This window comes from Collimonas sp. GW821-FHT07E08 (assembly GCF_059418905.1).
Genome location: NZ_JBWKQR010000007.1, coordinates 112,146 through 168,630 on the forward strand (window position 1 = coordinate 112,146; position 56,485 = coordinate 168,630).

Genomic DNA, 56,485 nt, shown 5'->3' on the forward strand with positions numbered 1-56,485 from the left:
TCGGCCTGTCGCTGCCGGTGGTGAAAGTCGCCGGCGGCCTGCTGGTGGTGGCCACTGCCTGGAAAATGCTGAACTCCGATGAAACGCCGATGGCGGAAGCGGTGCCTGCATCGCTCTGGACCGAACAGCTGGCCTCGAAGAAGGCTTTTTATCCGCTGGCGTTTCCGCTCACGGTCGGCCCCGGTTCGATCTCGGTCGCCATCACCCTGGGCGCCGGCGTGCGCGTGCCGAACGTGCCGCTGCCGCTGTCCATGGTCGCCGCCGTCGCCGGCCTTGCACTGGCGGCATTGGCGGTCTATCTCAGCAATCGTTTTGCCGGCGTGCTGATACGCATGCTGGGCGAGACCGGCACCACCGTCATGCAGCGCATGACTTCATTCATCTTGCTGTGCATCGGCGTGCAAATCCTGTGGGACGGAGTGAGCGGCTTATTATTGTTGTGGCAAGCGCACTAAATCACTTTTTCTGATTTTGCGGAATTCTAGTGATAAGATTACTGCCTCACCAACTCATTAGGAGCACACTATGCTGAAGAAGATGATGGTAGTTGCAGCGATGTTTGGCATGCTGGGCGCGCTGTCAGCGTGCAACACGATGGCCGGTGTCGGCAAGGACGTGCAAACCGGTGGTGAAAAGGTACAAGACGCGGCTCAGGACGTGCAAAAGAAAATGTAGTTTCCTGCGATGCTTTGCAGATAAAAAAAACCCGGCCTGGCGTCGGGTTTTTTATTCACGTCATGCAAGCATCGCGGTGCATCAGGCAAACTTGCTGAAATCAGGCTTGCGTTTTTCGAAGAAAGCCATGAACGCCTCGGCCGCCTCTGGCGCAGCCAGCATCGCACCGAAGTGCTCGACCTCCTGCTTCATCTGCGCTTCCACTGCCGCGGTCTGGCCGCCTTTCATGAGGCGCTTGGTGACGCGGATCGAAGCCGCCGGCAAAGCAACCAGCTTGGCCGCCTGTGCTCGCGCGAACGCCTGCAATTCTTCAGCTGGCAGCACCTTGTTGACCAGGCCCATGGCATTGGCTTCCTCTGCCGTAAAAGCCTCGCCCAGCAGGAGCTTTTCCGCCGCCCGCTGGTAGCCTGCGATTTGCGGCAGGATCAGGCTGGAAGCCGCCTCCGGGCACAGGCCGAGCTGCGTGAACGGCATCGAGAAACGCGCATTGTCGGCGGCATACACCAGGTCGCAATGCATCAGCAGGGTGGTGCCGATGCCGACCGCGGCGCCCGCCACCGCTGCCACCAGCGGCTTGCTGGCATGGCTGATCTGCCACAGGAACTGGAACACCGGGCTGTCGGAACCGGTCGGCCGGTTCTTCATGAAATCTTCGAGGTCGTTGCCGGCGCTGAAAATCTGCGGCTTGCCGGTAAACAGGATCGCCCTAACCGCGCTATCGCTCTCGGCATCTTTCAAGGCGTCGACCATGGTCTGGTACATGGCGGCGGTAATTGCATTTTTCTTTTCCAGGCGATTGAATTCAATCGTCAGGATGCCGTTTTCCTTGCTGGTCAATATATCCATTTTCTACTCCGGTTCGGCGCGCAGTGTGCAACGCCTTGATTCAATTGAAGATACAAAAAAAACCGCACGGCGGTAGCTGTACGGCTTTTTCTGTTTTTGACGATTGCTTATGACAATCTGGATAACTTGATTACATGCGCTCGAAAATACCTGCAGCGCCCATGCCGGTGCCGACGCACATGGTGACCATGCCGTACTTCAGGTTGTGGCGGCGCATGGCGTGGATCGTGGTTGCCGAACGGATCGCACCGGTTGCACCCAGCGGATGGCCGAGGGCGATCGCGCCGCCCATCGGGTTGACCTTGGCCGGATCGAGGCCGAGGTCCTGGATCACGGCCAGCGATTGCGCTGCAAACGCTTCGTTCAGTTCGATCCAGTCCAGCTGGTCCTGGGTGATGCCGGCGGCGCGCAACGCTGCCGGTATCGCTTCCTTAGGACCGATGCCCATGATTTCCGGCGGTACGCCGCGCACTGCAAACGAAGCGAAACGCGCCAGCGGCGTCAGGTTGAACTGCTTCAGGATCTTTTCGCTGACCAGGATCAGCGCACCGGCGCCGTCCGAAGTCTGCGAGGAGTTGCCCGCAGTGACCGTGCCCTTGGCGGCAAACACTGCCTTCAGCTTGGCCAGGCCTTCCATGGTGGATTCGCGCGCGCCTTCGTCGCGATCGACGGTACGGGTCTTGATATCGATCTGGCCGGTCGCCAGGTTAGGGAAACGCTCGATGATCTCGACCGAAGTCATTTCATCCTTGAACTCGCCGGCCGCCTGCGCCGCCAGCGCACGACGGTGCGATTCCAGCGCGAATGCATCCTGCGCTTCGCGCGACACTTTCCATTGCTGCGCCACTCTTTCACCGGTCAGCCCCATGCCGTAGGCCATGCCGATGTTTTCATCCTTGAACACGTCCATGTTGACCGACGGATGGAAACCCATCATCGGCACCATCGACATCGATTCGGCGCCGCCTGCGAACATCACATCGGCCTGGCCGACGCGGATGCGGTCAGCCGCCATCGCGACTGCGGTGATGCCGGAAGCGCAATAACGGTTGATGGTGACGCCGCCGATGGTGTTCGGCAAGCCAGCCAGCAACACGGCGTTGCGCGCCATGTTCAAGCCTTGCGCGCCTTCCGGGAACGAACAGCCGATGATCGCATCTTCGATCAGTTTCGGATCCAAGCCCGGCACTTGCGCCAGCGCCGATTGCATTACGCGCACCAGCAGGTCGTCCGGGCGCGTGTTCTTGAACATGCCGCGCGGCGCCTTGCCGATTGGCGTGCGGGTAGCGGCGACGATGTACGCATCTTGAAGTTGTTTAGTCATTTCCTGCTCCTGTTTGATTAGTTGCGCACTGGTTTGCCGGTCTGCATCATGCCCATGATCCGCTCTTGCGTCTTAGGGTTGTTCAGCAGTTCGACGAACGCTTTGCGTTCCAGGTCCAGCAACCATTGTTCATTCACTACGCTGCCCTCTTCCACTTCGCCGCCGCAGACGATGTTGGCGATCATGCTGCCCAGCTTGTAGTCATGGGCGGAGATGAAACCACCGTCGCGCATGTTGACCAGCTGCGCCAGGATGGTCGCAACGCCGTAACGGCCGATGACCGGGATCTGCGCTTTCAGCGGCGGACGATAGCCAGCGTCGAACATGGCGCGCGCTTCGACCTTGGCCACATGCAGCAGCTCGTAGGCATTGAACACGATGACATCGTCGGCCTTCAGGTAGCCCATGCTCTTCGCTTGCAAGGCCGATTTCGACACGTTGGCGGTTGCCGCGTTGAGGAAAGAAGTCTTCAGGAATTGCAGGATGTCGTTGCCCTTGGCATCGTTGGCAGCGCGTACTGCCGCTTCCTTCAAACCGCCGCCGGCCGGGATCAGGCCGACGCCGACTTCAACCAGGCCGATATACGACTCGATCGACGCCACGCGCTTGGCCGTATGCAACGCCAGTTCGCAGCCGCCGCCCAACGCCAGGCCGGCCACCGCGGCGACCACTGGCACGCTCGCATACTTGAGGCCCATGAAAGCCTGCTGCAGCTCGGCGACCATCGGTTCGATCGCCTTGGCGCCGCCCGACATGAACAAAGGCAGCATCGATTGCAAGTCCGCGCCAGCCGAAAATGCGCCGCCTTCAGCCGCATCCGCATGCCACAGCACCAGGCCCTTGTAATTCTTTTCGGCTTCCGCCACGGCTTTGTTCAGGCCGGCGATGACGCCAGGTCCGATCACGTGCATCTTGGTCTTGAACGACAGGACCAGCACTTCGTCGTTCTGATGCCATGCGCGCACCGAGTCGTCCTCGAATACGGTAGTGCCGGCAGTCTTGCCGTCGGCTACGCCTTCGCCCAGCAACGGCGCGCGGAATACCTGGCGCTCGTAGACCGGCAAGGTGGAACGGGCGACGTTGGCTTTCTTCGCCGGCGAATAAGAACCGTCGGCAGCGTGCACGCCGGTGCGGCCGTCGAATACCCAGGCTGGCAGCGGCGCATTGCACAGCGCCTTGCCGGCGTCGATATCTTCCTTGACCCAGCCGGCGATCTGCTGCCAGTCGGCGGCTTGCCAGATCTCGAACGGACCTACGCTCCAGCCGAAGCCCCAGCGCATGGCGAAATCGATGTCGCGCGCATTGTCGGCGATCGATTCCATGTGGACAGCGATGTAATGAAAACCGTCGCGGAAGATGGCCCACAGGAACTGCGCTTGCGGATTGCTCGATTCGCGCAGGGTTTTCATGCGCTTGACCGGATCCTTGTCTTTCAGGATGCGCGCCACCAGTTCGTCGGCCTTGCCGCCGCCGGCAACGTACTCGCCTTTGGCCGCATCGATGCGCAGGATGTCCTTGCCGACCTTCTTGTAGAAACCGGCGCCGGCCTTCTGGCCCAGCGCGCCCTGCTCAACCAGCTTGGCCAGCAGCGGCGGCGTTGCGTACACGCCGTAGAAAGGATCGTCCTTCAGGTTGTCCTGCATGGTCTTGATCACATGTCCCATGGTGTCCAGGCCGACCACGTCGGCGGTACGGAATGTGCCGGACTTGGCGCGGCCCAGCTTGGCGCCGGTCAGGTCATCCACCACGTCGACCGACAGGCCGAATTTTTCAGCCTGGTGCACGGTCGACAGGATGCCGAACACGCCCACGCGGTTGGCGATGAAGTTTGGCGTATCTTTGGCGCGGACCACGCCCTTGCCCAGCGTAGTAGCGAGGAAGCCTTCCAGCTGGTCGAGGATTTCCGGCTTGGTGGTCGCGGTAGGAATCAGTTCAACCAGGTGCATATAGCGCGGCGGGTTGAAAAAGTGCACACCGCAGAAGCGTGCTTTCAGTTCAGCGTCGAAACCTTCCGACAAGGCGGTGATCGACAGTCCCGAAGTGTTGGAAGCGAAAATCGCGTTCGGCGCAATGTGCGGCGCAACCTTCTTGTACAAGTCATGCTTCCAGTCCATGCGCTCGGCGATGGCTTCGATGATCAGGTCGCAGCCGGCCAGCACATCCAGGTTGTCTTCGTAGTTGGCGACTTCGATCAGCGATGCGTCATCCTTGTTGCCGAGCGGCGCCGGGCTGAGCTTCTTCAGGTTTTCAATGGCGCGCAGGACGATCCCGTTTTTCGGGCCTTCCTTGGCCGGCAGGTCGAACAGCACTACCGGCACCTTGGCGTTGAGGCAGTGGGCGGCAATTTGCGCACCCATCACGCCGGCGCCGAGTACGGCGACTTTTTTAACGATGAAATTGGACACTTGTATCTCCTTGGTCAGTCTGTTGGGGACGTGGACATGCGTAGCTTCAGCGCATGCCCACCCTACGGCTTAATTAGAATAAATCCGCATCCAGCGCCATCAGGCTGGCCGAACCGGAACGTGCCTGGCGAATCAGCATTGCGGTTTCCGGCAGCAGGCGGGCGAAATAGAAACGTGCGGTAGCCAGCTTGGAAACGTAGAACTTGTCACCTGAATCTTGCTTGGCCAAAGCGATCTTTGCCATTTGCGCAAAGAAGTAGGCATATACCAGATGGCCCACCACGCGCAGGTAAGGCACTGCCGCGGCGCCTGCTTCGTCAGGATTCTGGAAAGCCTTCATGCCGATTTCCATGGTCAGCTTGCTGACCTTGTCGCCGAGATCGGCCAGCGGCGTGATGAATTCCGACAAGGCTTCGTCAGCGCCATTCTCTTCGATGAACGCCTGCACCTTGGCGCCGAATTTCTTCAACTTGGCGCCGTTGTCCATCAATACCTTGCGGCCCAGCAGATCCAGCGACTGGATGGTGTTGGTGCCTTCGTAGATCATGTTGATGCGGGCATCGCGCACATATTGCTCCATGCCCCATTCGGCGATGAAGCCGTGGCCGCCGTACACCTGCATGCACTCCGACGTCGCCGTCCAGGCGTTATCGGTGATGAAGGCCTTGACCACAGGAGTCAGCAACGCAACTTCATCAGCTGCATCCTTGCGCACTGCTTCATCGGGATGGTTCAGCTCCTTGTCCAGCTGCAGCGCGACGTAGGAACAGAATGCGCGGGCGCCTTCAGCATACGCTTTTGCCGTCAGCAGCATGCGGCGCACGTCTGGATGGACGATGATCGGATCGGCTGGCTTGTCCTTGGCCTTGATGCCCGACAGGCTGCGCATCTGCAGCCGGTCCTTGGCGTACACCAGCGCGTTCTGGTAAGCGACTTCAGTCAGGCCCAGGCCTTGCATGCCGACGCCGAGGCGGGCTGCGTTCATGAACACGAACATCGCGTTCAAGCCTTTATGCGCGCCGCCGATGATCCAGCCGGTGGCGCCGTCCAGGTTCATCTGGCAGGTCGAATTGCCGTGGATGCCCATTTTTTCTTCGATCGCGCCGCAAGTAATCGGATTGCGCGCGCCCAGGGAACCGTCAGCGTTCGGCAGGAATTTCGGCACCAGGAACAGGGAGATGCCTTTCGAACCTTCCGGCGCGCCTGGCAAACGCGCCAGCACCAGGTGCAGGATGTTGGCCGACATGTCGTGCTCGCCGGCCGAGATGAAAATCTTGCTGCCGGTGATGCTGTAGGAACCGTCGGCTTGCGGCTCGGCTTTCGAGCGCAGCAGGCCGAGGTCGGTGCCGCAATGCGCTTCGGTCAGGCACATGGTGCCGGTCCATTCGCCCGAAACCAGCTTGGGCAGGTACATTGCCTGCTGCTCCGGCGTGCCGTGGGCGTGCAGGCACTCGTAGGCGCCGTGCGACAAGCCCGGGTACATGGTCCAGGCCTGGTTCGACGAATTCAGCATTTCATAGAAAGAATTGTTCATCACCAGCGGCAGGCCCTGGCCGCCGAATTCCGGATCGCAGGACAGCGCAGGCCAGCCGGCTTCCACGTACTGCTTGTAGGCTTCCTTGAAACCCTTGGGCGTGGTCACCGTGTGGCTGGCCTTGTCGTGGTGGCAGCCTTCGCGGTCGCCGGAGTGGTTCAGCGGGAACAGTACTTCGGAGGTGAACTTGCCGCCCTCTTCCAGCACTTGGTTGATGATGTCGGCATCGATCTCGGCATGCTTCGGCAATTGTTTCAGTTCATCTTCTACATGCAGCAACTCGTGCATGACGAATTGCATATCCCGCAGTGGCGCGACGTATTGACCCATGGTGCTCTCCTGATGATTGTTTGTATTTACTGGATTGATCTGGCTGCCGGCTTGGCAGCGATTTTTTGATTCGTTTGCGAGGATTTCTTGGTGGACTGGAGCGCCTGCGTATCACGATAACTGTCAATCAGGCGGTCGAAACCTTTTTGAGCGCGTTCTACGCTGCCGGCTTTTTTCAGGAAACGGGCGTCGTGATGCAGACCCAGGATCAAGCCGTACATCTCGTAGACCAGCTGGTCGGCGTCGGTGTCGGCGCGCAGGTGGCCGGCGTCGACTGCCTGCAGTGCGCAGCGATGCAGGGCCTGCTGCCAGGTGCGCACCATGGTCACCAGCTGTTCGCGGATTTCTCCCGGCCGGTCATCGTACTCGACGGCGCCGCTGATATAGATGCAACCGGAGGCGATTTCAATCGTCACCTGACGGATCCAGCGGGCAAACATGCATTCCAGGCGCGGCAGGCCGCGTGCTTCCTTGATACTCGGATAGAACACTTCCTGCTCGAACTGGCGGTGGTACAGCTTCACCACTTCGATCTGCAGATCTTCGCGCGAGCCGAAATGGGCAAACACGCCGGATTTGCTCATGTTCATTTTTTCGGCCAGCAAGCCGATGGTCAGACCCTCAAGGCCGTCACGGCTCGCCAGCGTGATGGCAACGTCGAGAATCGCTGCCCGCGTCATTTCGCCTTTACGCATGAATTTCGGCGGCATGTCAGTATGTGCCACGATAGTCCTGTCTCTGTCTGGTTAGGTCTGGATACAATCGGCGTTGCCTGGCTCGAAGACGGCTGCCTGCAAGAATGCGAACGCTCGTACTATTATGCACCAGAATCGAAATGTCAAACAGCGACTTAGAGGGGCCGTTCTACCGAGAATTCCTTCGAAATCCAGCGGAAGTTCTATTTGCGCTTCCTGAGCCCTGGATATGGCAGCCGCGCTTGATGAGAAAACGTCCTGGCAGCTTTACGCTAGCGCCAAAACCGGGCCGGGGCGATGTCAAACCGCCATCTAGGATTGTGCCTTATCCAGCAAGCGGCGGTCGCGCTTGGTCGGCCGCCCTTTGATCTGCTGTGTGGGTTCGTGGAAGAACTTGCGGTCTTCCGCAAGCGTGGCGCGCCTGGCTATGCTTTGTTCGGTTTCCTGGTATAGCGTCTGCGCAATCGCCGCCGAACTGCGGTTGTCTGCCAGCAGCACGACCGTCACCTCCCACACGCTGGCGCCGTTATCGATCGCCAGGATATCGCCGGCTTTCAGGTTGCGGGCCGGCTTGGTGCGCTCATCGTTCAGCCTGACCTTGCCGTGGTCGACCGCGTCGCTGGCCAGCGTGCGGGTCTTGAAAAACCGTGCCGCCCAGAGCCACTTGTCAATACGTACCGCTTCGACCGTCTTACCCATGCTGTGAATCCATAGTCTGCACCGCGCGCTTACACCGGGTTGCCGATGTCGATGAATTGATGCTGCAGGCCGAAATGCTCGGCCAGGTGGCGGCCCAGGGCTTGCACGCCGTAGCGCTCGGTGGCGTGATGGCCGGCCGCCAGGTAGGCCACCCCGGTTTCACGCGCCAGGTGCACGGTCGGCTCGGAAATCTCGCCGCTGATGTAGACGCCGGCGCCGGCGGCAATTGCATCGCCCAGCAGGTTTTGCGCGGCGCCGGTACACCAGGCGACCTGCCCGAGGCGCTGGGACGGATCGCCGATCAGGACCGGAACGCGCTGCAGCCGGCGTTCAATCACATTAGCCAAATCGCCCACGGTGCTTACCTGCGGATCGCTGACGCTGCCCAGCCAGCCCAGGCTGTCTTCGCCGAAGCGGCCATTGGGCGACAAACCCAATTGCTGCGCCAGCTGCACATTGTTGCCAAAATCCGCATGGGCATCGAGCGGCAGGTGATAGGCAAACAGGTTGATATCGTGCGTCAGCAGCAATTTCAGGCGCTTGTGCTTGGGGCCGACGACGCGCGCGTCCTCGCCGCGCCAAAAATAACCGTGGTGCACCAGGATGGCGTCCGCACCGCTGTCTACGGCCGCTTCCAGCAGAGCGAAGCTGGCGGTGACGCCTGTCACCAGGCGCTTAATTTCGGCGCGTCCTTCCACCTGCAAGCCATTTGGGCAATAATCACGGAACTGTGTAATATTTAATGCTTCGGCAAGATATTTCTCCAGCTCAATGCGATCCACCGCTTTTACCGATTCTTGATCCACGATTCCTTACTCCTTCTAAGATCTTCACTATGCGACGTTTCTGGCTGTTATTTGCGCAAACCATCACCATCGGTTTAGCGATCTGGTTCATTGTAACGACCTTGAAGCCGGATTGGCTAAACGGCGCCTTGACCAGTTCGCCGACGCATATCGCCGCGTCGAAGGTGCCGCTGCAGGAAGTCGCCCCGGGAACGCCGACGCCGGGCTCCTACCGCCAGGCTGCGCAGCGCGCGATGCCGTCGGTGGTGAATGTTTTTACCAGCAAGGACGCCAAGCCGGTCACGCCTGACATGCCGGAAGATCCGCTGCTCAGGAAATTCTTCGGCGACCGCGGCGACGACCAGGACGAGAAACAGTCCAGCCTTGGTTCGGGCGTCATCGTCAGCGCGCAGGGTTATATCCTGACCAACAACCATGTGGTCGAAGCAGCCGATGAAATCGAAGTGGCGCTGGCCGACGGCCGCACCACTACCGCCAAGGTGGTGGGGACCGATCCTGAAACCGACCTGGCCGTGATCAAGATCGAGCTGCCGAACCTGCCTGCGGTGACGCTGGGCCGCGCCGACCAGGCCAGCGTCGGCGACGTCGTGCTGGCCATCGGCAATCCGTTCGGGGTCGGCCAGACGGTGACCATGGGGATCATTTCGGCGCTCGGCCGCAGCCACCTCGGCATCAACCAGTTTGAAAACTTCATCCAGACCGACGCCGCGATCAACCCCGGCAATTCCGGCGGCGCGCTGATCGACACCAACGGCAACCTGATCGGCATCAACACCGCAATCTATTCGCGCACCGGCGGTTCGCTCGGAATCGGATTTGCCGTGCCGATGACTACCGCCAAGACTGTGATGGAATCGATTATCAACACCGGCCACATGGTGCGCGGCTATATCGGCGTCGAACCGCAGGACATTACGCCGGAACTGGCCGAAAGCTTCGGCTTGAACCGCAGCACCGGCGCCATCATCGCCGGCGTGATCAAGAATGGACCGGCCGACAAGGCCGGCCTGAAGCCGGGCGATATCCTGGTGGCGATCGAAGGCAAGCCGATCACCGACAGCACCGACATGACCAACCTGATCGCCCAGCTGCAGCCTGGCAGCAAAGCCAAGCTGACGGTGTTGCGCAAGACCAAGGAAACCACGGTGGAAGCCATTATCGGCAAGCGGCCGCCGATGAAACGCGAACCAGAATAAATGCGCGCCGCCGCACTCAATCTCATAAAGGAAACCGGTAATGCACGTACGTGACCTGACCCAATACCTGGCCGAACTGTCGGAAAACAATAACCGGGCCTGGTTTGTCATGAACAAGCCGCGCTACGATATCTTGCGGGCAGAGTTCCTGGAACTGGTGGTGCGCCTGATCGCCCAGGTCAGCAAATTCGATCCGGCCATCGCCGGCTGCAATCCGAAGAAAGCGCTGTTCCGGATCAACCGCGACATGCGCTTTTCGCATGACAAAAGTCCGTACAAATCCTATTTCTCGGCCTCCATCACGGCCAGCGGCCTGAAGAAGCCGAGCCAGGGCGGCGGTCCGGCTTATTACTTCCATATCGACGCCAGCGGCACCCTGCTCATCGCCGGCGGCGAATACATGCCGCCGGCCGACCGCTTGCGGGCGATCCGCCAGCAGGTGGTCGCCGACGCCAAGGGTTTTGGCAAGCTGCTGAAAAACAAGAAACTGGTGGAGACTTACGGCGACCTGCAGACCGAGGGCAAGCTGACCCGTCCGCCCAAAGGTTTTGACGCCGACTCGCCGCACATCGAATATGTCAAGATGAAAAACTTTATCGTCTGGAACGAACAGCCGGTGAAGAAGATGTTGTCGGACGCGCTGGAGAAAGAACTGGTGTCCGGCTTTAAAGATGCCTACCCGCTGGTAAGCTGGCTGCGGCAGATCAAGACCCCGATTGCCGAGTAACGCGAGGCGGCCTGGCAGCCGCCCGCTCGATTCAGATGGTTTTTTCCGATTCTTCCGCAGGCGCCTGGGTCGCCTTGACGAACAGCGGCGCTACCAGCAGGCCGACCTCGTACAGCAGGCACAGCGGCACGGCCAGCAACAGCTGGCTCATGATGTCCGGCGGCGTCACCACTGCCGCCACCACGAAAGCACCCACGATTACATAAGGACGGATGGATTTCAGCTTTTCCAGTGAAACCAGGCCCATGCGCACCAGCACGATCACCACGATGGGCACTTCAAACGTCATGCCGAAGGCGATGAACATGGTCATCACGAAATCGAAATAACTATCGATGTCCGGCGCCACCGAAACCGACTTCGGCGCAAAATTGTTAATGAAGTGGAAGATCACCCCAAACACCAGGTAATAACAAAAAGCGACGCCGGCGATAAACAATACCGAGGATGAAATCACCAGCGGCGCAATCAGCTTTTTTTCATGCGCATACAGGCCAGGCGCGATAAACGCCCACAGCTGGTACAGCACCCATGGCAGAGCGATGACAAAGGCCAGCAGCAGGGTCACCTTGACCGGGATCAGGAACGGCGTGATGACGCCGGTAGCGATCATCTTGGCGCCCACCGGCAGGGCAGCGAGCATCGGCGCGGCCAGCAGATCGTAGATATGCGCAGCCCACGGCATCAGGCACAGGAATACCACGATCACTGCGATCGACGCCTTCATGATGCGATTGCGCAATTCCACCAGGTGCGAAATGAACGTCTCTTCGACGCCGCTGGTTTTTTCGAAACCGCCGGTTTTCTGTTCTTCAGTCATGGGAGCAAGGTGTTTTGCAAACAAGCGGATTTGCGGATATCAGCGTTGGCCCCGATTGCCTTGAGGCGATGCATGAAATCATGAAAAAAATGAACCGGAAGCCTTGTTTTGGCCGGCCGGGCGATATTTCGCGACACGCGCGGCGCCGGACAGGACGCGCGCCTTTTGGCCGCTTTGCTGTTTGTACCAGGCGGGAATGGCGCTGGTGCGCGCCAGTTTTTTCTTGCGAAAACTCTTGGCCTTGACCGCCAGCTGCTCGACATTGAAACTGTCCGCGGCGCCCACGCTGCTGTCGTTCCAGGCAGCGTGCAGCGATTCCTTGGTATCAGAAACGCTGCGGGCGATGCTTTGCTCGATATCGCTGGCCGCTTCCTGCACGTCTTGCTGCATCTTGCGCAATTCTTCCAGTTCAATCTCGCGACTGACTTCCGATTTGACTTCATTGATGTAGCGTTGCGCGCGGCCGAACAGGGAACCCGCCATGCGAGCCACGGTCGGCAGTTTTTCCGGCCCGACAACAACCAGTGCAACGACACCAATCAGAGCGAGTTTAGTAAGACCAATATCGATCATGGGAAGGAGCAGCAAACATCATCCACGGCCGGCTTGAAGCAGGCGCCGGCCGCCATGAATCAGTTGCCGGACTTGTCCTTTTCTTTGGTTGCAACGTCAATCGTCGCTTTGTCGGCGGCTTGTTTTTCTTCTTCGCCCTTGACGCCATCCTTGAAGCCCTTGACTGCCTTGCCCAGGTCGGAACCCATATTGCCGATTTTCTTGGTGCCAAACACCAACATCACGATAACCAGCACGATCAACCAGTGCCAAATGCTGAACGAACCCATTTTTTTCTCCTTGTCGGACAAGCTGTCCGATCCTGCTAAGTCAACACACCGTTAAATTCTCACAAACCACCTGCAGCGCACCTGCAGCTTTCGCTGCCGCCGGACAATCAATCAGGCTGGTTCAGCGCTGCCCACGCCACGGTTTAGGTCCGCCGATGACGTGCATATGCAAATGGTACACCTCTTGGCCGCCGTCAGGCCCGACGTTGAAGACAGTCTTGTAGCCGCCGCTAGCGTGGCCCTGCTCGTCCAACTGGTAACCGCAGCCCTGTTCTTGCGCCAGGCGCGGCGCCAGCAGCGCCATTTTACCCAACAAAGCGGCATGCGCCTCAGTACAATCGGCCAAAGTCGCGATGTGCTGCTTGGGCACGATCAGGAAATGGATGGGCGCGGCCGGATTGATGTCATGGAAAGCGATCAGGTCGTCATCTTCATAGATCGCTTTCGAGGGAATCTGCTTGGCTGCAATTTTGCAAAAAATACAATTTTCCAAATTATCTCCGAGGCTTGAAGGATTCTTGAACGATTCTGAAACGATTCAGATCTTGTCTTGGCCGGTTTCCTGCTGCTCACGGTCGCTCAGCTTGCGGCTGGCTTTTTCTTCGATGCCCGACAGGCCCTCGCGCCGCGCCAGTTCCTGCAGCACGTCTTGCGGCGTCAGGTTGAACTGGGCCAGCATGATCATCGAATGGAACCACAGGTCTGCGCATTCGTACAAGACATGCGAAGAATCGCCATCTACCCGCGCATCCTTGGCGGCCATCACGGTTTCCGTCGCTTCCTCGCCGATTTTCTTCAGGATCGCATCGTCGCCCTTGGCGAACAGCCGCGCAACGTACGAAGTCTCCGGGTCGCCGCCGTTGGCCGGTTTGCGCGACTCGATGACCGCAGCCAGGCGCTTTAGGGTTTCACTCATGATTGCTTCCGCTTATCTGCTCGTTTATCTGCTTACTTGTATATCTCGTCCGGTTCTTTCAGCACCGGCTCGACCGTTTCCCAGCCCTTGCCCTCGCTCTCCAATTTCTGGAAAAAACAGGAGTGGCGGCCGGTATGGCAGGCGATGTCGCCGGCCTGGGTTACTTTCAGCAGCACCACGTCCTCGTCGCAGTCGAGACGGATTTCGTGCACTTTCTGCACATGGCCGGATTCTTCCCCCTTGTGCCACAGTTTCTTGCGCGTGCGGCTCCAGTACACCGCTTCGCCCAGCGCCACCGTCTTCGCCAGGGCGTCGCGGTTCATCCAGGCGAACATCAAGACATCGTTCGAGCCGAGTTCCTGGGTGATCACCGGCACCAGGCCGTGTTCATCCCACCTTACCTTGTTTAACCAACTCACGCTGCTCATGCTAGCCTCATCGGAATCTGCTGTGCCGCCATGAATTGCTTGGCTTCTTGCACAGTATGTTGACCATAATGGAAAATGCTGGCCGCCAGCACCGCATCGGCGCGGCCGATCTTGATGCCGTCTGCCAGGTCCTGCAAACCGCCGACGCCGCCGGAAGCAATCACCGGGATCGTCACGGCATTGGAGACGCTGCTGGTCAAGGCCAGGTCGAAACCAACCTTGGTGCCGTCGCGATCCATGCTGGTGAGCAGGATTTCGCCCGCGCCCAGCTGCTCCATCTTTTGCGCCCATTCGATCGCATCGAGGCCGGTGGCCTTGCGCCCGCCATGGGTGAAGACTTCCCATTTTCCGGGCGCGACCTGCTTGGCGTCGATTGCGACCACAATGCATTGCGAACCGTACTTGGCGGCGGCATCCGCCACCAGCTGCGGATTGGTGACGGCGGAGGTGTTGATGCCGACCTTGTCGGCGCCTGCGTTCAGCAAACGCCGTACGTCTTCCACCGCCCGCACGCCGCCGCCGACCGTCAGCGGGATGAATACCTGCGACGCAACCGCTTCGATGATCGGCAGGATCAGGTCGCGGCCGTCGGAGGAAGCGGTGATGTCGAGGAAAGTGATTTCGTCAGCGCCCTGCTGGTCGTAGCGGCGGGCAATCTCGACCGGATCGCCGGCGTCGCGCAGCTCCAGGAAATTGACGCCCTTGACCACGCGGCCATTGGTCACGTCGAGGCAGGGAATGATGCGTTTGGCAAGCGTCATGGCTGGTCAGCGTCGGGCTGCTCGGATAAGTCTTCGTCTTCGACGAACTCGTCGCTCAGTTCGTCGGCGCGCTCTTGCGCCGAACGCAGGTCGAGCGTGCCTTCGTAAATCGAACGGCCGCAAATCACTGCCTCGATGCCTTCGTCCTGCACCGCGCACAACGCTTCCACATCCTTGACGTTGTGCACGCCGCCGGAAGCGATCACCGGGATGGTCATGCTTTGCGCCAGCTTGACGGTCGCTTCGATATTGACGCCGCCCATCATGCCGTCGCGGCCGATGTCGGTATACACGATCGAGGCGCAGCCGTAGTCTTCGAATTTCTTGGCGAGGTCGATCACTTCGTGGCCGGACAGCTTGCTCCAGCCATCGGTGGCGACCTTGCCGTCCTTGGCGTCGAGGCCGACGATGATCTGGCCCGGGAAAGCGCTGCAGGCATCGTGCAGGAAACCGGGGTTCTTGACCGCGGCGGTGCCGATGATGATGTAGCTCAGGCCGTCGTCCAGGTAGCGTTCGATGGTGTCCAGGTCGCGGATGCCGCCGCCCAGCTGCACCGGGATTTCCTCGACGCCGTTGAGTACGGCGAATTCGCGCACCGCCTTGATGATGGCCTTGACCGCGGGTTCGTTCTTCGGCTTGCCGGCGAACGCGCCATTGAGGTCAACCAGGTGCAGGCGGCGTGCGCCTTGCATCAGCCAATGGCGGGCCATCTCGCCCGGATCGTCGGAAAATACAGTGGCTTGGTCCATATCGCCCTGTTTCAGGCGTACGCAGTGACCGTCTTTGAGGTCGATGGCAGGTATCAGCAGCATGGCTACAATTGTGTATGAGGTGAAGTCGGTTAAAAATCCGCCCAGTGAAATCCGGGCAGCTAATTTGCTCAGTTAAGCTCGCTCAGTCCGGTTTGAATAAATATCCGCATAAACCAGCGGGAATGCCGGAATATATTCAAGGCTTCCATTGCACGAAATTCTTGTACAGCTGCAAACCGGCACTGGCGCTTTTCTCCGGATGAAACTGCGTGGCAAAAATATTATCACGGCCGACCGCGCAGCTAAACGCCGCGCCGTACTCAGTCTCGCCGAAGGTATGCGCAGCATCGGCCGGCACTGCGTAATAGCTATGGACGAAATAAAAATAATCCTGGTCGGCAATACCGTGCCAGAGCGGATGAGACTGCGCCTGGCGCACTCGGTTCCAGCCCATCTGCGGCACCTTGAAACGCGAACCGTCGTCCTGCAGCCGGCCGTCCAGGCGGAAGCGCACTACCTTGCCGGGCAACAATCCCAGGCCGGCGGTATCGCCTTCTTCGCTCAGGTCGAACAGCATCTGCTCGCCGACGCAGACGCCTAGCAACGGCTTGCTGCGCGCGGCTTCCAGCAGCACTTCCTGCAGGCCCGATTCGCGCAGGCTGCGCATGCAATCCGGCATCGCTCCCTGGCCTGGCAGGACCAGGCGGTCGGCGGACCGGATATCGGCAATCGTACCCGAGATCAGGACCTCGGCTTCCGGCGCCACCTGGCGCAGGGCCTGCGCCACCGAGCGCAAGTTACCCATGCCATAGTCAACTACAACAATTTTGTTCATGATAAAGATTCAAGTCCCGAGGAAAGTCCGGGTAAATAAGCTCAACCTTAGAGGCTGCCCTTGGTCGAAGGAATGGTGCCGGCGGAACGCGGATCCAGCTCTGCAGCCATGCGCAACGCACGGCCAAACGCCTTGAAGACGGTTTCGCATTGATGATGGGCGTTTTCGCCGCGCAGGTTGTCGATATGCAAAGATACCAGTGCATGATTGACAAAGCCCTGGAAAAATTCGTGGGTCAGGTCGACGTCGAAGCCGCCGATCATGGCGCGCTTGAACGGCACGTGGAATTCCAGGCCCGGGCGGCCGGAGAAATCGATCACCACGCGCGACAGCGCTTCGTCCAGCGGCACATAAGCATGGCCGTAGCGGCGGATGCCCTTCTTGTCGCCGATGGCTTTGGCGAACGCTTGCCCCAAGGTAATGCCGACGTCTTCCACCGTGTGGTGGGCGTCGATATGCAGGTCGCCGTTGGCTTCGATGTCGAGGTCGATCAGGCCATGCCGCGCAATCTGGTCCAGCATATGGTCAAGGAACGGCACGCCGGTATTCAGCTTTTGCTGGCCGCTGCCGTCCAGATTGATGGAGACGCGGATTTGCGTCTCGTTGGTATTGCGCGTGATCGATGCAGTTCGAGGCGTAGACATGTTGAGCTTGAGACCAATTTACTATGTGGTGACGCACAGGCGTCGTGGAGGTAAGTGTACTAAATTATTCGGCGACCGGATTGAAGATCGAGATTGTTGCAGCTTCCCCGTTAGTCACTAGTGAAGCCTGGCCAAGGCAGCTTTTTGGGCTGCATCGCCATTTTACCGACATTTTCATGTTTTCCCGCTAATGGCAGCCTTGATAATCGCTATAAGCGTTGCTATTCAAGCCAAATGCCTATGCCAGCGCCCGTTCGTCGGGCTTCTGGCTGTCGAGCTGCGCCAGCCGCTGTTCGATCAGCGCGCAGTACTCGGGATTGAGCTCGAAGCCGACAAAGCGCCGTCCGCAACGGCGCGCCGCTACCGCCGTGGTGCCGCTGCCCATGAAGGGATCGAGCACGATCCCGCCCGGCGGGCAGGAAGCCTTGATCATGCGCTCCACGATTTCCAGCGGCTTCTGGGTCGGATGGTCGGCCCGCTCGCGATGTTCGCGATGCAGGCGCGAGACGCTCCAGACGTCTTTCGGGTTATAGCCCAGCTCCAGCCACTTGGCGCCGACAAAAATCGAGCGCGAGCGCGCTTTCTTGGTTTCAGCGTCGTAGGGAATCCGGATGGCGTCGAGGTCGAAGTAATAATCCTTGGCGCGGGCGAAGAAGCCGATCGTGTCGTGCACCGACGAAAAACGCCGGGTGCCGCCACCCATCGAAGGCACCCGCCGGTCCCAGATGATTTCATTGTTCATGATCATGCGCTGCTTGAGCATGACAAAAATCTCGGGCGAAAAGCGCCAGGTCAGGAAAATGTAGAGGCTGCCGTTCGGCTTCAGTTTCGGCAAGGCGGCGTCTATCCACTCTTCGGTCCAGCGCAGGTAAGCCGCGGTGTCGAGCTTGTCGGAATCGTTGCCGTAGTCCTTGCCCAGGCCGTAAGGCGGATCGGCCAGCAGCAGGTCGACCGAACCGTCCGGTATGCGCCGCAGGCCCTGCAGCGCGTCCTCGCCATAGATGCGGTCGATCCAGTCGTCGCTCATCGCAGCCACGCCGCTGTCATTGCGGCTTGTCTTTCAAGCGGTATTCGGCAGACCGGGCATGCGCCTGCAATCCTTCGCCATAAGCCAGTTCCGCCGCGACCTTGCCCAGTGCCTGGGCGCCGGCCTCGCTGATGTTGATGATGCTGGAACGCTTCTGGAAATCGTAGACGCCGAGCGGCGACGAGAAACGCGCGGTGCGCGAAGTCGGCAGTACGTGGTTTGGTCCGGCGCAGTAGTCGCCCAGCGCTTCCGACGAAAACCGGCCCAGGAACATGGCGCCGGCGTGGCGGATCCGGTCGGCCCAGCGCTGCGGATTTTCGGCCGAAATTTCCAGGTGCTCCGCCGCGATGTGATTGGCGATCTCGCAGGCATGCTCCATGTCGCGCACTATCACCAGCGCGCCGCGGTTGGTGAGCGAAGTGCGGATCACTTCATGGCGCGGCATCAGCGGCAGCTGCCGGTTGATGCTGGCTTCGACGGCGGCGATGTAAGCCGGGTCAGGACACAGCAGGATCGACTGCGCCAGCTCATCGTGCTCGGCTTGCGAAAACAGGTCCATCGCGATCCAGTCGGGATCGGTGGTGCCGTCGCACAGCACCAGGATTTCGGAAGGCCCGGCAATCATGTCGATGCCGACCGTGCCGAATACGCGCCGCTTGGCAGCCGCGACATAAGCGTTGCCGGGGCCGACAATCTTGTCGACCTGGGGAACGGTAGCCGTGCCGTAGGCCAGCGCAGCCACCGCTTGCGCGCCGCCGATGGTGAATACGCGATCGACGCCGGCAATGGCTGCCGCCGCCAGCACCAGCGGATTCTTGACGCCGTCCGGAGTCGGCACCACCATGATGATTTCCTGCACGCCGGCGACCTTGGCCGGAATCGCATTCATCAGCACCGAGGACGGATAAGCCGCCTTGCCACCGGGGACATAGATGCCGACGCGGTCCAGCGGCGTGACCTTTTGCCCCAGCACGGTGCCGTCGGCTTCGGTGTAGCTGAAGCCGTCCGAACCGCATTCGACTTTCTGGCGCTGGTGGTAGCTGCGCACGCGGTCGGCCGCGATCTGCAAGGCACCGCGGCGTTCTGGAGAAAGCTCGGCCAGCGCCGCCTGCAATTCCTGCTGGCCGATTTCCAGCAGGCTGACGTCGTTTACGCTGAGGCGATCGAAACGGTTGGTGTATTCCAGCACGGCGGCGTCGCCGCGCGCTTTGACGTCGGCCAGGATGCGTGCCGCGGCCTGGTCGATGGCTTCGTCTTCGCCTGCCTCGAACGCCAGCAGCGCTGTCAGTTGCGCCTGGAAATTCGGCAGCCCTGCATCGAGTTTTCTGATTGCTATGCTCATGTCACTTCCAGTTTGCGGTGCGGTTTCCGCCGCAGCTGCGTCGCCGCGGCTTATTGAATCGAAGCTTTTTCGAAAGCCTCCAGGATCGGCTGCAAGCGCTCGCGCTTGAGCTTCAATGCGGCCTGGTTCACCACCAGCCGCGACGAGATATCCATGATGTGTTCGACTTCAACCAGGTTATTGGCGCGCAAGGTGCCGCCGGTGCTGACCAGGTCGACAATCGCATCCGCCAGCCCGACCAGCGGCGCCAGCTCCATCGAGCCGTACAGCTTGATCAGGTCGACGTGCATGCCCTTCGCCGCGAAGTGTTCGCGCGCCGTCAGCAGGTATTTGGTGGCGACCCGCAGCCGCGCGCCCTGGCGGATCGCGCTGGCGTAGTCGAAGCCGGCCGATACCGCCACCGACATGCGGCATTTTGCAATCTCCAGGTCAATCGGCTGATACAGGCCTTCGCCGCCATGCTCCAGCAGCACATCCTTGCCCGCCACGCCAAAATCGGCGGCGCCGTATTGCACATAGGTCGGCACGTCGGAAGCGCGCACGATGATCACGTTGACCTGCGGATCGTTGGTCGCCAGGATCAGCTTGCGCGAGGTTTCCGGATCTTCGGTGACCTCGATGCCGGCCGCCTTCAGCAGCGGCAAGGTCTCTTCAAAGATGCGGCCTTTCGACAAGGCCAGGGTCAGCTTCTGGCTCATTTGATTCTTTCGATATTTGCGCCGACTGCGGACAGTTTGCGCTCCATCTCGTCGTAGCCGCGGTCCAGGTGGTAGACGCGCTCGATCAGGGTCTGGCCTTGCGCCACCAGGCCGGAAATCACCAGCGAAGCGGAGGCGCGCAGGTCGGTCGCCATCACCGGTGCACCGACCAGCCTGTCGACGCCCTTGATGATGGCGGTATTGCCCTGGACATCGATGGCAGCGCCGAGGCGGTTCATTTCCTGCACGTGCATGAAGCGGTTTTCAAAGATCGTTTCGGTAACGTGGCTGGTGCCTTCGGCAATGCTGTTCATCGCCATGAACTGCGCTTGCATGTCGGTCGGGAAGCCCGGATATTCAGTGGTGCGGAAACTGACCGCCTTGGGCCGCGCCGCCATCTGCACGCGGATCCAGTCGTCGCCGGAAGTGAGGATCACGCCGGCTTCGCGCAGCTTGTCCAGCACCGCGTCCAGGATGTGGCTGCGGGTATTTTTCAACATGACGTCGCCGCCGGTGGCCGCCACTGCGCACAGGAAGGTGCCGGTCTCGATACGGTCGGCGATCACCGCGTGCTCGGCGCCGTGCAGCTTGTCGACGCCTTGGATCGTCAGGCGATCGGTGCCGATGCCGTCGATCTTGGCGCCCATCGCTACCAGCAGGTTGGCCAGGTCGGTCACTTCAGGCTCGCGCGCAGCGTTTTCCAGGACCGTCTCGCCATCGGCCAGGGTTGCGGCCATCAGCAGGTTTTCAGTACCGGTGACGGTGATCATGTCGGTGACGACGCGCGTACCCTTGAGCTTCTTGGCCTTGGCATGGATGTAGCCGGCTTCGATCGCAATCTCGGCGCCCATCGCCTGCAAGCCTTTGATGTGCTGGTCGACCGGACGCGAACCGATGCCGCAGCCGCCCGGCAGCGACACCCGTGCTTCGCCGAAGCGCGCCAGCAGCGGCCCCAGCACCAGGATCGATGCGCGCATGGTTTTCACCATTTCGTAGGGCGCTTCCAGGTTGGTGATGGCGTCGCCTTGCAGGGTCACGAAGTGGCCGTCCTGGGTCGCCTTCAATCCCATCTGGCGCAGCAGCTTGAGGATGGTCGATACATCGTGCAGGTTCGGCACGTTGCTGAGGTGCAGCTGGTCCGAGCTAAGCAAGCCGGCGCACAGGATAGGCAGCGCCGCATTTTTTGCGCCGGAAATGGTGATTTCGCCGGAAAGGCGGTTACCGCCCTGTATCAATAATTTATCCATGGTGACTTCTCGCAGTGGTGTTCGTTGTATCTGGCAGGGCAGCCGCCCGGCCGGTCATTTGTTCTCTTGAAATTCTTCCGGCGTCAGTGTCTTCATCGACAAGGCGTGGATTTCTTCGCGCATGCGGTCGCCCAGCGCCGCATAGACGATCTGGTGGCGCTGTATCGGACGCTTGCCGGCGAAGGCTGCGGACACGATCACTGCCTTGAAATGCTGGCCGTCGCCCTCGACATCCAGGTGCGAGCATTCGAGGCCGGCGGCGATGTAGCTTTTAACGAGATCAGGTGTAGGGAACATAATATTTTCTTAGCTGTTTTTCCAACGTAGAGATGCACTCAGTGCCGCAATTTATAGCCGCGCTTCAGCATCTGCACCGCTACCGCCGACAGCAACGCCAGGAATATGCAGATGATCAGCAGGCTGATCAGCGGGTTAATGTCTGACTGCCCGAAAAAGCCGTAGCGGAATCCGTCTATCATATAAAAGAACGGATTCAGATGCGATACGGCCTGCCAAAACGGCGGCAACGATTTGATCGAATAAAACACGCCGGCAAGGAAGGTCGCCGGCATGATCAGGAAATTCTGGAAGACTGCCAGCTGGTCGAACTTGTCTGCCCAGATGCCGGCGATCAAACCCATGGTGCCCAGCAGCGCGGCGCCCAGGAATGCAAAAATCACGATCCACCACGGCGCCACGAAAGACAGGTTGCCGAACCAGGCGGTGATCACAAACACACCCAGGCCGACCGCCACGCCGCGCACTACCGAGGCCAGCACGTAAGCGCCGTACAGCTCCCAGTGCGACAGCGGCGTCAGCAGGACAAACACCAGATTGCCGGTCATTTTCGACTGTGTCAACGACGACGAGGTATTGGCGAAGGCATTTTGCAACACGCTCATCATCACCAGGCCGGGAATCAGGAATGCGGTGTACTGCACGCCGGGATAGACCTCGATATGGTCCTTGAGGGTATGGCCGAAAATCAGCAGGTACAGCATCGCCGTCAGTATCGGCGCGCCTATGGTTTGCGTCGCGACTTTCCAGAAGCGCAGCACTTCCTTGTAGAACAGGGTTTGGAAACCAACCATCATTTGACACCGCCCGCGCTGTATTCATCGGCAAAAACATTAAAGCCGCTGGCGCTGACCTTGCTGTCCATGATCTGCAGGAACACGTCTTCCAGGTCTGCCTGCTGCAGCTGCATGTCCTCGATCACCGCGCCAGCATGGCGCAAGGCGCCGAGGATCGGTTCGACATCAGCGTATTCGTTGACCCGCAGCGAGAACTTGCTGCCGTCGGCGTGCAGCACCAAAGGCTGCAGCGCTGCCGGCAAACTGCCGCTGGACAGGTTGACCAGCAATTGCGAACCGGCGATGCGCTTGATCAGCGCCGAGGTGGAGTCGAGCGCCACGACCTGGCCCAGCTTGAGCATGGCGATGCGGTTGCACTGCTCTTGCGCTTCTTCCAGGTAATGTGTGGTCAGGACCACGGTGTGGCCTTCGCGGTTGAGGCGTGAAATGAAGCGCCACAAGGTCTGCCGCAATTCGACGTCGACACCGGCGGTCGGCTCGTCCAGCACGATCACCGGCGGCTTGTGGACCAGGGCCTGCGCCACCAGCACACGCCGTTTCATGCCGCCCGACAGGGCACGCATGTTGGTGTCGGCCTTGCTGGTCAGGTCGAGGTTTTCCATCACCTCGTCGATCCATTTGTCATTGTTCTTCAGGCCGTAATAACCGGACTGTATGCGCAGCGTTTCGCGCACCGTGAAAAACGGATCGAACACCAGTTCTTGCGGCACCACGCCGAGATTGCGGCGCGCCGCGCGATAGTCGCTGACCACGTCGTGGCCATGGACCGTGACGTTGCCTGAATCCGGGTGGTTAAGGCCGGCGATGATTGAAATCAAGGTGGTCTTGCCAGCGCCGTTAGGACCCAGCAAACCGAAGAATTCACCTTCTTCGATGGTCAGGGAAACGCCGCCCAGCGCCTGCAAGGACTGGTAACGCTTCTTGACGTTGGTAATTTGGATGGCCGCCATAGTGCCTTGCTAAATATTCTTAAATTGGAACGCCGCAGCAATGCTGCCGATTTGCCGGCCAAACCATGCTGGCCGGTGGCGGAACCCTTGATTATATTGGATTTTTGCTGCGAGGGCCGGGCGGCAACGACAAACCCGGGATGCTACGGGGAAAGGAGAAGGTAGAGCTCAATGATGCAGTGTACTGGCGGCAACAGTCACACCGGTGGGCGCAAGCAGTTCTGTCACGCCGTACAAGTCGATCAGGCTTTCCAGGTTGGCAGGCAAACTGGAGAAATGCAGGGTCAGGCCCTGGTTCAGGGCCGCGCATTGCCATGCCAGCAAGGTAGCGACGGCGGCCGAATCGACCGCCACCACATCGCCCAGGTCAATCTCGGTCTCGCCCCCGGCGATCGCGCGCAAGCCCTCTTCCAGAGTGACTTTGGCGTTACCGACAGTAAGCGAGTGAGATGGTCTGAACATGTTAGTCAATCAACTGTTTATTTTTTAAGGCCGCGGGCAGCGCGTTCCTTGTTCTTGTCCGACAATACCTTGATCAGGCCGTCGATGCCGGACCGGCCGATTTCGGAGGTGAAGGTACCCTTGTATGAATCAACGAGCCAGGCGCCCAGTACGTTGACATCATAGATCTTCCAGCTCGTGCCTGCTTTTTCCACACGATAATTCAGCTGGATAGGCTCGCCGCGCGGCTGGATCACTTGCGAGCGGACAATCACATCGGTATCGGCCGGATCGGCGCGCAGCGGCTTGAAATCGATCTGCTGGTCACGCACTTGCGACAGCGCGCCGGAATAGGTGAAGACCAGCAGGCTGCGGAACTGGGTGATCAGCTGTTTCTTTTGATCGTCGGTTGCATCGCGCCACTTGGGGCCCATGGCCATGCTGGTCATGCGCTCGAAGTCGACATAAGGAATGATCTTTTCTTCAACCAGCGCCAGGATCCGCTGCTGGTTGCCGCCTTGGATGTTCTTGTCCGATTTGGCGGTATCCAGCACGTCCTGGCTGATGCGCTTGATCAGCGCGTCAGGCGCTTCTTGCGCCTGGGCTGCCGCGGTGAACAACAGGCTGCCGACAGTCAGCGACAGCGCCAGGAATTTTTTCAGAATTTTCATATGTATTTTTAACAATCTTAATGGTTGTTAGAAGACGTCTCAGACGCGGCGTATATGCGTCCTAAGACGGCAATTTCAAGCACCGGTTCCAGCCGGCGCCGATAATCACTGCTCGGCGGGCTTGCTGTTGGCAGGCTTGTCCGCCTTATCCGCCTTGTCGTCGCTGTCGTCGTTATTGCCGTTGATCTGGCTCTGGCGGCGCTGAGTATAGGCGTCGCGCACGAATTCATACTTGTCGAGGGCGGCGTCCTCCAGCAGGCCGCCCGCGTCCAGCAGGTTGGCGCGTTTGTCGATCAGGCGCACCACCGAACCTGTATTGCGCCAGCGCACCGGATACTTGTACGACCAGATGTCGCCATACATATCGACCGGCAATGCCGCCGTATCGCGGATATTCGACGGCCCGAACAGCGGCAGCACCAGGTAAGGGCCGGAGCCGACGCCCCACTTGCCCAGGGTCTGGCCGAAATCCTTGTTATGTTTCTGCAAACCGGCTTCCGAGCCGATATCGAGCAAGCCGCCGAGGCCGAGGGTGGTGTTGACCGCAACCCGCATCACATCCGATGTGCCGTCCGCGACATTGCCTTGCAAGAAGCCGTTGACCGAGCTCCATACGTCGCCCAGGTTGCCGAAGAAGTTGTTGACGCCGGTCTGGACAAAACTCGGCAGCCAGTTCCGGTAAGCGGTGGCGACCGGTTTCAGGGCGACCTTGTCGAGCGTGTCGTTGAAACTGAACATGGCGCGGTTGAAACCCTCCAGCGGGTCTTGCGGATTGCTGGTAGTGGCGCAGCCGGCCAGTGCGGCAACCAGGGCCAGCGAGCCCAGGCGAGTCATGGTTTTCATTGTTCAGTGTCCTTTACATCCGCGGCCTTGCTGTACAGGAACTGACTGATCAGGTTTTCCAGCACAATCGCGGATTGCGTTAATTTAATACGGTCGCCGGCAGCCAGGTTCTTGGTCGCGCCGCCCGCTTCGATACCGATATATTGCTCGCCCAACAAGCCTGCCGTGAGTATCTTAGCCGAACTGTCTTCCGGGAACTGGTAACGCTGGTCCATGTTCAAGGTCACTATCGCCTGGAAGTTCTTGTCGTCGAAATTGATCGATGCCACACGCCCCACCACCACCCCGGCGCTGCGCACCGAAGCACGTACTTTCAGGCCGCCGATATTGTCGAACTTGGTAATTACCGGATAGGTCTTGTTGAAAGTCGAGCTGCTCAGGTTGCCGGCCCTCAGCGCCAGGAACCCCAAGGCCAGCACCCCGATCAGCACAAACATGCCTACCCATACGTCTACAGTTTTCTGTTGCATGATTCATCACCTTAAAAATACCATCGCGAACAATATCTCGAAGAGAAAATAGTAACGAGAAGTAAAACGCGCTGCTACGGTTTGATTCCCGCTGCCCGACACGACAGGCAGCGGGAGCCGCACAAACAATTAGTTAAACATCAAGGCAGTCAGCAGGAAGTCCAGCCCCAGTACCGCCAGCGACGAAATCACCACCGTGCGCGTGGTTGCCCTGGAGACGCCTTCCGGCGTCGGTTTTGCCTCATAGCCCTGCCATACCGCGACAAACGTTGCGGCGACGCCAAACACAATGCTTTTCAGGACGCCGTTGGCGATATCTTGCCAGATATCCACGCCGCCCTGCATCTGCGACCAGAACGCGCCTTCATCGACGCCGATCAGCTTGACGCCAACCAGGTAGCCGCCAAAGATACCCAGGGCGCTGAACAAGGCTGCCAGCATCGGCATAGCCACCACGCCAGCCCAGAAACGCGGCGCCACGACCCGTTGCATGGGATCGACCGCCATCATTTCCATCGCCGACAGCTGCTCGCCGGCTTTCATCAGGCCAATTTCGGCAGTCAGGGAAGTGCCGGCGCGGCCGGCGAACAGCAGCGCAGTCACTACCGGCCCCAGTTCGCGCACCAGCGACAGCGCCACCAGCAAGCCCAGCGCCTGCTCCGAGCCATACTTGTTGAGCGTGTAATAACCCTGCAAACCCAGCACGAAACCGACGAACAAACCCGACACGCCGATGATGATCAGCGAATAATTGCCGATGAAATGGATCTGGTCGGTAATCAGCCGCGGCCGCCGCCAGAGTCCGAGCGACGCGCGCAGGATCGCAAAGAACATGCGCGTGGCGAGGCCCAGCCCGGTAATCGATTCGCGTACCGTGCGCCCCACCGCCGCAAGAGAATTGCTTACAAACTTAGTTACAGCGTTCAGCATCAGCCGCGCCCCTTCAAGCCCAGGTCCTCGGCCAGCGACTTGCCAGGATAATGGAACGGCACCGGACCGTCAGGTTCGGCGTTGACGAATTGCTTCACGTACGGATGGGTCGACGCCTGCATCTCCGCCGGCGTGCCCTGCGCCACGATTTGTCCCTGCGAGAGGAAATACACGTAGTCGGCAATGCTGAACGACTCATGGACGTCATGCGACACCAGGATGCTGGTCGAGCCCAGCGCATCGTTGAGCCTGCGGATCAGGTTGGCCGTCACGCCCATGGAAATCGGATCCAGGCCGGCGAACGGTTCGTCATACATGATCAGCGACGGATCCAGGGCAATTGCGCGCGCCAGCGCCACGCGCCGGGCCATGCCGCCGGAAATCTCGGACGGCTTCAGCTGCGCCGCATTGCGCAAGCCGACCGCATTCAATTTCAGCAGCACCAGGTTGTTCAGCAGTTCCGGCGACAGGTTGGTGTGCTCGCGCAGCGGGAAAGCCACGTTTTCAAATGCGGTCAGGTCGGTAAACAAGGCGCCGCTCTGGAACAGCATGCCCATCTTGCGCCGCAAGGCATACAGGCCCGGGGTCGACAGTGCGTGCACCGTTTCGCCGTCGACCTTGACGCTGCCGGCCTGCGGCCTCAGCTGGCCGCCGATCAGCCGCAATATGGTGGTCTTGCCGGAGCCGGAGCCGCCCATGACGGCGATCACCTTGCCGCGTGCGAAGTCCATGTTGAGACCCGATAAAATCGACCTCTCACCATAGCCAAACTGCAGATCACGAATTTCGACGATATTTGCCACACCATCCACCGAATAAATCAAAGGGGCTATTGTAGTGCAAATGCGACAATCGTTCAGAGCCTGGCAATAGTAGGCAGACTGGCATGTACCTGTATTACAACAGTTTGACTATTGCCCGGATGCATGAACAAAAACTTGTGCTGCAGAAAAAAGAGCATGCCGGTGTTGCCGCCGGCATGCTCTTTCTTTATTTGGCGACAGCAAAAAGCTGCGCAGATTTACCGCGGCAAAACCGATGCCCCCATCAGGAACTCATCGACTGCGCGTGCACACTGGCGGCCTTCGCGGATAGCCCATACCACCAGCGACTGGCCGCGGCGCATGTCGCCGGCGGCAAACACCTTGTCGACCGATGTCTTGTAGCAGGCGTCGCCATCGGTAGTGGCCTTGGCGTTGCCGCGCGCATCCTTGTCGACGCCAAACGCTTCCAGCACCTGCGCCACCGGCGAAACGAAACCCATGGCCAGGAACACCAGGTCGGCCTTCATCTCGAATTCCGAATCCGGCACTTCCTGCATCTTGCCGTCTTTCCATTCGACGCGGGCGGCGATCAGTTTCTCGACCTTGCCGTTCTTGCCTTCCAGGCGCTTGGTGGCCACTGCCCAGTCGCGGTCGCAGCCTTCTTCGTGCGACGACGACGTGCGCAGCTTGGTCGGCCAGTACGGCCATACCAGCGGCTTGTTTTCCAGCTCCGGCGGTTGCGGCATCAGTTCAAACTGCTGGATCGACACCGCACCCTGGCGGTTGGAGGTGCCGACGCAGTCGGAACCGGTATCGCCGCCGCCGATCACCACTACGTGCTTGCCGCCAGCCAGGATCTGGTCCTTGACCTTGTCGCCGGCGTTGACCTTGTTTTGCTGCGGCAGGAAATCCATGGCGAAATGGACGCCCTTCAGCTCGCGCCCCGGCACCGGCAGGTCGCGCGGCTGCTCGGCGCCGCCGGCAATCACCACGGCGTCGAACTCGGCCTTCAATTCGTCCGGCGCAATGGTCTTCTTGGCCCAGTTATTCACATTGGCCGGGAAATCCTTGCCGACCAGGACACCGGTGCGGAAGGTCACGCCTTCGGCTTCCATCTGTTCGACGCGGCGGTCGATATGGGATTTTTCCATCTTGAAATCGGGGATGCCGTAACGCAGCAGGCCGCCGACCCGATCGCTTTTTTCAAACACCGTGACGTCATGGCCGATGCGCGCCAGCTGCTGCGCCGCCGCCAGGCCGGCGGGGCCGGAGCCCACCACGGCGACTTTCTTGCCGGTCTTGACCAGAGGCGGCTGCGGCACGATCCAGCCGTTTTCCCAGCCCTTGTCGACAATGAAGTGCTCGATCGACTTGATGCCGACCGGATCGCTGTTGATGCCCAGCGTGCATGCGCTTTCGCATGGCGCCGGGCAGATGCGGCCGGTAAATTCCGGGAAATTGTTGGTCGAATGCAGTGTCTCCAGCGCTTCGTGATAAGCGCCGCGATACACCAGGTCGTTCCAGTCGGGAATGATGTTGTTGACCGGGCAGCCGTTGTTACAGAACGGAATGCCGCAATCCATGCAGCGCGCGCCTTGGGTCTTGGCTTCGTCGTTGCTCAAGCTGAGGATGAATTCCTTGTAATGCTTCTTGCGCGCCACTGGAGCTTCATACGTTTCGCCGACCCGCTGGAACTCCATGAATCCTGTTACTTTTCCCATTTTTCACTCACATTTTAGCTGCAGGATCCACCGCGGTCTTGTGTTCCAGACCGGCGGCGATCCTTATCGTTACTTGGCTGACGGTTACGCAATCTGTCGATTACGCGGCGACTTTTTCCTTGGCTGGGGTGGTGCTGCGCACCGCGTTCAACTCGCCCAGCGCCCGCTTGTACTCGGTCGGGAACACCTTGACGAATTTGCTGCGCGAGGCAACCCAGTTGTCCAGCAGGTTGCGGGCGCGGGTGCTGCCTGTGTACTTGAAGTGGCGTTCGATCAATCCTTTCAGGATCGCCTCGTCAGCCTGCACTTCGCCGCCGCGCGCCATGCTGTGCCAGATCGCCTTATCGATCGTGGCTTCCTGCTCGCCCTGGCTCAGCACCGGCTCCAGCGTCACCATCGCCATATTGCATTGCGCAGCAAACGTGCCGTCCGGATCGTAGACATAAGCCAGGCCGCCAGACATGCCGGCGCCGAAGTTGCGGCCGGTTTCGCCCAGCACCACTACCGTGCCGCCGGTCATGTATTCGCAGCCATGGTCGCCGGTGCCTTCAACCACTGCGATCGCGCCGGAGTTGCGCACCGCGAAGCGTTCGCCGGCAACGCCGTTGAGGAAAGCCTCGCCGGCGATGGCGCCGTACAGCACCGTGTTGCCGGCGATGATGTTGTCGACCGCGCGGCCGCGGAACTCGGTGTTCGGACGCACAATGATGCGGCCGCCCGACAAGCCCTTGCCGACATAGTCATTGCCCTCGCCAACCAGGTCCAGCGTCACGCCATGCGCCAGGAACGCGCCTGCCGACTGGCCTGCGGTGCCCTGCAGCTGGATGTGGATGGTGTCGTCGGGCAGGCCTTCGTGACCGTATTTTTTTGCCACTTCGCCAGACAGCATGGCGCCGACGGTGCGGTTCAGGTTCTTGATCGGCGAGATGAACGAGACGCGCTCGCCCTTGTCCAGCGCCGCCTTGGCTTGTCCAATCAGCTTGTGGTCCAGCGCCCGGTCGAGGCCGTGGTCCTGTTCTTCGGTGTGGTAATACACGCCGCCTTCAGGCAATGCCGGCTGGTAGAAAATGCGGCTGAAATCCAGGCCTTGTGCTTTCCAGTGCGTGATCGCCCGCGATTTGTCGAGCAGGTCGGCGCGGCCGATCAGTTCATTGAAACTGCGGATGCCCAGCGACGCCATGATCTGGCGCACTTCTTCGGCGATGAAGAAGAAGAAGTTGACCACATGCTCAGGCTTGCCGGAGAACTTGGCGCGCAGCACCGGATCTTGCGTGGCAACGCCGACCGGGCAGGTGTTCAGGTGGCATTTGCGCATCATGATGCAGCCTTCGACCACCAGCGGCGCGGTGGCGAAACCGAATTCATCGGCGCCCAGCAAGGCGCCGATCACGACGTCGCGGCCGGTCTTCATCTGGCCGTCGGCCTGGACCCGGATACGGTTGCGCAAGCCGTTCAGCACCAGCGTTTGCTGGGTTTCCGCCAGGCCCAGTTCCCAAGGCGAGCCGGCATGCTTGATCGACGACAAAGGCGAGGCGCCGGTGCCGCCATCGTGGCCGGCGATCACCACGTGGTCCGACTTGGCCTTGGCGACGCCCGCCGCCACGGTGCCGACGCCGACTTCCGACACCAGCTTGACCGAAATCGAAGCGCGCGGATTGACGTTCTTCAGGTCGTGGATCAGCTGCGCCAGGTCTTCGATCGAATAGATGTCATGGTGCGGCGGCGGCGAAATCAGCCCGACGCCAGGCACCGAGAAACGCAGCTTGGCGATGTATTCGGATACCTTGTGGCCTGGCAGCTGGCCGCCCTCGCCCGGCTTGGCGCCTTGCGCCATCTTGATCTGGATCTGGTCAGCCGAAATCAGGTATTCCGCGGTGACGCCGAAACGGCCGGAGGCCACCTGCTTGATGCGCGAACGCAGCGAATCGCCGGCCTGCAACGGAATATCGACTTCGATACGATCCTTGCCGATCACCGATGCCAGCGTTTCGCCCTGCTTGATCGGGATGCCCTTCAATTCCTGGCGATAGCGGTTCTCGTCCTCGCCGCCTTCACCCGTGTTGGACTTGCCGCCGATGCGGTTCATCGCCACCGCCAGCGTGGCGTGCGCCTCCGTCGAAATCGAACCGAGCGACATCGCGCCGGTAGCGAAACGCTTGACGATTTCCTTGGCCGGCTCGACTTCATCCAATGGGATCGCCTTGCTTGGATCGATCTTGAATTCAAACAGACCGCGCAAGGTCATGTGGCGCTTGGACTGGTCGTTGATCAGCTGCGCGTATTCTTTATAGCTGTTGAAGTTGTTGGCGCGCGTCGAGTGCTGCAGCTTGGCGATCGCGTCCGGCGTCCACATGTGTTCTTCACCGCGGATACGGAATGCATATTCGCCGCCGGCGTCGAGCGCGTTGGCCAGCACCGGATCGTCGCTGAACGCGGCGCGATGCAGGCGCAAGGCTTCTTCCGCCACTTCAAATACGCCTATGCCTTCGACATTCGACGATGTGCCCTTGAAGTACTTCTGGGTCATGCTCTTGTTGAGGCCGATCGCTTCGAAAATCTGCGCGCCGCAATACGACATGTAGGTCGAAATGCCCATCTTCGACATGACTTTCAGCAAGCCCTTGCCGATCGCCTTCTGGAAGTTGTAGATCGCCTTTTCCGGCGACAGCGCGCCCGGCAGGCCGTGCGCAAGTTCCGTCAGCGTATCCATCGCCAGGTAGGGATGGATGGCTTCGGCGCCGTAACCCGCCAGCAGTGCGAAGTGATGCGTCTCGCGCGCGGAGCCGGTCTCGACTACCAGGCCGGTTGAAGTGCGCAGGCCCTTGCTCACCAGATGCTGGTGAATCGCAGACGTCGCCAGCAATGCCGGAATCGCCACCTGCTCGGCATCGACCTTGCGGTCCGACACGATCAGGATGTTATGGCCGGACTTGACCGCATCGACCGCCTTGGCGCACAGCGACGCCAGGCGCGCTTCGATGCCTTCCTTGCCCCAGGCCACCGGATAGCAGATGTTCAGCTCGTGCGACTTGAACTTGCCGCCGGTGTGGGCGCCGATGTTGCGCAGCTTGGCGATATCGTCGTAGTTCAGGATCGGCTGCGTGACTTCGAGCCGCATCGGCGGGTTGATGTTGTTGGTGTCCAGCATGTTCGGCTTCGGTCCGATGAAGGACACCAGCGACATCACCATGGCTTCCCGGATCGGATCGATAGGAGGGTTGGTGACCTGCGCGAACAACTGCTTGAAGTAGTGGTACAGCGTCTTGTTCTTGTTGGACATGACCGCCAGCGGCGAGTCGTTGCCCATGGAGCCGATCGCTTCTTCAGCGGCGGCCGCCATCGGCGACATCAGGAACTTGATGTCTTCCTGGGTGTAGCCGAACAGCTGCTGGCGGTCCAGCAGCGGGATGGTCGAACCGGACTCGGACGGCTCCGATTTCAACTCGTCCAGCTTGACCCGCACCGATTCAATCCATTGCTTGTATGGCTTGGCGTTGGCGAAGGTGTCTTTCAATTCCTTGTCGTCGATGATGCGGCCGGCGTCGAGGTCGATCAGGAACATCTTGCCTGGCTGCAGGCGCCACTTCTGGATGATCTTGGATTCCGGGATCGGCAGTACGCCGGATTCCGACGCCATCACCACGAAGTCGTCGTCGGTGACGATGTAACGCGCCGGACGCAGGCCGTTGCGGTCCAGGGTGCCGCCGATATGGCGGCCGTCGGTGAACGCCATCGCCGCCGGGCCGTCCCATGGCTCCATCATCGCTGCATGGTATTCGTAGAAAGCGCGGCGGTTGTCATCCATGGTGGCATGGTTTTCCCACGCTTCCGGGATCATCATCATCATCGCTTGCGCGATCGGATAACCGGACATCAGCAGCAGTTCCAGCGCATTGTCGAAACAGGCTGTGTCGGACTGGCCTTCATAGATCAGCGGGAACAGTTTCTTCAGGTCGTCGCCCAGCACATGCGACTTCATCACGCCTTCGCGGGCGCGCATCCAGTTGAAGTTGCCCTTGACGGTGTTGATTTCGCCGTTGTGCGCCAGCAGGCGATACGGGTGGGCCAGCGGCCATTCAGGGAAAGTATTGGTGGAGAAACGCTGGTGGACCAGCGCCAGCGCCGACAAGCAGCGCGGATCCTGCAGGTCCTTGTAATAGACGCCGACCTGGTCCGCCAGCAGCAAGCCTTTGTAGACCACGGTACGCGCCGACATCGACGGCACGAAGAATTCCTTGCCGTGCAGGAGGTTCAGCGCCTGGATCGCGTGGCCGGAGGATTTGCGGATCACATACAGCTTGCGCTCGAGCGCATCGGTCACCATGATGTCCGGGCCGCGGCCGATGAAAATCTGGCGGATCACCGGTTCCTTGTCGCGCACGGTAGGCGACATCGGCATGTCGATATCCACCGGCACATCGCGCCAGCCCAGCACGACCTGGCCTTCAGCCAGCACCGCGCGTTCGATTTCCTGTTCGCAGGCAATGCGCGAAGCATTCTCTTTTGGCAAGAACACCATGCCGACGCCGAATTCGCCCGGCGGCGGCAAGATCACGCCCAGCTTCGCCATCTCTTCGCGATAGAACTGGTCCGGCACCTGGATCAGGATCCCGGCGCCATCGCCCATCAGCTTATCCGCCCCGACCGCGCCCCGATGATCGAGATTCTTCAGGATCAGCAGACCCTGCTCAATGACGGAGTGGCTCTTGTTGCCTTTGATGTGAGCAATAAACCCGACGCCACAGGCATCATGTTCATTAGCCGGATCGTATAAACCTTGCGCATGCATAACGTTGCTCCACCACTTTGAGAGTAAGGATATTAAGAATAGTGCAGACAGATCCAGACTTCAATCAAAACAATTAGGGTCAGAGTCAAATTATTCAGATTAAATTTTGCACCAAAATTAAATAGGGACAGAGTCAATTTGGTGCATTTGATGGCTTGCTTGTCCTACAGTTAATTTTTTATTTATGCCCGGCCGACGGATCCGTGACATCAGCCGGAGTCTTGAAGGGGCGCCCGCGTTTGGCTGGGCGCACCCTGAGATTGCCCTGTTTTTCCAGGCTTGATTTAAATTTTTCCGTACCCAGCGGCCAGCCCTTGTTGGTAGCATCCGCCAGTTGGCGCACCTGGTCGGATGTGAGTGCTTGCTCTACCATCTGCTTATAGGCAGCTTCGCGATCGAAGGGTGTATTGCCCAGCGCCCAGTACAAGGCGTGGTCCACCACCAGGGGATCCGCCTTGACGCCGACATGGTGTAGATAGCTCGACCACGGATACTCGCCAGCCGTTGCAACGATGCCTGCGCGCACCGGATTCTGGTCGATGTAGCAGCTGCACAACATGAAATAAGGCTCCGAATCTATCACCGCAGCCCTGTAGCGTCCTTGCCACAAAGTCCCGACACGGCCGTATTTCTGATTGAAATAAGGCACATAGAAGCGCCCTACCCACTGCATCATCCTGGCCAAACCCTCCGCATCGGCAGGTGTTGCCAGCAAATGCACGTGGTTGGTCATCAGCACATAAGCGTGGATAGCCACCCTGTATTGCTTGGCGGCTTCGCGCAAGCGGGCAAGGAAGTTTACATAATCTTCCGTCTCGCGGAATATTGCCTGGCGATCAACGCCACGCTGTATCAAGTGATGCGGCTGGTTGGGAATGACGAGTCGAGGCAGGCGAGCCATGGCAGAAAAGGGTTATCTGATGATGTCCGCATTTTATCGAATAATTCGACTCTGACCCTATTTGATTTGCCTTAAACAATTTGACTCTGACCCTAATTGTTGGCGGCTTCGGTTTGCAGGATCTGGCTTAGGGCGTCGAAGGCTGGGGAGGTGTAGTCGTGGCGGCGGATCAGGTAGGTGGTGACTTGGCCTGCGGGGCCGATTGGGTAGGTGGCCAGGCTTTGGGTGTTGTTGTGCAGTTCAAGGACGGACCGGGGGGCCAGGGCGATGCCGGCGCCGGCGGCGACGCAGGCCAGCATGGCGTGGTAGGAGCCCAGTTCCAGGATGCGGTCCGGGCGGCGGCCGGGGATGCTGCCTGAGGCTAGCCAGTTTTCGGCGTGGCGGCGGTAGGCGCAGCCGTGTTCGAAGGCGACCAGGGTGCGGCTTTGCACATCGTCGGGGCTGGTAATCGGCGGATGGTTGCGGGCGGCCAGCACCACCAGTTCTTCTGCGTACAGGGGCAGCATCTCGAACAAGGGATCATCCAGCGGGCCGGCGACCAGGGCGGCGTCCAGGGTAAACGCCCGGACCCGGTCTATCAGCTGCTGGGTGGCGCCGGTGCTGAGCTCCAGTTGCACTGCCGGCCATTCCTGGTGGAAACGGGCCAGGGGCAGCGGCAAACGGCTGGCGGCGGTGCTTTCCATCGAGCCGATGCGCAGGCGTCCTTGCGGCACCGCGGGCTGGACCGCCTCGCGCGCTTCGCCGGCCAGGTTCAGCAGGCGCTCGGCATAACCGAGCAAGGTCTCGCCGGCCGGCGTCAGCACCAGGCGCTTGTTATTGCGTGAAAACAGAGGCACGCCCAATGAAGTTTCCAGCTGGCGTATGCGCGTGGTCACATTCGACTGCACCCGGTGCAATTGCTCGGCCGCGCGCGTGATGCCGCCTTCCCGCACTACGGTGCGAAAAATTTCAAGAGATAGTAAATCCATAATTCATCTCATTTTAAGATGGGTAATATTTTTATTATTCATTTTTCAGAATGATCCTGTCAAGGTAGCATGAGCCATACCGACTGTAAGCAATGCCATCTTTACCCGTTACCAGGAATATCAACATGACTGCCGCCAATAGAAATCCGGAAACATTCACGACTGCGCTCGGCATCCGTTACCCGATCGTGCAAGGGCCGATGAACGGCGGTTCGCCGATTGAACTAGTGACTGCGGTCAGCAATGCCGGCGGCCTGGGTTCGTTCGCGGCCGCCCTGCTGTCGCCGGCGGCGATCATTGAAGCCGTGAAAAAAATCCGCACGCTGACGCCGCAGCCGTTCAACGTCAATTTGTTCATCCTCGAACCGGTCCAGCCAAGCCAGGCCGAAATCGAAGCGGCGCAAGCCCTGCTGCTGCCGTTCCGCACCGCGCTCGGCCTCGGTCCGGCGGCATCGCCGCAAAAATTCAGCGAAAACTTCCAAGACCAGCTGGCGGCGCTGCTGGAAGCTGCGCCGCCGGTGGTCAGCTTTACCTTCGGCATACTCGATGCAACTACGGTGGCGCAGTTCCAGCGCAAGGGCTGCAAAGTCATCGGCACCGCCACCAGCGTCGCCGAAGCACAAGCGTGGGAACAGGCCGGCGCCGATTTCGTCTGCGTCCAGGGCGGCGAAGCAGGCGGCCACCGCGCGACTTTCCTGGGCGATATCGAGCAATCCTGCATCGGCCTGATGACCTTGATTCCGCAAGTCGCTGCCGCAATCAAAGTGCCCGTGATCGCAGCCGGCGGCATCATGGATGGCAAAGGCATCGCTGCGTCCCTGCTGCTGGGCGCGCAAGCGGCGCAGCTTGGCACGGCCTTCCTGGCGAGTCCGGAATCCGGCATCGCGCCGGCCTGGCGCGAGCAGCTGGCGAACGCCAAAGACGACAGCACGCGCATGACCCGCAGTTTCTCGGGCAGGTACGCGCGCGGCATCGTCAATACGTTCATGGAACAGATGCGGCCGCATGAAAGTACGTTGCCGGTTTACCCGGTCCAGAATGCACTGAGCGGCGAAATCCGCCAGGCTGCAGCCAAACAAGGCCGTCCGGAATTCATGTCGCTATGGGCTGGCCAGGGAGTAGCGATGACGCGCCCCATGCCGGCAGCGCAATTGGTGGCTACACTGGCCGCTGAACTGCAAGCGGCAGGCGATCGCTAACCGCGGAAAGAAATCACTTGAGTAAAGACCTGCAAGCCACAGCAACCCAGACAGACCAGGGACGAGCGGCCTGGCGCATAGCGCTGGCCGGATTGCTGGCCCTGGCGGTGGCGATGGGCATCGGCCGCTTCGCCTTCACGCCGCTGCTGCCGATGATGCTGCACGATGGCGTGATCGACCTGGCCGCCGGCGGTTGGCTGGCCACCGCCAACTATATCGGCTACCTGATCGGCGCCCTGCTCTGCATGGTGCTGCGGGTCAACGCCACCCGCGGCATCAAGATCGGGCTGGCCAGCACGGTGCTGCTGACATTGGCAATGGGAGTGCTGCAGTCGCCCATGCTATGGCTGCTGCTGCGCACGCTGGCGGGCATTGCCAGCGCCTGTGTGTTCGTGTTCGCATCCGGCTGGTGTTTGCAACGCCTGGCGCAATTGCAGGCGCCGGCTTTGGGCGGCGTCATTTATTGCGGTCCCGGCCTCGGCATCCTGATCACCGGGCTGGCGACCAGCGCCATGGTGAACCAGCATTGGCGCGCTGAACATGGCTGGCTGCTGTACGGCTTGCTGGCCTTGATATTGACCGCGCTGGTATGGTCCACCTTCTCGGGATCGACAGCTACGGCGGGCGCGCCGTCGCCGGCAGCGCATGGACTGGAGCCGGCCCAGGTGGTGCGCCAGACGCGCGGCCTGATCCTCGCTTATGCGCTGGCCGGCTTCGGCTACATCATCACCGCCACCTTCCTGCCGGTGATCGCACGCCAGGCGCTGCCGAGCTCGAACTGGCCGGATCTGTTCTGGCCCCTGTTCGGCATCTGCGTCGCCATCGGCGCCTTGCTGGCGACCCGGTTGCCGACGCACTGGGACAATCGTTTGCTGCTCGCCGCTTGTTACCTGCTTCAAGCATGCGGCATCCTGATCGGCCTGGCCTCTCCGAGCGTGGCCGGTTTTGCGCTGGGCAGCATCTTGCTCGGCTTGCCGTTCACCGCGATTACCTTATTTGCGATGCGCGACGCCCGCCGCCTGCGCGGCGACCACGCACGCAGCCTGATGGGATTGCTGACCGCAACCTATGGCGTGGGACAAATCATCGGGCCGCCGCTGGCGACGCGCCTAGTGCAAGGCAGCGGCAATTTCAGCTCGTCGCTGGGCACGGCGGCGCTGGCGCTGCTGGCCGGCGCCGCCTTGCTGGGCGCGATGTACAGGTACCGCGGCAAACCGGCCGCCTGACGCCTACTCCCCGGAAAATTCGGCGGCCGCCTTGGCCGTCCAGAGCGCCTTGTTATAGCTAGGGAACGGCTGATCGTAACTGTCGACTGCGCCGTCCTCGCCGACGAAATGCGTCCACCAGTCGGCGTCGTCCTGCACCAGGACGATATCGCCGGCGCGGCAATGGTCGGCGATTGCTTCACCTGCAGCCAGCGTCACTATCCTGGTCTTCCTGTGCCTGATGACGGTAGGCACTGCGATCAGCGGAACGCAGGTTCGCTGAAGCTGCGCAGCTTGCGGCTGTGCAGCTGCTCGACGCCTTGATGGCGCAGCAGTTCGAGCGCCTTGATGCCGATCTTCAGATGCTGGTTGACGCGCTGTTCATAGAAACGGTTGGCCATGCCGGGCAGTTTGATTTCGCCATGCAAGGGCTTGTCCGAGACGCACAGCAAGGTGCCGTAAGGAACCCGGAAGCGGAAACCGTTGGCGGCCACCGTCGCGCTTTCCATGTCCAGCGCAATCGCCCGGCTTTGATTGAAGCGCAGCAGAGGCTTGCGGTGGTCGCGCAGCTCCCAGTTGCGGTCATCGATAGACGCTACCGTGCCGGTGCGCATGATGCGCTTGAGTTCATATCCTTCCAGCTGGGTGATGGCAGCCACTGCATCCTGCAGGGCCAGCTGCACCTCGGCCAGCGCCGGCACCGGCACCCACAGGGGCAAGTCGTCGTCCAGCACGTGATCGTCGCGCACATAAGCGTGCGCCAGGACGTAGTCGCCCATGCGCTGCGAGGTCGACAGGCCGGCGCAATGGCCCAGCATGATCCAGCCGTGCGGACGCAGCACCGCCACATGGTCGGTGATGGTCTTGGCGTTCGAGGGACCGACGCCGATGTTGATCAGCGTGATGCCGGAGCCGTCGGCCCGCTGCAAATGATAGGCCGGCATCTGCGGCTGGCGCGCCGGCGCGACGCCGGTCAGCGCACGGTCGGCAGGCAGGTCGTCGAGGTTGGCGTTCCAGGTGGTCAGGTCGCCCGGTTCGACGAAGGCCGTGTATTGCTGGCGGTAGGCGCGCAGCTCGGGATCGCTGCTGGCTTGCATCAGCTCGCGTCCCATGCGGATGAATTCGTCGACGTAGAACGCGTAGTTGGTAAACAGCACGTAGCGCTGGAAACGGTCGGGCGAGGTCGCCGTATAGTGCTTCAGGCGGTGCAGGGAATAATCGATGCGCGGCGCGGTAAACAAAGCCAGCGGATGCGGATCGCCCGGCAGTTCTTCCAGCGTGCCGTTGACGATGCGGTCGTCCATGGTCGCCAGGTTCGGCAGGTCGAACACATCCGGCAACGTCCGCAAGTGGTCAGGATCGAGATTGCCCTCGACATGGATGCCTTCCGGGAAGGCGAAATGCACCGGGATCGGCATGTCGCTGACGCCGATTTCGAGCGGCACATCGTGGTTGTCGCGCAGCAGCTTGAACTGGCTGACCAGGTAATTGGTGTACAGCGACGGCCGCGTCAGCGTAGTCTGGTAGACGCCGGGACCGTACACGAAACCGAAGGAATGGCGGGTATCGGCGCGGGTGTTGAATTCGGTGGTCACCCGTACAAACGGGTAGCAGGCGCGCACCCGCTCGGTCATCACTTCGCCGTTGGCAAAACGCTTGAAAGCCTCGCGCAGCAAGGCGGTGTGATGCTCATAGATTTCATGCACGCGGGCGACGGCGGCATGGGGGTCGGTGAATTGCTCAGTCGGGAACATTGAATCTCCGTAGCGATATCTGTACGCCAGGATCGCTGGCGTCATGGTCCGGACATATTTATCCGGACCTTACAGTTCAATTCTACTGGGATTGGAGCGAGATTGCGAAACTAAAGCCAAGCCGATGCCACTACTTGAGCAAATCGTACTTGCCGCCCTTTTCTATCGCACGCTGATACGCCGGCCGCGCATGGATGCGCTGCAGGAAAGCGGCCAGCCTGGGCCGGCTGGCGTCCAGGCCGCCACGCGATTGCGACGCTTCCAGCGGGAAGCTCATCTGGATGTCGGCGGCGCTGAATTCTTCACCGGCAAACCAGGTCGATTTGCCCAGCTCGGCTTCCAGGAAATCCAGGTGCGTCTTGAGTTGCGGATCGATGTAGTTGCGCTGCACGCCGTTAGCAATGGAGCGCGCCAGCGGCCGCAGCAGGGCCGGCATGGGCGGCCGGTCCAGGCGGCCGAAGACCAGCTTCATCAGCAAAGGCGGCATGGCCGAACCTTCAGCGTAATGCAGCCAATACGTGTAGCGCAGGCGGTCCTTGCTGCCGGCGGCCGGCACCAGGCGGCCATCGCCGTATTGCTGCACCAGGTATTCGATGATCGCGCCGGATTCGGCGATCGTGTTGTCGCCGTCGGTGATCACCGGCGATTTTCCCAAGGGATGGACCGCCTTCAGCGAAAGCGGCGCCAGCATGGTTTTCGGATCGCGCTGGTAAGGCTTGATTGCATAATCCAGCCCCAGCTCTTCGAGCAGCCACAGCACGCGCTGCGAACGGGAATTGTTGAGATGGTGAACGATGATCATGGTCGGCAAGCCCGGTCAGGTGGAGGGAAAACTGCAATCCCGCTAGCGTAACCGATTTGCCGCCGATGATCTAAACCCGCGTCGGATTCAGCAAACCCTGGCATGTCGCGCGCTGCGCATCGGCCGCCGGCAGCTTGCCGCACACCGTATCGAGCTGCTGGCGCAGTCGTCCCAGCACCGCCTGGTGCTTGCCGTCGCCATTCCAGGCATTGAGTTTTTGCCCGAGGCGCTCCAGCACCGAACGGTTACGCTCGTAAAACGCATTCTGGGTGCCGCCCAGTTCTTGCAGCACGCCATGCGCGACCTTTTCTATGCGCCCTTCGTCTTGCGGCGCCAGTTCCAGCAAACCCGACAGGTACGCGACACCCCATTGCAGGCGCGTCGCCGGTCCCTGCGCCGCCTGGTAAGCCTGTTCATACCAGTTGACGGCGCCGCTCTTGTCGCCGCGCCTCTTGGCGTTCGACGCCAGGCTGAGCATGAAGTAATACGGCGCATGCGAACGCTTCAGCTCGGCCTTGAGCAAGCTGTCCGAATCGTCCAGCAAACCGGCATCGCTCAAGGCATGGGCGCCGGCGTTGATCACCGATTGCCGTTCATAGGCATCGGTGGTGGCGCTATCTGCTTGCGCTACCCGTTGCCGCACGTCTTTCAGCAAAGCCGGCGCCAACGCGCCTTCCGGAGTGTCGATGCGCGCCAGCGACACTTGCGCCGCCAGCGCCCCCAGGCGATCGGTCTTGGACAGTGTGCTGTCGCCGGACAAGCGCTGCGCAGCGCTGTTCCAGGCGGCGATCAGCTTGGCCCGGGACGGCGATTTCGGCACGGTCGCCAGCTGCACCAGGTCAGCCGGATAGTTGGTCAGGATATCCATGTTCTCGCGCGCGGTATGGACATCGCTCACCGCTTTGGTCAGGCGTGCGGCAGCCGCCGTCTTGTCGACGCCGGCTGCGGCATCGCCGGGCTTGGTCGCAGCCGCCACCAGCGCGCTCAAGGCCAGCCGGTTGGCGCTGTCGCCGGGAGGACATGCCGCCGCCAGCTTGTTCAAGGCAGGCACCAGCTCCTTGCCGCTGACCAGCTGTTGTTCGTCGGTATCCCAAGAGTAGTAAGCCAGCAGGCGCCACTCGTCCGCCGTCAGCTTGCCGCCGCTGAGCGCGGCCTGCAAGGTTTGCTTGACCGGACGGTTGGCGCTGATGCCGAGCGTCAGCGTCTGCAGGTAGCGGCCGGCGTCGACTTCGCCCGGCAAACGGGTAATTTCGGTGCCGTCCGGCTTGAACAGGATCATGGTCGGATAGCCGCGCACCTTGAAGCGCTCGCCGAGTTTCTGGGCGCCGGCGCTATCGCCGTCGATATGCACCGGTACAAAAAACCGCGAGCGCTCGATGAATCCCTGCCGGTTGAAAATCGTGGCCTTGACCTGGTTGCATGGCGGGCACCAGCTTGCGCCCCAATACAGGAACAAGGGCTTGTTATGCGCTTTGGCGAAAGCAAAAGCGGCATCGACGTCGCCGTCGTACCAGCCGATGCCGTCGGCAGCTGCCGCAGCGGCGGGCTTGGATTCAGCGGCCGCCAGCGCCAAGGCCGGGGCGGCGCACGTCAGCGTGGCGAATATTGCGGCAACGGCGGAGGCGGATAAGGTCTTCATCTTGTACTCATGTGGATAGTTGAAGCCGCATAGGGGCAGGCCAAACCCGCCCCTATGCGGCCATGAACGCTATATCACGAACCAAAGTGGTAATTGAATTCCAGCCATCCCTGGCGGCCATAGGGATTGTAGTTACCGGTAGGATAATACGGCCAACCGGCGGTATTGTCTTGCTTCACCGAATTGAGCACATTGTTGACGATCAGCGCCACCGACGCCCGCGGGGTGATCTGGTAGCTGGCGCTCAGGTTGACCAGCGCGAACGGCGAGATGCGGCGGGTCTGGTCGGCGCTGGGCAAGCTGCCGTAGCGCGTGACTTGCACGGTGCCGGTCCATTTGTCGCGCAGCCAGGTGACGCTGGCGTTGACCTTGGAGCCCCAGTCCGGATTGGTCAGCGAATTCAGCAAGTCCTGGTCAGGATCGCTGGCAAACTGCCGGTAGTGGTGGCTGAGCACCTTGGTGTAATTCGCCTTCAGCAGGAAATCGCCGGCGCCGCCTGCCTTGATCCGCCATTTACCGCTCACATCCAGGCCGCTGGTGCGCTCCTGCGCCGCATTGATCGGATTGACCAGGATATCCTGGATAGCGTTAGGATTGAAAATCGCATTGGCCGGGTTGCGCTGCACCCGCCTCAGCGCATCGACGCAGGTCGGCGAATTGATGTCCAGCTGTCCTGCACGGCAATTCGCTTCATTGCGCAAGATGAGGTCGGGGTCGAGGTTGGTGACCAGGTTGTCGATCTGGATGCGCCAGAAATCGGCCGATATGTCGAAGCTGGAGCTGGGCGACCACACCACGCCATAACTCCACGATTTGCCGTTCTCGGATTTCAGGTCCTTGCTGCCGGTCTGGACATAGTTCGCGCCCGGCGAATAATTATTGAATTCGCAGCCGGCCAGCGGCTGTCCGGCCTGCTGGCAGCGGTAATAATCGGTAGTCGACGAATAGTAGCCGCGGGTGGTGGACGAATAGATGTAATTCATGTCCGGCGCGCGGAAGCTGGTCGCGTAGTTCCCGCGGAACAGCAGGGTCTTCACGGGACGGAATTCAAGCCCGGTGTTGTAGGTGAACTTGCCGTCGTTGCGGCCGGCAAAATTGTATTCGTCGTAACGTCCGGCGACGGTGGCGACCAATTCCTTGAGAATCGGTATGTTCAGCTCCGCGCCCAGCGCATAGCGCTTGCGCGAGCCGCTGGCGCCGTCGGCGGTTGCCTGGTTATAGAACACGCCCTGGTTGATCTGCGGATCGGGCGTGTTGCTGAAACCCTGGCTGCCGAACTCGGTCACCGCCGCCAGGCGCACCGGCCCGGCCGGCAAATTGAACAGTTCGCCGTTGGCGCTCAGGCTCAAGGTCTGGGTCCAGGATTTATCGCGGCTGGTTGCCTTGCCGGTGATCGAATTGAACTGGTCAGGGGTCAAGGGCTGCGACAACCTGCCAGGATCGGGCGCATAAATGGCAACGCCGTCGGCGTCGTAGCCGAGCCGCGGGCCGAGGAAAAAGCTGTCGACGTTATTCAGCAGCAAAGGCGTGGTCTTGCGGCTGGTATAGGCGGAGATGTTGTAGGCCGCTTCATAGTTCCAGCTGCTGGTCGATGGAATATCGCCGCGTATGCCCACCGTCAGGTTGCCGGCGACGTCGTTCCAGCGGCGGTTGAAGCGGGTCGCACCGCCGATTTCTTCCGGTGAAATCCGGCGTGACCAGCTTTCGTTGGCGCCGCTGTTCTGGTTGAAGAAATAACTGTTGCCGACCGCTTCGGAAGTCCAGCTCGGGCCGCGCGTATTATTTTGCGTCGAGTTAAATCCCAGCATCAGGTCGCCGAATATTTCTGTCTTGGGGGTCAGCTGGTAACTCAGGCTGCCGAACAGGTTTTCGCTCTCGTTCTGGGTCATGGTGGTCCAGTAGGCGGGCTGGGCCTTGCCGCTGCCGCAATACGCGCCGGATTTCGACTGCACCCTGACGACGCTGTCGTAGAACAGATTGCCGAGCTGGCTGCAGGTCGCGCCCGGATCGACATATTTCCCGGTGTCGACGTTCTGCCGCGACAGGATGCGGGTCGGGGCGGCGCCGCCGGCCGTGGTGGACGACATGAAATCGCGCTGGCGGCTCCAGATCGGATCGGTGCGGCTCAGCTCCACGCCGAATACCCCGCTCAGGTTGCCGCTGCTGCCGCCGCCGGTCAGCTGGATGCGCTGGTTGGCGCCGCCGCCATCCTTGGTGCCGCCGGCCTTGATGTTGAAATCGAAACCGCTGACCTGTTTTTTGGTGATGATGTTGACCACGCCGGCAATCGCATCCGATCCGTAGATGGCCGACGCGCCGCTGTTCAATATCTCGATACGGTCCACCAGCGCCGACGGGATATTCGCCAGGTTGACGAAGTTGACCGAGCCGTCATAGGCCACCGGATAGTCGGCGATGCGCCTGCCGTTGAACAGGATCAGCGTATGGTTCGGCCCCAGCCCGCGCAGGCTGATGGTATTCGCAGCCGGAGTGAAGGTGTTGCCGAAGTCGGCGCCCTGCGTCATGCCGGTATTCTGGGTCTGCGAACTGAGGGCGTCGAACACGTTGCGGTAGCCTTGCTTCTCGATGTCCTCGCCGGTGATCACCGTGACGCTGGTCGGACCCTCCTTGCTGGCGCGCGGAATGCGGGAGCCGGTGACCAGCACCGGTTTCGTGCCGCCGGCTGCGGCATCGCCATCCGCGGCCTGGGCAAAGGCTGTCAGATAAGAGTTTGGTATTGCATACGCGACCAGCAGCGCCAGCGCGGTTTGCGCCGGCAGGGTTTTGAATCTGTGCATGTATTGCTATTCCTTCCCATGTATTCTTTTGTAAAGAACTGTTGCGTTCTTTAATGGGAGACGAGAATATAGTAGACGGACGGCAATACAAACTGATGGTTTTACATATCCATATGCGCTGTGCGTCGATAGCACGGTTCGCCGGACGAAGCGCGCGCAGGGATTACTTCAGGACTTTTCTCGCAGCGGCAATGATCTGCCGCGACAGGTTTTCCATGCGTGGCGACTGCACCTTCCAGGTATGCCAGTACAACGCCAGTTCAAGCGGCCTGGACGGCGCCAGATGGGCCATTTCATTTTTGCCGGCGCTAGCCTTGAGCAGCAGTTCCGGCACCATGCCGTAACCAAGGCCGTAACGGATCGCATTGAAATGCGATGCGGCGCCGGGCACGTAATGGCAAGGGTAAGCTCCCTCCGGCAGGCCCAGCCGGTCCAGCAAGAAGGAAGACTGCAAAGTGTCTTTATGGGTATAGGCCACTACCGGCGCGCTGCGTGCCGCCTTGCGCGTCAGGCCGTCGGCGAACCATTGCTCGCGAAACGCCTCGGCCGCCACCAGCCAGTAGCGCATCACTCCCAATAATTCCGCCGAACAGCCGCGCATCGGTTTCGGTTCGGTGCTGATGCAGCCTATGGCCAGGCCGGTCTCCAGCAAGGTGTAAGTGTGGTCCTGGTCTTCCACGGTCAGGTCGAGCAGCACTTTTTCGCGTATCAGCACATCCGACAAGGCCGGAAAAAACCATGTGCCGATCGAATCGGCATTCAACGCCAGCACCAGTGTCAGCGGCGCATCCTGCTCCACCGCCAGCTCTGCCGCCAGGTCCGCTTCCAGCAATTGCGCGCGCTTCAGGTATTGCATCAGCCGCTGCCCGGTGCGAGTGGCGCGCGCGGGACGGCTGCGCACGATCAAGGCATTGCCCAGCATGCTTTCCAGCGCGTGCACGCGCTGCGATATCGCCGGCGGCGTCAGGTGCAGCCGCAGCGCCGCCTGCTCGAAGCTGCCGGTTTCGATCACCGCGCGAAAGGCATCGGTGTGCTTCGGATTCAAGTTCATTCGATGTTTCCTTTATATCCCTTAATAAGAAATATTTATCATTCATTAATAATACTTAATTTTATTAAACCCATGTCTTATTGAATGCACAATTCCCGCTCCCATCCAATCCGCAGCCGCCGACGATCCGTGATCGGCGGCGCCGGCCCCAAGTCACAGGAGCATCCATGAGGCAGCTTGCCGAACAACCGAAATCGCGCCTGGTCCGCCGTCTCAAATTCACGCTGGGCCTGGTTCTCGGGTTAACGCTGGCCGCCAGCCTCGCGCTTGGCTATTGGCTGCGGCAAGCGTGGCAGCAGCTTCCCGCGGTCGATCACCTGGCGCAATACAGTCCGGCATTGCCATTGCGGATCTACTCCAGCGAAGGTGTGCTGCTGGCGGAATACGGCGAGGAGCGCCGCGAGTTCCTGCCTATCGCCCAGATTCCCCTGCGCATGCGCCAGGCGCTGCTGGCAATCGAAGACGCGCGCTTCTACCAGCACGGCGCCGTCGATTTCACCGGCCTGCTGCGCGCCACGCTGGCCAATGCCGTCAGCGGCCAGCATGGCCAGGGCGCCAGCACGATCACCATGCAAGTAGCGCGCGGTTTCTTTTTGACGCGCGAAAAAACCGTGCAGCGCAAGCTGATGGAAATATTGCTGGCTTACAAACTGGAACAGCAGTACAGCAAGGACAAGCTGCTGGAGCTGTACATGAACCAGATCTACCTGGGCGAACGGTCTTATGGCTTTGCCGCTGCATCCAATATCTATTTCGACAAGCCGCTGGAACAGCTGACCACGGCCGAGGCGGCGATGCTGGCCGGCTTGCCCAAGGCGCCCTCCGCCTACAATCCGGTAGCCAATCCGCAGCGGGCGCAGATGCGCCAGCAATATATTCTGCAGCGCATGCTGGCGCTCGGCGATATCACGCAAGAAGAATTCCAGCAGGCCATGGCAGAGAAACTGGTGCTCAACGCCAGCCGCAACAGCTCCATCCGGGAAGCGGCCTACGTCGTGGAAGAAACCAGGCAGATGGTGGTGCAAGCTTATCAGGAACGTGCTTACACCATGGGGCTGGATGTCGTCACCACGATCCAGATGGCGCCGCAACTGGCCGCCGACAAGCATCTGCGCACGGGATTGCTGGACGCCCAGGCGCGCAGAGGATATCGCGGCCCCGAAGCGCGGCTGCCCGCATCGGAAAACCATGGCTGGCAAGACAGCGCCCGCGCATTGCTGGCACCGTATCCCGACAGCGGCGAGTTGCGCGCGGCAATCGTCACCGCCGTGGCGCCGAAGCAGATTACAGCCGTGCTGCGCGACGGCCGATCGCTGCAAGCAAGCTTGCTTGATCCGCGCATCGCCGGCGGCTGGGCCAAGCTGCCGGCTGAAGGCAAGCGCAGCATCGCCGCGGGTGCGGTGATCAGGGTTTACCAGGACGACTCGCAGCGCTGGCTGCTCAGCCAGCTGCCGGAAATGGAAGGCGCGCTGGTCTCGCTCGACGCCCAGAGCGGCGATATCCTGGCGCTTGCCGGCGGTTTCGATTTTTTCCGCAACCCCTTCGACCACGCGCTGCAGGCCTTCCGCCAGCCAGGGTCGAGTTTCAAGCCCTTTGTCTATTCCGCGGCACTGGAAAAAGGATATTTCCCCGGCACCATGGTGGACGATACCCAGCGCCTCCTGCTGCCGCAGGAAACCGGCGCCCGCGCCTGGCGGCCGCGTAATTACGGCAACAACTATGAGGGTTTCATTACCGTCAGGCGCGGCTTGATGCGCTCCAAGAACCTGGTCGCAGTCAGCCTGATGCAAGCTGCCGGCGCCGGCTATGTACAGGGCTTCGCGACACAGTTCGGTTTCCTGCCGGAACGCAATCCTGCTTCCCTGCCGCTGGCGCTCGGCGCCGGCGCCGTGACGCCGCTGCAGCTGGCCCAGTCTTATGCGGTGTTCGCCAACGGCGGTTATCACCTGGCTCCCAGGCTGATCAAGGAAATCCGCAACCGCTCCGGCCAGGTGCTTTATGCCGACACCTCGCGCAAAGACGGGAATGCCGTCCGCCAGGCCGGTAAAAGAGTCATTTCCGCGCGCAACGCCTATCTCATGGACAGCATGCTGCAAGACGTGGTCAAGTCCGGCACCGGCCATGGCGCCAAGGTGCTGGCGCGCGGCGATACCGCAGGAAAAACCGGCACCTCGAACAATGCCTACGACGCCTGGTTCGCCGGCTATTCCTCGGGCGTGGTGTCGGTGGTGTGGCTGGGTTATGATCAGCCGAAAACGCTCGGCAATACGACCGGCGGCGCATTGGCGCTGCCGGTCTGGAGCCGCTACATGCAGGTGGCGGTCAAGGACCGGCAGGAACGGATAGCAGTGGAGCCGGCTGGACTAACCCTGGCCGACGGCGACTACATCTATTCCGAATACCTGGACCGCAGCTGCCTGGCCGACAACAACCCGTTCATCCACAGCAAGCTGAAGTGCGAACCCGGCCCGGCTGAAAACCTTGCGGCCGAAACGGGAACCTTGAGCGCGGCGCAAGAGCGCGCGCAGATTCTGAAAATGTTTTCTTCCGGAGACTAAGCCCATGCTGCTGCATACCATCTACCTCGTTGCAATCGTCGCCGAAGCCATGTCCGGCGCCATCATGGGCATGCGGCGCGACATGGACCTGTTCGGCATCTGCGTGGTCGGCACCATCACCGCACTGGGCGGCGGCACCATGCGCGACATCTTGCTGGGCAATTATCCGCTGGGCTGGATCGCCCATCCCGAATACCTGCTGTTTACCATCGGCGCCGCCGCCGTCACTGCCCTGGTGGCGCGTTTCCTGCATCACTTGCGCAATGTGTTCCTGGTGGTCGATGGCCTCGGCCTGGTGGCGTTCAGCGTGATCGGTTGCGATATCGCCCGCGCCAACGGCATGTCGCCCGGCATCGTGATCCTGGCAGGCATGATCACCGGCGTCTTCGGCGGCCTGCTGCGGGATGTGCTGTGCAACCAGATTCCGCTGGTATTGCAGCGCGAAATCTACGCTACCGTGGCGCTGTTCACCGGCGCGCTGTATGTCGGCCTGCTCTGGCTCGAGGTCGACCCGACGATCGCCCCGCTGGCCGCGATCGGCGCAGGCTTCGTGTTCCGCCTGCTGGCCATGCGTTTCCATTGGAAGCTGCCGAGCTTTAACGGCAACGGCATCCGCGGTTTTGAATAGCCGGCGCCGCGCTTTCCGCAAACTTGAATGCAGCAACCGTGCCGCGGCCACGCTCAAAGCATCTTTGCCCGGCTTGCTTTAGACTGGCTGTTTTCCGTGCCCGGCGCCGGCGAATTTTTCAAGCAGACCAAACAACAAGGAACTTCCATGACCGACCTTTCTTCCTTCCCCATCACAAAAAAATGGCCAGCCCGGCATCCTGAGCGGATCCAGCTGTATTCCCTGCCGACTCCCAATGGCGTCAAGATTTCGATCATGCTGGAGGAAACCGGCCTGCCTTACGAGCCGCACCTGGTCAGCTTCGAGAGCAACGACCAGACCTCGCCGGAATTCCTGTCGCTCAACCCGAACAACAAGATCCCGGCGATCCTCGATCCCGACGGCCCGGGCGGCAAGCCGCTGCCGCTGTTCGAATCCGGCGCGATCCTGATCTACCTGGCGGACAAGAGCGGCCGGTTCATGCCGCAAGACGCTGCCGGCCGCTATGAGACGATCCAGTGGCTGATGTTCCAGATGGGCGGCATCGGACCGATGTTCGGCCAGCTCGGATTCTTCAACAAATTCGCCGGCAAGGATTACGAAGACAAGCGCCCGCGCGACCGCTACGTGGCGGAATCGAAGCGCCTGCTGGCGGTGCTCAACCAGCGCCTGGCCGAGCGCAGCTGGATCATGGGCGATGAGTACACCATCGCCGACATCGCTACCTTCCCCTGGGTGCGCAACCTGATCGGCTTCTACGAGGCGGGCGACCTGGTAGGCATCGCCGATTTCCCGCATGTCACGCGGGCGCTCGCGGCATTCGTAGCGCGGCCGGCGGTGGCCAAGGGCCTGACGATTCCGCAGCGCGGCTGAGCGTAACCCGGGGCGGCTACTCAAAGCGGGGATGGTGCGCTAAAATTGCCCATCCCATCACATTTGGACCGCCATGCCATCGCGTCGAAAATTCCTGCAAAAGAGCTTGTTCCTGACCGCCTCCGGGCTCTTTTCCAGCCAGCTGCCGTTTGCCGCTCCGGCAGCTTTCGCCAAAGAGGCCACTGCTGCACCGTCCGAGACGCCGCCGATGGACCCGCCGCCAGACATCTTTGACGCGCAGCTGGTCGACATGGAATTCTGGCTCAAGCCGCGGGTGCTGGAAGTAACCCGCCCCGCCAGCGGCGAACGCGCCAAGCTGCTGTACTGGAAAGACGGCGAAATCCAGGAATCGGCCTACCAGCAGCTGTGCCACCTGCTGCGCGATGTCCAGGGCAAGCAGGTAGCGCCGATAGATCCCAAGCTGCTTGAAACCTTGTGGGGCACCCAGGCTTTCATCGCGCGCTACGGCATCAGCCAGCCGCTGGAAATCCTGTCGGGATTCCGCACCGCGGCCACCAACAAGCACCTGATCGAAACCGGCGTGCCGGCGGCGCGCAAATCGTTGCACCTGGAAGGCCGCGCGGCCGACATCCGCCTCACGCAGCTGGATGCGGATGTGCTGGGCGGCTTGATACGCAGCTTCCGCCAGGGCGGCGTCGGCTTCTACTACCGGCCGGGGAAAAACGGCGGCTGGATCCACGCCGACACAGGCCTGCAGCGCACCTGGAAAGGCTGACTGCCGGTTGTCCCGCGGCGACTGTCCAGCCGGACAAATCGCTTCAGATGCGTTCGATGACCAGCGCAATGCCTTGGCCGCCGCCAATGCACATGGTGATCAAGCCGTAGCGTTTCTCGGTGCGTATCAGTTCATACAGGCACTTGACCGCGATGATCGTCCCGCTCGCGCCCAAAGGATGGCCGAGCGCGATAGCGCCGCCATTGACATTGGTCAGCTTCGGATCCAGACCCAGCCCTTTGCACACGCCCAGCGACTGCGCAGCGAACGCTTCGTTCGACTCAATCACCGCCATATCCTGCAAACCAAGGCCGGCGCGTTTCAAGGCAAGCTGGACTGCCGGGATCGGACCGGTGCCCATGATCGACGGATCCACCCCCGCCACGCCGTAGGAAACCAGGCGCGCCAGCGGCTTCAAGCCGGCGCGGACGGCAGCGCCCGCTTCCATCAGGACGCAGGCGGCAGCGCCGTCGTTGATGCCGGAAGCATTGCCGGCGGTGACCGTGCCGCCCTCTTTCTTGAATGCCGGCTTGAGCTTGGCCAGCGATTCCATGGTGGCGTCGGCCTTCGGATATTCGTCCGTGTCGAATTGCGTGACGCCCTTGCGCGTCTTGATTTCGACCGGCGCGATCTGCGACTTGAAGTAGCCGGCGGCGATCGCTGCCGTCGCCCGCTTCTGGCTTTCCAGCGCGAACGCATCCTGTTCTTCACGCGTGATGCCGTATTTCTCCGCCACGTTTTCCGCGGTGATGCCCATATGGCCGCCGCCGAAAGGATCGGACAGCGCACCGATCATCATGTCGATCATCTTGATGTCGCCCATGCGCGCGCCCCAGCGCGCGGCTTGTGTCGCATGCAGCGAGCGGCTCATGCTTTCAACGCCGCCGCCGACGGCGACATCGGTCTCGTCCAGCTGGATGGCGTTGGCGGCCGTGATGATGGCTTGCAAGCCGGAACCGCACAGCCGGTTCAGCGTCAGCGCCGTGGATTCCTTGCCCATGCCGGCATTCAAGCCCACCACGCGCGACACGTACATGTCGCGCGCCTCGGTGTGGATGACATTGCCGAATACGATCTGGCCGGCCTGCAGCGGATCGACGCCGGCGCGCGCAAATGCTTCCTTGACAGCAACCGCGCCCAGTTCGCCCGGCGCCAGGTCCTTCAATGCTCCGCCATATGCCCCGATAGCGGTACGGGCGGCGCCGACGATGACGACTTCTCTTGTATTGGCCATGTTTATCTCCTTGTTGGTTTGACGATGCTGCTGCAATGCTTGCTGCCTTGTTAACGTAAAGCGGCAGATCAAGCCTACAGCGCTACTCTAGCAGGCATCCGCTGCTTCGGCCGCGGCCTGCTGCCGGAATTGCTTGGGTGTCATGCCGGCATGCCGCTTGAAGGCGCGGCTGGCGTACAAGAATGGGAGGGTGCTGAAGGAAAGATATTCCAGAGAACCATCATTGGCATGCGCCACAAATTCTGGCCAGGACCAGAACTGCGGGGCAGATTACATCAGGGCGGCAATCTCGGCTGCGCTCAAGGCGCCGCGATAGATGCGGAATTCATCTATCAGGCCATTGAAGTACGGATCGGCGGCATACTGCGACCTGCCGATCCAGTTCTGGCTGGTGCCGCCCAGGCGGAACGGCGCCAGCACCATCGCAGGATTGCTGCCTACCGGGTTGCCGTCCAGGTACAAGGTCCCGGTTTTGCCCGACAGGGTGACGGCGACATGGACCCATTGCCCGACCGGCAATGCCGTGTTGCTGTCGATTCCCTGCTCGCCGCTGCCGCCGTTGACGGTCATGGCAAAGCGCGGGAACCCGCTGTTGCCGCGGGCCGCCAGCATCATGTAATGACCGGCGCCAGAACCGAAATCGAACACGCGCGCCCACGTGCCGGAAGCATTCCAGAACACCCATGCCGCGACCGTGATATCCGCCACATCGCTTACGATATCGGCCGGCAGGCTGAGGTAGCCGTTGCTGCCGTTCAGCGACACCGCCCCGCCCTTCTTGCCGCTGGCCCAGCTGGCGCCGTTGACCAGCGTCCCGGCATGCCCCTTGCCGCTGGAGTCGGCGGCTGTGGCGCCGCTGCCGTCATCGAGCGCCAGGTAGGCCAGCAATTGCACCGCCGTGACCGCGGTCGCCTCGTTCGATGCCGCACTGGTTCCAGACGGCGTCTGCGCAGTGACGACATAATGATAGGTGCCTGCGGCGAGTCCGCTGTCGGTATAGGTCAGCAAATCGCTGATGCCGGTTGCGATGGTTGTATACGGTCCGCCCGCGGCCGTGCCGCGCTTGACGCTGTAACTGCTGGCATACGCGCTGCCCCACCACGACAGCTGCACCTGTCCCTGGCTCGCAATCGCGGTCAGGCCGCTCGGCGCCGCGCCGCTCGGTATTGCGTCGCGCGTGCAGGTCAGCGTGCCATAGCCCAGCTGATCGTAGCCGCCGCTGTTGGGCCCGTAATTGCCGCCACCGCCTTCCGGCTGGATCAGGGCTGCGAATTTCCGCGAATAAGGCGCGGCCAATCCCTTGCGGTTGACGTAATGGTTATAGACCAGCGCCCATCCAGGCCGCACAGCGCCTTGGCCGGCGGTCGACAAGGCAGTCTGGTTGACATGGTCGACGTTGTTGTAAGTGACATAGGGCACCGTATAAAACGCGCTGCCCGATTCAATCAGGTTGGCTTTGGCGACGTATTCGGCGCCGGCAAGAAAGCGGTTGTTGTCATAACCGTACAGGTCGACTCCCTGGTTCCAGGCCATCTCACAGATCGGTCCCATCAATGCGATGCCCAGCGTGTTGTGGCCCTGGTCGCGGCCGGTTTCCTGCCACTGTCCCAGGTAACCGGGATGCATGTAATAGACGGCTTGTGAAACGGCGCCGTTGCCTGCGCCGCCCTTGAAATAATCGACCGCTTCGTTGAACATGGCGCGGTCGTCGCATAACACGCCGATAGCCATGATCGAAGCCATGTTGCACAAGTCCCAGTTGGCCCAGTAGTGGGTCACTTCGGTATTGTTGTGGCGGATCAGGAAATCATGGTTGATGGGGTAAAAGACAGTCCGCATCATGTTCTGGAAACGGGCAAGGTCGGCAGCAGCCCAGCCGCCGTAGGAGCGCATGATTTCGGCCGCGTTGGCGAATTCGTAGCCGTAGATGCCGGCGGCCAGGTCGACATTCGAATTGCCGCCCAATAGCGTGAGCGTCGACGACCAGGCATTCAGGATTGCCACCGCCTTGTCGGCATAAGCGGTATCGCCCGAAATTTTCCAGCGCAATGCGCAAGCATAGGCAGCGGCAATGTCGTTATAGAGAAGCGTGTAGTTCTCCGCATGCACACCGTCGCTGCCGCGATAAATCGCTGCTTGCGGACGAGGCGTGTAGCTCAGCCGGGCATGGCTGTTGGCGATCAGTACATTCCAGCCGTCGATCCACGGCGCCGCGTTCGCTTTCACTTTCTGGCTCATGCGGTCAAAGTCGGCTTGCGTGTGCAGCAGGCCCGGATGAACAAACGCACTGCCGGCGGGAACGGATGCGGTTTCCGTTGTCGTCGTGGCAGGAGTCTGGCCGGCGCTTGCAGGCGCGGCCGGCGCCGTTGCCGAAGTAGCCGCCGGCACGGCGGCAGGCGAACTGCTGCCGGCTGCGGACGCCGTATCGCTGCCGCCGCTGCCGCAACCAGCCAGCAACAGGATGCCGATACTGGACATGAAATTGCGGCGCGACATGCCGTCAACATGCTGTTCAACGGTGGATTCCTTTTTTGCCGCTGCTGCCGGAGACAATTCGCCGCTGGCGGCGGTAACTGGATTTTTCACGCTCTGGTCCTTCAAAGATATATTTTCCGAAGGCATCAAAGGCAGGATCCGTGCCACATCCAGCCTGCTGCAGGCCACAAACGATCTGTGAATAAAAAGCTGCCGGCGCCTGTCGCAAATGGATGTTAGCGCTAACAATTTTCGTCAGTTTCCTGCCCGGCGAGGCAAATTTTGTCCAATCGAACAAGGCATCGGGATCGATGCGGCACGGCGCTTCGGCAGCACCGCGCAAAGTGCGTGCATAAGGCACGCCATCAATTGCCATCCCGGCATGGCCTTGGGAAGAATCATTGTTTCGTACGGCAACACGCGGAAAAATATGCTGTTTTGGTTTAATCTGTAAAACATCGCGCCTGCGATTATCTCTGTGACACGCTATGCCAAGAAAAACGCGGCAATTGCGCTGTTGTTCGTTCGCAAACAATGGACAGCGAGGCGCGGTCTTATCGCCGTCTCTTGTGTTCGGCCGCCTGAGCGTGACTGGACAGATGGATGCCAGGCAATCGGAGGATAACCATGGGCACACGACAGCAACTCAAGCCGGCAAGCGAACTGGCCAAAAAAAATGGCGTTCGCTTTCCGAACGAGAACGAAGAATACCGGCGTGCGCGCGACTTGCTTCTCGCGCAAGAAATCGAACTCAGGCGCCACATCGAGCGGGTCGCGGAACAGCGCCGCGCACTGCCGCCGGGCGGCCTGGTCGCCAAAGACTACCGCTTCGAAGGAGAAGATGGCGCGGCCAGCTTCGCCAGCCTGTTTGGCGACAAGAAAACGCTCGCGATCTACAGCTACATGTACGGACCGAAGCGCGAACGGCCTTGCCCGATGTGCACTTCGCTGCTCTCGGCCTGGGACGGCGAAGCGGCCGATGTCGGGCAGCGTATTGCGCTGGTGATCGTCGCGCGCTCGCCGATTGAACGCCTGCTTGCATTCAAGAAGGAACGCGGATGGCGCCATCTTAAGCTGTATGCCGATGTCAGCGGCGATTACACCCGCGACTATGTCAGCGCGGACGACGCCGACATCCCGGCTTTCAATGTCTTCACCCGGCGCGACGGCGCCATCCGCCATTTCTGGAGCAGCGAAATGGGCCCGGAGACGGCAGACCCCGGCCAGGACCCGCGCGGCGCTCCCGACCTGATGCCGCTCTGGACCATCCTCGACAGCACGCCCGAAGGACGCGGAACCGACTGGTATCCGAAGCTCGACTATCCGGGATAAACGATCACGCCAGGCAGTGCTGGCTGGCGGCCGTAGCGCTTCATGCCGGCGGACTTGTCCTGGAACGCCGGCAAACCGGGAAGGACGCAATCGCTGATAAGCTTGATATCAAAGGCCCGTGACCTGGTCAC

56 protein-coding genes (2 of these 56 only partly in view) are annotated in these 56,485 nt (G+C 60.8%); 12 read left to right on the top strand and 44 right to left on the bottom strand.

Features of this window, described 5'->3' with window-relative positions; translation table 11 throughout:
- A protein-coding gene (locus AC07RZ_RS10855) for a MarC family protein (RefSeq protein ID WP_144739969.1) crosses the window boundary here: on the top strand, positions 1-455 show its 3' portion. The gene continues 217 nt to the left of window position 1, outside the view; only the last 455 of its 672 coding nucleotides appear in the window; its start codon lies off the left edge, out of view; its stop codon occupies positions 453-455.
- 70 nt (positions 456-525) lie between these two features.
- Entirely contained in the window at positions 526-675 is a 150-nt protein-coding gene (locus AC07RZ_RS10860) for an entericidin A/B family lipoprotein (protein ID WP_342828791.1), read from the top strand.
- An 81-nt stretch (positions 676-756) separates the two neighbouring features.
- On the opposite strand, the gene AC07RZ_RS10865 is transcribed toward AC07RZ_RS10860, so the two are convergent.
- The 7 genes from AC07RZ_RS10865 to AC07RZ_RS10895 all read right to left on the bottom strand — a co-directional run bounded on the left by AC07RZ_RS10865 (position 757) and on the right by AC07RZ_RS10895 (position 9,290).
- Positions 757-1,521: an enoyl-CoA hydratase gene (locus tag AC07RZ_RS10865; RefSeq protein ID WP_494667945.1), complete on the bottom strand. Its 765-nt coding sequence runs from the start codon at positions 1,519-1,521 to the stop codon at positions 757-759.
- Positions 1,522-1,651: 130 nt separating this feature from the next.
- The gene (locus AC07RZ_RS10870; RefSeq protein ID WP_144739975.1) at positions 1,652-2,845 is read right to left on the bottom strand and encodes an acetyl-CoA C-acyltransferase; all 1,194 of its coding nucleotides are present in this window, start codon (positions 2,843-2,845) and stop codon (positions 1,652-1,654) included.
- Between the two features lie 17 nt (positions 2,846-2,862).
- On the bottom strand, positions 2,863-5,250 hold the full coding sequence (locus tag AC07RZ_RS10875; RefSeq protein ID WP_494667946.1) for a 3-hydroxyacyl-CoA dehydrogenase/enoyl-CoA hydratase family protein: 2,388 nt from the start codon (positions 5,248-5,250) through the stop codon (positions 2,863-2,865).
- A 73-nt stretch (positions 5,251-5,323) separates the two neighbouring features.
- Complete coding sequence (locus AC07RZ_RS10880; RefSeq protein ID WP_144739979.1) at positions 5,324-7,114, bottom strand: acyl-CoA dehydrogenase C-terminal domain-containing protein; 1,791 nt, start codon at positions 7,112-7,114, stop codon at positions 5,324-5,326.
- Between the two features lie 26 nt (positions 7,115-7,140).
- Positions 7,141-7,809 carry a TetR/AcrR family transcriptional regulator gene (locus tag AC07RZ_RS10885; RefSeq protein WP_342828936.1) on the bottom strand — a complete coding sequence of 223 codons (669 nt, stop codon included), beginning with the start codon at positions 7,807-7,809 and terminating at the stop codon, positions 7,141-7,143.
- A 312-nt stretch (positions 7,810-8,121) separates the two neighbouring features.
- Entirely contained in the window at positions 8,122-8,508 is a 387-nt protein-coding gene (locus AC07RZ_RS10890) for an RNA-binding S4 domain-containing protein (RefSeq protein WP_494667947.1), read from the bottom strand.
- A gap of 29 nt (positions 8,509-8,537) precedes the next feature.
- Positions 8,538-9,290: a Nif3-like dinuclear metal center hexameric protein gene (locus AC07RZ_RS10895; RefSeq protein WP_494668017.1), complete on the bottom strand. Its 753-nt coding sequence runs from the start codon at positions 9,288-9,290 to the stop codon at positions 8,538-8,540.
- A gap of 53 nt (positions 9,291-9,343) precedes the next feature.
- On the opposite strand from AC07RZ_RS10895, the gene AC07RZ_RS10900 reads away from it, so the two are divergent.
- Both AC07RZ_RS10900 and AC07RZ_RS10905 read left to right on the top strand, forming a co-directional pair.
- Positions 9,344-10,510 carry a Do family serine endopeptidase gene (locus tag AC07RZ_RS10900; RefSeq protein WP_494667948.1) on the top strand — a complete coding sequence of 389 codons (1,167 nt, stop codon included), beginning with the start codon at positions 9,344-9,346 and terminating at the stop codon, positions 10,508-10,510.
- 40 nt (positions 10,511-10,550) lie between these two features.
- Positions 10,551-11,237 carry a TIGR02453 family protein gene (locus AC07RZ_RS10905; RefSeq protein WP_144739988.1) on the top strand — a complete coding sequence of 229 codons (687 nt, stop codon included), beginning with the start codon at positions 10,551-10,553 and terminating at the stop codon, positions 11,235-11,237.
- A gap of 31 nt (positions 11,238-11,268) precedes the next feature.
- Here AC07RZ_RS10905 and tatC read toward each other — a convergent pair whose 3' ends face one another.
- From tatC to AC07RZ_RS11035, 26 genes are all read right to left on the bottom strand, one after another.
- A complete protein-coding gene (tatC, locus tag AC07RZ_RS10910) occupies positions 11,269-12,057 on the bottom strand; it encodes a twin-arginine translocase subunit TatC (RefSeq protein ID WP_144740000.1) in 789 nt (262 codons plus the stop codon).
- A gap of 78 nt (positions 12,058-12,135) precedes the next feature.
- Positions 12,136-12,630 carry a Sec-independent protein translocase protein TatB gene (tatB, locus tag AC07RZ_RS10915; protein ID WP_144740236.1) on the bottom strand — a complete coding sequence of 165 codons (495 nt, stop codon included), beginning with the start codon at positions 12,628-12,630 and terminating at the stop codon, positions 12,136-12,138.
- A 59-nt stretch (positions 12,631-12,689) separates the two neighbouring features.
- Positions 12,690-12,899 carry a Sec-independent protein translocase subunit TatA gene (gene tatA, locus AC07RZ_RS10920; protein WP_092394664.1) on the bottom strand — a complete coding sequence of 70 codons (210 nt, stop codon included), beginning with the start codon at positions 12,897-12,899 and terminating at the stop codon, positions 12,690-12,692.
- A 121-nt stretch (positions 12,900-13,020) separates the two neighbouring features.
- Positions 13,021-13,392, bottom strand: coding sequence for a histidine triad nucleotide-binding protein (locus AC07RZ_RS10925; protein WP_494667949.1), 372 nt, complete (start codon positions 13,390-13,392; stop codon positions 13,021-13,023).
- A gap of 45 nt (positions 13,393-13,437) precedes the next feature.
- Complete coding sequence (locus AC07RZ_RS10930; protein ID WP_092394657.1) at positions 13,438-13,815, bottom strand: phosphoribosyl-ATP diphosphatase; 378 nt, start codon at positions 13,813-13,815, stop codon at positions 13,438-13,440.
- Between the two features lie 32 nt (positions 13,816-13,847).
- Positions 13,848-14,243 carry a phosphoribosyl-AMP cyclohydrolase gene (gene hisI / locus AC07RZ_RS10935; protein WP_144740003.1) on the bottom strand — a complete coding sequence of 132 codons (396 nt, stop codon included), beginning with the start codon at positions 14,241-14,243 and terminating at the stop codon, positions 13,848-13,850.
- The gene (gene hisF / locus AC07RZ_RS10940; RefSeq protein WP_061538751.1) at positions 14,240-15,004 is read right to left on the bottom strand and encodes an imidazole glycerol phosphate synthase subunit HisF; all 765 of its coding nucleotides are present in this window, start codon (positions 15,002-15,004) and stop codon (positions 14,240-14,242) included. Before hisF ends, hisI begins: the two co-directional genes overlap by 4 nt.
- Positions 15,001-15,816 carry a 1-(5-phosphoribosyl)-5-[(5-phosphoribosylamino)methylideneamino]imidazole-4-carboxamide isomerase gene (gene hisA, locus AC07RZ_RS10945; protein WP_092394648.1) on the bottom strand — a complete coding sequence of 272 codons (816 nt, stop codon included), beginning with the start codon at positions 15,814-15,816 and terminating at the stop codon, positions 15,001-15,003. Before hisA ends, hisF begins: the two co-directional genes overlap by 4 nt.
- Positions 15,817-15,952: 136 nt before the next feature.
- A complete protein-coding gene (gene hisH / locus AC07RZ_RS10950; RefSeq protein WP_092394645.1) occupies positions 15,953-16,591 on the bottom strand; it encodes an imidazole glycerol phosphate synthase subunit HisH in 639 nt (212 codons plus the stop codon).
- Between the two features lie 47 nt (positions 16,592-16,638).
- A complete protein-coding gene (gene hisB / locus AC07RZ_RS10955; RefSeq protein WP_014004509.1) occupies positions 16,639-17,235 on the bottom strand; it encodes an imidazoleglycerol-phosphate dehydratase HisB in 597 nt (198 codons plus the stop codon).
- A 238-nt stretch (positions 17,236-17,473) separates the two neighbouring features.
- Positions 17,474-18,262 (bottom strand): DNA-methyltransferase, encoded by a 789-nt coding sequence (locus AC07RZ_RS10960; RefSeq protein ID WP_494667950.1) that lies wholly within the window; start codon positions 18,260-18,262, stop codon positions 17,474-17,476.
- A 16-nt stretch (positions 18,263-18,278) separates the two neighbouring features.
- Positions 18,279-19,604, bottom strand: a complete 1,326-nt coding sequence (hisD, locus tag AC07RZ_RS10965) for a histidinol dehydrogenase (protein WP_494667951.1) — start codon at positions 19,602-19,604, stop codon at positions 18,279-18,281.
- Positions 19,605-19,654: 50 nt separating this feature from the next.
- Positions 19,655-20,302 (bottom strand): ATP phosphoribosyltransferase, encoded by a 648-nt coding sequence (gene hisG, locus AC07RZ_RS10970; protein WP_092394637.1) that lies wholly within the window; start codon positions 20,300-20,302, stop codon positions 19,655-19,657.
- Entirely contained in the window at positions 20,299-21,549 is a 1,251-nt protein-coding gene (gene murA, locus AC07RZ_RS10975) for a UDP-N-acetylglucosamine 1-carboxyvinyltransferase (RefSeq protein ID WP_144740017.1), read from the bottom strand. Before murA ends, hisG begins: the two co-directional genes overlap by 4 nt.
- Before the next feature lie 54 nt (positions 21,550-21,603).
- Positions 21,604-21,846, bottom strand: coding sequence for a BolA family protein (locus tag AC07RZ_RS10980; RefSeq protein ID WP_092394631.1), 243 nt, complete (start codon positions 21,844-21,846; stop codon positions 21,604-21,606).
- A gap of 38 nt (positions 21,847-21,884) precedes the next feature.
- Positions 21,885-22,640 (bottom strand): ABC transporter permease, encoded by a 756-nt coding sequence (locus AC07RZ_RS10985; RefSeq protein ID WP_092395083.1) that lies wholly within the window; start codon positions 22,638-22,640, stop codon positions 21,885-21,887.
- The gene (locus AC07RZ_RS10990) at positions 22,640-23,593 is read right to left on the bottom strand and encodes an ABC transporter ATP-binding protein (protein ID WP_092394628.1); all 954 of its coding nucleotides are present in this window, start codon (positions 23,591-23,593) and stop codon (positions 22,640-22,642) included. Before AC07RZ_RS10990 ends, AC07RZ_RS10985 begins: the two co-directional genes overlap by 1 nt.
- Positions 23,594-23,761: 168 nt before the next feature.
- Positions 23,762-24,055: an STAS domain-containing protein gene (locus AC07RZ_RS10995; RefSeq protein WP_494667952.1), complete on the bottom strand. Its 294-nt coding sequence runs from the start codon at positions 24,053-24,055 to the stop codon at positions 23,762-23,764.
- A 17-nt stretch (positions 24,056-24,072) separates the two neighbouring features.
- The gene (locus AC07RZ_RS11000) at positions 24,073-24,705 is read right to left on the bottom strand and encodes a Tgt2/MlaC family protein (RefSeq protein WP_144740025.1); all 633 of its coding nucleotides are present in this window, start codon (positions 24,703-24,705) and stop codon (positions 24,073-24,075) included.
- A gap of 105 nt (positions 24,706-24,810) precedes the next feature.
- Complete coding sequence (locus AC07RZ_RS11005) at positions 24,811-25,548, bottom strand: MlaA family lipoprotein (RefSeq protein WP_092394620.1); 738 nt, start codon at positions 25,546-25,548, stop codon at positions 24,811-24,813.
- The gene (gene mlaD, locus AC07RZ_RS11010) at positions 25,545-26,018 is read right to left on the bottom strand and encodes an outer membrane lipid asymmetry maintenance protein MlaD (protein ID WP_144740031.1); all 474 of its coding nucleotides are present in this window, start codon (positions 26,016-26,018) and stop codon (positions 25,545-25,547) included. Before mlaD ends, AC07RZ_RS11005 begins: the two co-directional genes overlap by 4 nt.
- A 129-nt stretch (positions 26,019-26,147) precedes the next feature.
- Positions 26,148-26,948 (bottom strand): lipid asymmetry maintenance ABC transporter permease subunit MlaE, encoded by an 801-nt coding sequence (gene mlaE, locus AC07RZ_RS11015; RefSeq protein ID WP_342828801.1) that lies wholly within the window; start codon positions 26,946-26,948, stop codon positions 26,148-26,150.
- The gene (locus AC07RZ_RS11020) at positions 26,948-27,751 is read right to left on the bottom strand and encodes an ABC transporter ATP-binding protein (protein WP_494667953.1); all 804 of its coding nucleotides are present in this window, start codon (positions 27,749-27,751) and stop codon (positions 26,948-26,950) included. The genes mlaE and AC07RZ_RS11020 overlap by 1 nt, the downstream gene beginning before the upstream one ends.
- 218 nt (positions 27,752-27,969) lie before the next feature.
- The gene (locus AC07RZ_RS11025; RefSeq protein WP_092394609.1) at positions 27,970-29,433 is read right to left on the bottom strand and encodes a glutamate synthase subunit beta; all 1,464 of its coding nucleotides are present in this window, start codon (positions 29,431-29,433) and stop codon (positions 27,970-27,972) included.
- 100 nt (positions 29,434-29,533) lie between these two features.
- Positions 29,534-34,222, bottom strand: coding sequence for a glutamate synthase-related protein (locus AC07RZ_RS11030; RefSeq protein WP_494667954.1), 4,689 nt, complete (start codon positions 34,220-34,222; stop codon positions 29,534-29,536).
- Between the two features lie 178 nt (positions 34,223-34,400).
- Positions 34,401-35,078, bottom strand: a complete 678-nt coding sequence (locus AC07RZ_RS11035; RefSeq protein WP_494668018.1) for a transposase — start codon at positions 35,076-35,078, stop codon at positions 34,401-34,403.
- On the opposite strand from AC07RZ_RS11035, the gene AC07RZ_RS11040 reads away from it, so the two are divergent.
- Positions 34,968-35,198 (top strand): hypothetical protein, encoded by a 231-nt coding sequence (locus tag AC07RZ_RS11040; RefSeq protein ID WP_494668023.1) that lies wholly within the window; start codon positions 34,968-34,970, stop codon positions 35,196-35,198. The genes AC07RZ_RS11035 and AC07RZ_RS11040 overlap by 111 nt on opposite strands.
- 17 nt (positions 35,199-35,215) lie before the next feature.
- Here AC07RZ_RS11040 and AC07RZ_RS11045 read toward each other — a convergent pair whose 3' ends face one another.
- Positions 35,216-36,091 (bottom strand): LysR substrate-binding domain-containing protein, encoded by an 876-nt coding sequence (locus tag AC07RZ_RS11045; RefSeq protein WP_494667955.1) that lies wholly within the window; start codon positions 36,089-36,091, stop codon positions 35,216-35,218.
- A gap of 125 nt (positions 36,092-36,216) precedes the next feature.
- Here AC07RZ_RS11045 and AC07RZ_RS11050 point away from each other — a divergent pair, with 125 nt between their 5' ends.
- Positions 36,217-37,290, top strand: coding sequence for an NAD(P)H-dependent flavin oxidoreductase (locus AC07RZ_RS11050; RefSeq protein ID WP_494667956.1), 1,074 nt, complete (start codon positions 36,217-36,219; stop codon positions 37,288-37,290).
- Between the two features lie 17 nt (positions 37,291-37,307).
- Positions 37,308-38,516 (top strand): YbfB/YjiJ family MFS transporter, encoded by a 1,209-nt coding sequence (locus tag AC07RZ_RS11055; protein WP_494667957.1) that lies wholly within the window; start codon positions 37,308-37,310, stop codon positions 38,514-38,516.
- Between the two features lie 3 nt (positions 38,517-38,519).
- Here AC07RZ_RS11055 and AC07RZ_RS11060 read toward each other — a convergent pair whose 3' ends face one another.
- The 6 genes from AC07RZ_RS11060 to argP form a co-directional block, all read right to left on the bottom strand.
- Entirely contained in the window at positions 38,520-38,750 is a 231-nt protein-coding gene (locus AC07RZ_RS11060; protein ID WP_494667958.1) for a hypothetical protein, read from the bottom strand.
- A 5-nt stretch (positions 38,751-38,755) separates the two neighbouring features.
- The gene (locus AC07RZ_RS11065; protein ID WP_144740057.1) at positions 38,756-40,249 is read right to left on the bottom strand and encodes an AMP nucleosidase; all 1,494 of its coding nucleotides are present in this window, start codon (positions 40,247-40,249) and stop codon (positions 38,756-38,758) included.
- A 130-nt stretch (positions 40,250-40,379) separates the two neighbouring features.
- Entirely contained in the window at positions 40,380-41,051 is a 672-nt protein-coding gene (locus tag AC07RZ_RS11070; protein ID WP_494667959.1) for a glutathione S-transferase, read from the bottom strand.
- Between the two features lie 70 nt (positions 41,052-41,121).
- Positions 41,122-42,690 (bottom strand): thioredoxin family protein, encoded by a 1,569-nt coding sequence (locus tag AC07RZ_RS11075; RefSeq protein WP_494667960.1) that lies wholly within the window; start codon positions 42,688-42,690, stop codon positions 41,122-41,124.
- Between the two features lie 74 nt (positions 42,691-42,764).
- Positions 42,765-45,488 carry a TonB-dependent receptor domain-containing protein gene (locus AC07RZ_RS11080; protein WP_494667961.1) on the bottom strand — a complete coding sequence of 908 codons (2,724 nt, stop codon included), beginning with the start codon at positions 45,486-45,488 and terminating at the stop codon, positions 42,765-42,767.
- Between the two features lie 163 nt (positions 45,489-45,651).
- Complete coding sequence (argP, locus tag AC07RZ_RS11085; protein WP_494667962.1) at positions 45,652-46,539, bottom strand: HTH-type transcriptional regulator ArgP; 888 nt, start codon at positions 46,537-46,539, stop codon at positions 45,652-45,654.
- A gap of 167 nt (positions 46,540-46,706) precedes the next feature.
- Here argP and AC07RZ_RS11090 point away from each other — a divergent pair, with 167 nt between their 5' ends.
- The 4 genes from AC07RZ_RS11090 to AC07RZ_RS11105 all read left to right on the top strand — a co-directional run bounded on the left by AC07RZ_RS11090 (position 46,707) and on the right by AC07RZ_RS11105 (position 51,313).
- Entirely contained in the window at positions 46,707-49,097 is a 2,391-nt protein-coding gene (locus tag AC07RZ_RS11090) for a penicillin-binding protein 1A (RefSeq protein WP_494667963.1), read from the top strand.
- A gap of 10 nt (positions 49,098-49,107) precedes the next feature.
- A complete protein-coding gene (locus tag AC07RZ_RS11095; RefSeq protein WP_494668019.1) occupies positions 49,108-49,725 on the top strand; it encodes a trimeric intracellular cation channel family protein in 618 nt (205 codons plus the stop codon).
- A gap of 147 nt (positions 49,726-49,872) precedes the next feature.
- A complete protein-coding gene (locus AC07RZ_RS11100) occupies positions 49,873-50,577 on the top strand; it encodes a glutathione S-transferase N-terminal domain-containing protein (protein WP_494667964.1) in 705 nt (234 codons plus the stop codon).
- A gap of 73 nt (positions 50,578-50,650) precedes the next feature.
- Positions 50,651-51,313: a peptidoglycan L,D-endopeptidase MepK gene (locus AC07RZ_RS11105; RefSeq protein ID WP_144740082.1), complete on the top strand. Its 663-nt coding sequence runs from the start codon at positions 50,651-50,653 to the stop codon at positions 51,311-51,313.
- Between the two features lie 43 nt (positions 51,314-51,356).
- Here the strand turns inward: AC07RZ_RS11105 and AC07RZ_RS11110 are convergent, their stop codons facing one another.
- The 3 genes from AC07RZ_RS11110 to AC07RZ_RS11120 form a co-directional block, all read right to left on the bottom strand.
- A complete protein-coding gene (locus AC07RZ_RS11110; protein WP_144740085.1) occupies positions 51,357-52,547 on the bottom strand; it encodes an acetyl-CoA C-acyltransferase family protein in 1,191 nt (396 codons plus the stop codon).
- A gap of 270 nt (positions 52,548-52,817) precedes the next feature.
- On the bottom strand, positions 52,818-55,043 hold the full coding sequence (locus tag AC07RZ_RS11115; protein ID WP_494668020.1) for a LamG-like jellyroll fold domain-containing protein: 2,226 nt from the start codon (positions 55,041-55,043) through the stop codon (positions 52,818-52,820).
- A 16-nt stretch (positions 55,044-55,059) separates the two neighbouring features.
- Complete coding sequence (locus tag AC07RZ_RS11120; RefSeq protein WP_494667965.1) at positions 55,060-55,557, bottom strand: hypothetical protein; 498 nt, start codon at positions 55,555-55,557, stop codon at positions 55,060-55,062.
- Between the two features lie 92 nt (positions 55,558-55,649).
- Between AC07RZ_RS11120 and AC07RZ_RS11125 the strand changes: the two genes are divergently transcribed.
- Positions 55,650-56,354 (top strand): DUF899 family protein, encoded by a 705-nt coding sequence (locus AC07RZ_RS11125; RefSeq protein ID WP_494667966.1) that lies wholly within the window; start codon positions 55,650-55,652, stop codon positions 56,352-56,354.
- Here AC07RZ_RS11125 and AC07RZ_RS11130 read toward each other — a convergent pair.
- Positions 56,342-56,485: the 3' portion of a hypothetical protein gene (locus tag AC07RZ_RS11130; protein WP_494667967.1), read on the bottom strand. Its footprint extends 135 nt past the window's final position; only the last 144 of its 279 coding nucleotides appear in the window; its start codon lies beyond the right edge, outside the window; the stop codon is at positions 56,342-56,344. The two genes, AC07RZ_RS11125 and AC07RZ_RS11130, sit on opposite strands and share 13 nt — an antisense overlap.

What these genes read in the sequence shown, in the direction of transcription:
- AC07RZ_RS10860 (WP_342828791.1), top strand. Translation starts at nt 526, where the DNA reads ATGCTGAAGAAGATGATGGTAGTTGCAGCGATGTTTGGCATGCTGGGC.
- AC07RZ_RS10865 (WP_494667945.1), bottom strand. Translation starts at nt 1,521, where the DNA reads ATGGATATATTGACCAGCAAGGAAAACGGCATCCTGACGATTGAATTC.
- AC07RZ_RS10870 (WP_144739975.1), bottom strand. Translation starts at nt 2,845, where the DNA reads ATGACTAAACAACTTCAAGATGCGTACATCGTCGCCGCTACCCGCACG.
- AC07RZ_RS10880 (WP_144739979.1), bottom strand. Translation starts at nt 7,114, where the DNA reads ATGGGTCAATACGTCGCGCCACTGCGGGATATGCAATTCGTCATGCAC.
- AC07RZ_RS10885 (WP_342828936.1), bottom strand. Translation starts at nt 7,809, where the DNA reads ATGCGTAAAGGCGAAATGACGCGGGCAGCGATTCTCGACGTTGCCATC.
- AC07RZ_RS10890 (WP_494667947.1), bottom strand. Translation starts at nt 8,508, where the DNA reads ATGGGTAAGACGGTCGAAGCGGTACGTATTGACAAGTGGCTCTGGGCG.
- AC07RZ_RS10900 (WP_494667948.1), top strand. Translation starts at nt 9,344, where the DNA reads ATGCGACGTTTCTGGCTGTTATTTGCGCAAACCATCACCATCGGTTTA.
- AC07RZ_RS10905 (WP_144739988.1), top strand. Translation starts at nt 10,551, where the DNA reads ATGCACGTACGTGACCTGACCCAATACCTGGCCGAACTGTCGGAAAAC.
- tatC (WP_144740000.1), bottom strand. Translation starts at nt 12,057, where the DNA reads ATGACTGAAGAACAGAAAACCGGCGGTTTCGAAAAAACCAGCGGCGTC.
- tatB (WP_144740236.1), bottom strand. Translation starts at nt 12,630, where the DNA reads ATGATCGATATTGGTCTTACTAAACTCGCTCTGATTGGTGTCGTTGCA.
- tatA (WP_092394664.1), bottom strand. Translation starts at nt 12,899, where the DNA reads ATGGGTTCGTTCAGCATTTGGCACTGGTTGATCGTGCTGGTTATCGTG.
- AC07RZ_RS10930 (WP_092394657.1), bottom strand. Translation starts at nt 13,815, where the DNA reads ATGAGTGAAACCCTAAAGCGCCTGGCTGCGGTCATCGAGTCGCGCAAA.
- hisI (WP_144740003.1), bottom strand. Translation starts at nt 14,243, where the DNA reads ATGAGCAGCGTGAGTTGGTTAAACAAGGTAAGGTGGGATGAACACGGC.
- hisF (WP_061538751.1), bottom strand. Translation starts at nt 15,004, where the DNA reads ATGACGCTTGCCAAACGCATCATTCCCTGCCTCGACGTGACCAATGGC.
- hisA (WP_092394648.1), bottom strand. Translation starts at nt 15,816, where the DNA reads ATGCTGCTGATACCTGCCATCGACCTCAAAGACGGTCACTGCGTACGC.
- hisH (WP_092394645.1), bottom strand. Translation starts at nt 16,591, where the DNA reads ATGAACAAAATTGTTGTAGTTGACTATGGCATGGGTAACTTGCGCTCG.
- hisB (WP_014004509.1), bottom strand. Translation starts at nt 17,235, where the DNA reads ATGTCTACGCCTCGAACTGCATCGATCACGCGCAATACCAACGAGACG.
- AC07RZ_RS10960 (WP_494667950.1), bottom strand. Translation starts at nt 18,262, where the DNA reads ATGAGCGACGACTGGATCGACCGCATCTATGGCGAGGACGCGCTGCAG.
- hisD (WP_494667951.1), bottom strand. Translation starts at nt 19,604, where the DNA reads ATGAGCATAGCAATCAGAAAACTCGATGCAGGGCTGCCGAATTTCCAG.
- hisG (WP_092394637.1), bottom strand. Translation starts at nt 20,302, where the DNA reads ATGAGCCAGAAGCTGACCCTGGCCTTGTCGAAAGGCCGCATCTTTGAA.
- murA (WP_144740017.1), bottom strand. Translation starts at nt 21,549, where the DNA reads ATGGATAAATTATTGATACAGGGCGGTAACCGCCTTTCCGGCGAAATC.
- AC07RZ_RS10980 (WP_092394631.1), bottom strand. Translation starts at nt 21,846, where the DNA reads ATGTTCCCTACACCTGATCTCGTTAAAAGCTACATCGCCGCCGGCCTC.
- AC07RZ_RS10985 (WP_092395083.1), bottom strand. Translation starts at nt 22,640, where the DNA reads ATGGTTGGTTTCCAAACCCTGTTCTACAAGGAAGTGCTGCGCTTCTGG.
- AC07RZ_RS10990 (WP_092394628.1), bottom strand. Translation starts at nt 23,593, where the DNA reads ATGGCGGCCATCCAAATTACCAACGTCAAGAAGCGTTACCAGTCCTTG.
- AC07RZ_RS10995 (WP_494667952.1), bottom strand. Translation starts at nt 24,055, where the DNA reads ATGTTCAGACCATCTCACTCGCTTACTGTCGGTAACGCCAAAGTCACT.
- AC07RZ_RS11000 (WP_144740025.1), bottom strand. Translation starts at nt 24,705, where the DNA reads ATGAAAATTCTGAAAAAATTCCTGGCGCTGTCGCTGACTGTCGGCAGC.
- AC07RZ_RS11005 (WP_092394620.1), bottom strand. Translation starts at nt 25,548, where the DNA reads ATGAAAACCATGACTCGCCTGGGCTCGCTGGCCCTGGTTGCCGCACTG.
- mlaD (WP_144740031.1), bottom strand. Translation starts at nt 26,018, where the DNA reads ATGCAACAGAAAACTGTAGACGTATGGGTAGGCATGTTTGTGCTGATC.
- mlaE (WP_342828801.1), bottom strand. Translation starts at nt 26,948, where the DNA reads ATGCTGAACGCTGTAACTAAGTTTGTAAGCAATTCTCTTGCGGCGGTG.
- AC07RZ_RS11025 (WP_092394609.1), bottom strand. Translation starts at nt 29,433, where the DNA reads ATGGGAAAAGTAACAGGATTCATGGAGTTCCAGCGGGTCGGCGAAACG.
- AC07RZ_RS11030 (WP_494667954.1), bottom strand. Translation starts at nt 34,222, where the DNA reads ATGCATGCGCAAGGTTTATACGATCCGGCTAATGAACATGATGCCTGT.
- AC07RZ_RS11045 (WP_494667955.1), bottom strand. Translation starts at nt 36,091, where the DNA reads ATGGATTTACTATCTCTTGAAATTTTTCGCACCGTAGTGCGGGAAGGC.
- AC07RZ_RS11050 (WP_494667956.1), top strand. Translation starts at nt 36,217, where the DNA reads ATGACTGCCGCCAATAGAAATCCGGAAACATTCACGACTGCGCTCGGC.
- AC07RZ_RS11065 (WP_144740057.1), bottom strand. Translation starts at nt 40,249, where the DNA reads ATGTTCCCGACTGAGCAATTCACCGACCCCCATGCCGCCGTCGCCCGC.
- AC07RZ_RS11070 (WP_494667959.1), bottom strand. Translation starts at nt 41,051, where the DNA reads ATGATCATCGTTCACCATCTCAACAATTCCCGTTCGCAGCGCGTGCTG.
- AC07RZ_RS11075 (WP_494667960.1), bottom strand. Translation starts at nt 42,690, where the DNA reads ATGAAGACCTTATCCGCCTCCGCCGTTGCCGCAATATTCGCCACGCTG.
- AC07RZ_RS11080 (WP_494667961.1), bottom strand. Translation starts at nt 45,488, where the DNA reads ATGCACAGATTCAAAACCCTGCCGGCGCAAACCGCGCTGGCGCTGCTG.
- argP (WP_494667962.1), bottom strand. Translation starts at nt 46,539, where the DNA reads ATGAACTTGAATCCGAAGCACACCGATGCCTTTCGCGCGGTGATCGAA.
- AC07RZ_RS11090 (WP_494667963.1), top strand. Translation starts at nt 46,707, where the DNA reads ATGAGGCAGCTTGCCGAACAACCGAAATCGCGCCTGGTCCGCCGTCTC.
- AC07RZ_RS11100 (WP_494667964.1), top strand. Translation starts at nt 49,873, where the DNA reads ATGACCGACCTTTCTTCCTTCCCCATCACAAAAAAATGGCCAGCCCGG.
- AC07RZ_RS11105 (WP_144740082.1), top strand. Translation starts at nt 50,651, where the DNA reads ATGCCATCGCGTCGAAAATTCCTGCAAAAGAGCTTGTTCCTGACCGCC.
- AC07RZ_RS11110 (WP_144740085.1), bottom strand. Translation starts at nt 52,547, where the DNA reads ATGGCCAATACAAGAGAAGTCGTCATCGTCGGCGCCGCCCGTACCGCT.
- AC07RZ_RS11115 (WP_494668020.1), bottom strand. Translation starts at nt 55,043, where the DNA reads ATGTCGCGCCGCAATTTCATGTCCAGTATCGGCATCCTGTTGCTGGCT.
- AC07RZ_RS11125 (WP_494667966.1), top strand. Translation starts at nt 55,650, where the DNA reads ATGGGCACACGACAGCAACTCAAGCCGGCAAGCGAACTGGCCAAAAAA.